Origin of the sequence: Streptomyces sp. NPDC006140 (genome assembly GCF_040628815.1) — a bacterium.
GTDB lineage: Bacteria > Actinomycetota > Actinomycetes > Streptomycetales > Streptomycetaceae > Streptomyces.
In genome coordinates, this window is the sequence record NZ_JBEXTS010000014.1 from 54939 (window position 1) to 112609 (window position 57671).

The 57671-nt window shown below is 72.0% G+C and carries 53 protein-coding genes and 1 tRNA gene (1 of these 54 only partly in view); 32 read left to right on the top strand and 22 right to left on the bottom strand.

Translation table 11 applies throughout. The features are described 5' to 3' along the window. Positions 1-51 precede the first annotated feature (51 nt). Entirely contained in the window at positions 52-1284 is a 1233-nt protein-coding gene (locus tag ABZ386_RS31225) for a low temperature requirement protein A (protein WP_356617425.1), read from the bottom strand. A 56-nt stretch (positions 1285-1340) separates the two neighbouring features. Between ABZ386_RS31225 and ABZ386_RS31230 the strand changes: the two genes are divergently transcribed. After that, positions 1341-1520 carry a hypothetical protein gene (locus ABZ386_RS31230; protein WP_114253583.1) on the top strand — a complete coding sequence of 60 codons (180 nt, stop codon included), beginning with the start codon at positions 1341-1343 and terminating at the stop codon, positions 1518-1520. A gap of 43 nt (positions 1521-1563) precedes the next feature. Here the strand turns inward: ABZ386_RS31230 and mscL are convergent, their stop codons facing one another. The 6 genes from mscL to ABZ386_RS31260 form a co-directional block, all read right to left on the bottom strand. Continuing rightward, positions 1564-2022, bottom strand: a complete 459-nt coding sequence (gene mscL / locus ABZ386_RS31235) for a large conductance mechanosensitive channel protein MscL (RefSeq protein ID WP_351339054.1) — start codon at positions 2020-2022, stop codon at positions 1564-1566. 210 nt (positions 2023-2232) lie between these two features. Continuing rightward, entirely contained in the window at positions 2233-2748 is a 516-nt protein-coding gene (locus ABZ386_RS31240) for a hypothetical protein (RefSeq protein ID WP_114253578.1), read from the bottom strand. Positions 2749-2990: 242 nt separating this feature from the next. Further along, positions 2991-3833, bottom strand: a complete 843-nt coding sequence (locus ABZ386_RS31245) for an S-methyl-5'-thioadenosine phosphorylase (RefSeq protein WP_351339056.1) — start codon at positions 3831-3833, stop codon at positions 2991-2993. A gap of 78 nt (positions 3834-3911) precedes the next feature. Then, a complete protein-coding gene (locus tag ABZ386_RS31250) occupies positions 3912-4226 on the bottom strand; it encodes an FmdB family zinc ribbon protein (RefSeq protein ID WP_351339058.1) in 315 nt (104 codons plus the stop codon). A gap of 67 nt (positions 4227-4293) precedes the next feature. Beyond that, a complete protein-coding gene (locus tag ABZ386_RS31255) occupies positions 4294-5586 on the bottom strand; it encodes an MFS transporter (protein ID WP_351339061.1) in 1293 nt (430 codons plus the stop codon). 266 nt (positions 5587-5852) lie between these two features. Further along, complete coding sequence (locus ABZ386_RS31260) at positions 5853-7382, bottom strand: potassium/proton antiporter (protein WP_351339064.1); 1530 nt, start codon at positions 7380-7382, stop codon at positions 5853-5855. A 238-nt stretch (positions 7383-7620) separates the two neighbouring features. Here ABZ386_RS31260 and ABZ386_RS31265 point away from each other — a divergent pair, with 238 nt between their 5' ends. After that, positions 7621-10464 carry a penicillin acylase family protein gene (locus ABZ386_RS31265; protein WP_351339066.1) on the top strand — a complete coding sequence of 948 codons (2844 nt, stop codon included), beginning with the start codon at positions 7621-7623 and terminating at the stop codon, positions 10462-10464. Positions 10465-10522: 58 nt separating this feature from the next. Here ABZ386_RS31265 and ABZ386_RS31270 read toward each other — a convergent pair whose 3' ends face one another. Continuing rightward, entirely contained in the window at positions 10523-11146 is a 624-nt protein-coding gene (locus ABZ386_RS31270) for a 5-formyltetrahydrofolate cyclo-ligase (protein ID WP_356617427.1), read from the bottom strand. A gap of 93 nt (positions 11147-11239) precedes the next feature. Here ABZ386_RS31270 and galU point away from each other — a divergent pair, with 93 nt between their 5' ends. From galU to ABZ386_RS31310, 8 genes are all read left to right on the top strand, one after another. Beyond that, entirely contained in the window at positions 11240-12142 is a 903-nt protein-coding gene (galU, locus tag ABZ386_RS31275) for a UTP--glucose-1-phosphate uridylyltransferase GalU (protein ID WP_114253565.1), read from the top strand. A 4-nt stretch (positions 12143-12146) separates the two neighbouring features. After that, positions 12147-13487 (top strand): gephyrin-like molybdotransferase Glp, encoded by a 1341-nt coding sequence (gene glp, locus ABZ386_RS31280; RefSeq protein ID WP_356505663.1) that lies wholly within the window; start codon positions 12147-12149, stop codon positions 13485-13487. A gap of 59 nt (positions 13488-13546) precedes the next feature. Then, positions 13547-14056: a cyclic pyranopterin monophosphate synthase MoaC gene (gene moaC, locus ABZ386_RS31285; protein ID WP_351347525.1), complete on the top strand. Its 510-nt coding sequence runs from the start codon at positions 13547-13549 to the stop codon at positions 14054-14056. Beyond that, positions 14053-14589 carry a MogA/MoaB family molybdenum cofactor biosynthesis protein gene (locus ABZ386_RS31290; protein ID WP_358966927.1) on the top strand — a complete coding sequence of 179 codons (537 nt, stop codon included), beginning with the start codon at positions 14053-14055 and terminating at the stop codon, positions 14587-14589. Before moaC ends, ABZ386_RS31290 begins: the two co-directional genes overlap by 4 nt. A 23-nt stretch (positions 14590-14612) precedes the next feature. Then, positions 14613-15233, top strand: coding sequence for a GNAT family protein (locus tag ABZ386_RS31295; RefSeq protein WP_232840759.1), 621 nt, complete (start codon positions 14613-14615; stop codon positions 15231-15233). 172 nt (positions 15234-15405) lie between these two features. After that, the gene (glpR, locus tag ABZ386_RS31300; RefSeq protein ID WP_351347529.1) at positions 15406-16587 is read left to right on the top strand and encodes a gephyrin-like molybdotransferase receptor GlpR; all 1182 of its coding nucleotides are present in this window, start codon (positions 15406-15408) and stop codon (positions 16585-16587) included. A gap of 82 nt (positions 16588-16669) precedes the next feature. Beyond that, positions 16670-16743, top strand: a tRNA-Ala gene (locus tag ABZ386_RS31305). Between the two features lie 151 nt (positions 16744-16894). Further along, entirely contained in the window at positions 16895-17344 is a 450-nt protein-coding gene (locus ABZ386_RS31310) for a hypothetical protein (protein WP_351347531.1), read from the top strand. 7 nt (positions 17345-17351) lie between these two features. On the opposite strand, the gene ABZ386_RS31315 is transcribed toward ABZ386_RS31310, so the two are convergent. Beyond that, positions 17352-17840: a GNAT family N-acetyltransferase gene (locus ABZ386_RS31315; RefSeq protein WP_356505659.1), complete on the bottom strand. Its 489-nt coding sequence runs from the start codon at positions 17838-17840 to the stop codon at positions 17352-17354. 60 nt (positions 17841-17900) lie between these two features. Between ABZ386_RS31315 and ABZ386_RS31320 the strand changes: the two genes are divergently transcribed. Beyond that, entirely contained in the window at positions 17901-18704 is an 804-nt protein-coding gene (locus tag ABZ386_RS31320; RefSeq protein ID WP_351347535.1) for an exodeoxyribonuclease III, read from the top strand. Here the strand turns inward: ABZ386_RS31320 and ABZ386_RS31325 are convergent. After that, entirely contained in the window at positions 18701-19342 is a 642-nt protein-coding gene (locus tag ABZ386_RS31325) for a MerR family transcriptional regulator (protein ID WP_351347537.1), read from the bottom strand. The genes ABZ386_RS31320 and ABZ386_RS31325 overlap by 4 nt on opposite strands. A gap of 130 nt (positions 19343-19472) precedes the next feature. On the opposite strand from ABZ386_RS31325, the gene ABZ386_RS31330 reads away from it, so the two are divergent. The 4 genes from ABZ386_RS31330 (at position 19473) to ABZ386_RS31345 (ending at position 23077) form a co-directional block, all read left to right on the top strand. Continuing rightward, positions 19473-20996, top strand: coding sequence for an NAD(P)/FAD-dependent oxidoreductase (locus ABZ386_RS31330; RefSeq protein WP_358966931.1), 1524 nt, complete (start codon positions 19473-19475; stop codon positions 20994-20996). After that, positions 20993-21916: an alpha/beta hydrolase gene (locus tag ABZ386_RS31335; protein ID WP_358966934.1), complete on the top strand. Its 924-nt coding sequence runs from the start codon at positions 20993-20995 to the stop codon at positions 21914-21916. The genes ABZ386_RS31330 and ABZ386_RS31335 overlap by 4 nt, the downstream gene beginning before the upstream one ends. Continuing rightward, entirely contained in the window at positions 21913-22797 is an 885-nt protein-coding gene (locus ABZ386_RS31340; RefSeq protein ID WP_355714409.1) for an SDR family oxidoreductase, read from the top strand. Before ABZ386_RS31335 ends, ABZ386_RS31340 begins: the two co-directional genes overlap by 4 nt. A gap of 76 nt (positions 22798-22873) precedes the next feature. After that, the gene (locus ABZ386_RS31345) at positions 22874-23077 is read left to right on the top strand and encodes a hypothetical protein (RefSeq protein WP_114253539.1); all 204 of its coding nucleotides are present in this window, start codon (positions 22874-22876) and stop codon (positions 23075-23077) included. Between the two features lie 85 nt (positions 23078-23162). Here the strand turns inward: ABZ386_RS31345 and ABZ386_RS31350 are convergent, their stop codons facing one another. After that, a complete protein-coding gene (locus tag ABZ386_RS31350) occupies positions 23163-26438 on the bottom strand; it encodes a S41 family peptidase (RefSeq protein WP_358966937.1) in 3276 nt (1091 codons plus the stop codon). A 165-nt stretch (positions 26439-26603) separates the two neighbouring features. Here ABZ386_RS31350 and ABZ386_RS31355 point away from each other — a divergent pair, with 165 nt between their 5' ends. The 5 genes from ABZ386_RS31355 (at position 26604) to ABZ386_RS31375 (ending at position 31339) form a co-directional block, all read left to right on the top strand. Then, positions 26604-27206, top strand: a complete 603-nt coding sequence (locus ABZ386_RS31355; protein WP_351347547.1) for a TetR/AcrR family transcriptional regulator — start codon at positions 26604-26606, stop codon at positions 27204-27206. Positions 27207-27301: 95 nt separating this feature from the next. Next, on the top strand, positions 27302-29509 hold the full coding sequence (locus ABZ386_RS31360) for an MMPL family transporter (RefSeq protein WP_358966940.1): 2208 nt from the start codon (positions 27302-27304) through the stop codon (positions 29507-29509). 125 nt (positions 29510-29634) lie between these two features. Next, positions 29635-30150: a YbaK/EbsC family protein gene (locus ABZ386_RS31365; protein ID WP_351347551.1), complete on the top strand. Its 516-nt coding sequence runs from the start codon at positions 29635-29637 to the stop codon at positions 30148-30150. After that, entirely contained in the window at positions 30147-30992 is an 846-nt protein-coding gene (locus ABZ386_RS31370) for a DMT family transporter (protein WP_351347553.1), read from the top strand. The genes ABZ386_RS31365 and ABZ386_RS31370 overlap by 4 nt, the downstream gene beginning before the upstream one ends. Before the next feature lie 71 nt (positions 30993-31063). Then, positions 31064-31339, top strand: a complete 276-nt coding sequence (locus ABZ386_RS31375; protein WP_351347555.1) for a DUF1876 domain-containing protein — start codon at positions 31064-31066, stop codon at positions 31337-31339. A gap of 11 nt (positions 31340-31350) precedes the next feature. On the opposite strand, the gene ABZ386_RS31380 is transcribed toward ABZ386_RS31375, so the two are convergent. The 6 genes from ABZ386_RS31380 to ABZ386_RS31405 all read right to left on the bottom strand — a co-directional run bounded on the left by ABZ386_RS31380 (position 31351) and on the right by ABZ386_RS31405 (position 36196). Next, positions 31351-32514: a serine hydrolase domain-containing protein gene (locus ABZ386_RS31380; RefSeq protein ID WP_356505649.1), complete on the bottom strand. Its 1164-nt coding sequence runs from the start codon at positions 32512-32514 to the stop codon at positions 31351-31353. Positions 32515-32551: 37 nt separating this feature from the next. Beyond that, positions 32552-33007: an organic hydroperoxide resistance protein gene (locus ABZ386_RS31385; protein ID WP_114253525.1), complete on the bottom strand. Its 456-nt coding sequence runs from the start codon at positions 33005-33007 to the stop codon at positions 32552-32554. 107 nt (positions 33008-33114) lie between these two features. Beyond that, a complete protein-coding gene (locus ABZ386_RS31390) occupies positions 33115-33576 on the bottom strand; it encodes a MarR family transcriptional regulator (RefSeq protein WP_358966943.1) in 462 nt (153 codons plus the stop codon). A gap of 10 nt (positions 33577-33586) precedes the next feature. After that, complete coding sequence (locus tag ABZ386_RS31395) at positions 33587-34354, bottom strand: ABC transporter ATP-binding protein (RefSeq protein WP_351347562.1); 768 nt, start codon at positions 34352-34354, stop codon at positions 33587-33589. Then, positions 34342-35103: a cobalt ECF transporter T component CbiQ gene (gene cbiQ, locus ABZ386_RS31400; protein WP_351347564.1), complete on the bottom strand. Its 762-nt coding sequence runs from the start codon at positions 35101-35103 to the stop codon at positions 34342-34344. The genes ABZ386_RS31395 and cbiQ overlap by 13 nt, the downstream gene beginning before the upstream one ends. 1 nt (position 35104) lies before the next feature. Further along, entirely contained in the window at positions 35105-36196 is a 1092-nt protein-coding gene (locus ABZ386_RS31405) for an energy-coupling factor ABC transporter permease (RefSeq protein WP_351347566.1), read from the bottom strand. Positions 36197-36365: 169 nt separating this feature from the next. Here ABZ386_RS31405 and ABZ386_RS31410 point away from each other — a divergent pair, with 169 nt between their 5' ends. After that, on the top strand, positions 36366-36731 hold the full coding sequence (locus ABZ386_RS31410) for an SsgA family sporulation/cell division regulator (RefSeq protein WP_114253515.1): 366 nt from the start codon (positions 36366-36368) through the stop codon (positions 36729-36731). 8 nt (positions 36732-36739) lie between these two features. Here ABZ386_RS31410 and ABZ386_RS31415 read toward each other — a convergent pair whose 3' ends face one another. The 3 genes from ABZ386_RS31415 to ABZ386_RS31425 form a co-directional block, all read right to left on the bottom strand. Beyond that, entirely contained in the window at positions 36740-38410 is a 1671-nt protein-coding gene (locus tag ABZ386_RS31415; RefSeq protein ID WP_358966946.1) for a penicillin-binding transpeptidase domain-containing protein, read from the bottom strand. 95 nt (positions 38411-38505) lie between these two features. Then, a complete protein-coding gene (locus tag ABZ386_RS31420; protein ID WP_358966949.1) occupies positions 38506-40140 on the bottom strand; it encodes a penicillin-binding transpeptidase domain-containing protein in 1635 nt (544 codons plus the stop codon). A 128-nt stretch (positions 40141-40268) separates the two neighbouring features. Beyond that, complete coding sequence (locus ABZ386_RS31425; protein ID WP_351347572.1) at positions 40269-42017, bottom strand: phospholipid carrier-dependent glycosyltransferase; 1749 nt, start codon at positions 42015-42017, stop codon at positions 40269-40271. Between the two features lie 111 nt (positions 42018-42128). Here ABZ386_RS31425 and rsmI point away from each other — a divergent pair, with 111 nt between their 5' ends. The 11 genes from rsmI (at position 42129) to ABZ386_RS31480 (ending at position 55953) form a co-directional block, all read left to right on the top strand. Beyond that, complete coding sequence (gene rsmI, locus ABZ386_RS31430; protein ID WP_358966952.1) at positions 42129-42983, top strand: 16S rRNA (cytidine(1402)-2'-O)-methyltransferase; 855 nt, start codon at positions 42129-42131, stop codon at positions 42981-42983. Between the two features lie 192 nt (positions 42984-43175). Beyond that, on the top strand, positions 43176-43592 hold the full coding sequence (locus ABZ386_RS31435) for a hypothetical protein (RefSeq protein WP_351347576.1): 417 nt from the start codon (positions 43176-43178) through the stop codon (positions 43590-43592). Between the two features lie 119 nt (positions 43593-43711). Further along, the gene (locus tag ABZ386_RS31440; protein ID WP_356505641.1) at positions 43712-44593 is read left to right on the top strand and encodes a TatD family hydrolase; all 882 of its coding nucleotides are present in this window, start codon (positions 43712-43714) and stop codon (positions 44591-44593) included. Between the two features lie 130 nt (positions 44594-44723). Continuing rightward, complete coding sequence (locus ABZ386_RS31445) at positions 44724-46154, top strand: ubiquitin-like domain-containing protein (protein ID WP_356505639.1); 1431 nt, start codon at positions 44724-44726, stop codon at positions 46152-46154. A gap of 85 nt (positions 46155-46239) precedes the next feature. After that, the gene (gene rsmA, locus ABZ386_RS31450) at positions 46240-47127 is read left to right on the top strand and encodes a 16S rRNA (adenine(1518)-N(6)/adenine(1519)-N(6))-dimethyltransferase RsmA (RefSeq protein WP_351347582.1); all 888 of its coding nucleotides are present in this window, start codon (positions 46240-46242) and stop codon (positions 47125-47127) included. Next, entirely contained in the window at positions 47124-48023 is a 900-nt protein-coding gene (locus ABZ386_RS31455) for a 4-(cytidine 5'-diphospho)-2-C-methyl-D-erythritol kinase (protein WP_351347584.1), read from the top strand. The genes rsmA and ABZ386_RS31455 overlap by 4 nt, the downstream gene beginning before the upstream one ends. Positions 48024-48086: 63 nt before the next feature. Continuing rightward, complete coding sequence (locus ABZ386_RS31460; RefSeq protein WP_356505635.1) at positions 48087-49328, top strand: ankyrin repeat domain-containing protein; 1242 nt, start codon at positions 48087-48089, stop codon at positions 49326-49328. Between the two features lie 71 nt (positions 49329-49399). Beyond that, on the top strand, positions 49400-51208 hold the full coding sequence (locus ABZ386_RS31465; RefSeq protein ID WP_358966956.1) for an ABC-F family ATP-binding cassette domain-containing protein: 1809 nt from the start codon (positions 49400-49402) through the stop codon (positions 51206-51208). 193 nt (positions 51209-51401) lie between these two features. Further along, a complete protein-coding gene (locus ABZ386_RS31470) occupies positions 51402-53189 on the top strand; it encodes a PQQ-binding-like beta-propeller repeat protein (RefSeq protein WP_358966959.1) in 1788 nt (595 codons plus the stop codon). 70 nt (positions 53190-53259) lie between these two features. Then, positions 53260-55032 carry a PQQ-binding-like beta-propeller repeat protein gene (locus ABZ386_RS31475; protein WP_358966962.1) on the top strand — a complete coding sequence of 591 codons (1773 nt, stop codon included), beginning with the start codon at positions 53260-53262 and terminating at the stop codon, positions 55030-55032. Positions 55033-55272: 240 nt separating this feature from the next. Continuing rightward, entirely contained in the window at positions 55273-55953 is a 681-nt protein-coding gene (locus tag ABZ386_RS31480) for a response regulator transcription factor (RefSeq protein ID WP_351347592.1), read from the top strand. Positions 55954-56274: 321 nt separating this feature from the next. On the opposite strand, the gene ABZ386_RS31485 is transcribed toward ABZ386_RS31480, so the two are convergent. Continuing rightward, positions 56275-56592, bottom strand: coding sequence for a hypothetical protein (locus ABZ386_RS31485; RefSeq protein WP_114253485.1), 318 nt, complete (start codon positions 56590-56592; stop codon positions 56275-56277). 20 nt (positions 56593-56612) lie between these two features. Further along, positions 56613-57671 carry the 3' portion of a sodium:solute symporter family protein gene (locus ABZ386_RS31490; RefSeq protein ID WP_355714142.1) on the bottom strand. Its footprint extends 621 nt past the window's final position, so the window shows 1059 of its 1680 coding nt (coding positions 622-1680); the start codon falls outside the window, past its right edge — the gene reads right to left on this strand; its stop codon occupies positions 56613-56615.

The window sequence follows — 57671 nt, forward strand, 5'->3', positions numbered from 1 at the left end:
GGCGGGCGCACCGAGCCGCTCGGCGATGTCGGCCCACCACCGCGGCGCCCCTCACCCGGCCGGCGTCGCCGGTCCGCTCTCCCGCGCGTCCCGGCGCACGGCCGACGTCTCACCCGCCGCCACCGACAGCGCGCAGACCACGCCCGCCGCCAACACCGCCCAGTCACCCAGGAACGTGCAGCAGATCACCAGCAGTGCCGTCGTCGGCAGCACCAGCTGCTGGGTGAAGCCCGCCTTGAAGTGGCGCGAGTGCAGAGCCCACAACGTCAGCAGGTAGAGGGCCGTCGGCAGGGTCACGGCGGCCGACGCCGCCAGCGTGGAGATGTGCGCCTCGCCGACCGTCTGCTCCACCGCCACCTCCAGTCCGGCGCCGATCGCGGCCGCCGAGGCGAAGACGAGGTAGTGCCCGTAACCCCACAGGAACGCCTGCCGGTTGGAACGCAGATGGCTGTGGACGGGCACCACGAAGTAGAGCCACCACGCCGCGAAGATGACCAGCAGACCGCCCGCCGCGATGGGGAGGAGCTCGCCCAGCGCGTCGTTCTCGTCGACGCCCGACTTCACCGCGATCGCGGCCGCCGCGATCGTCTCGCCCAGCACGATGATGGTGAACAGCCCGTACCGCTCGGCGATGTGACGCGGATGCCAGGCCGTGGTGTATCCCCGCTCCGCGAACGGCGGTACGCACATCTCCAGCAGCGCCATCACCAGGAACCACCAGGGCCGGGCCCCCTCCGGCAGGAACAGCAGCCCCAGCCAGCCGACCTGGCACAGCAGGACCCCACCCGAGTAGCGCAGGGCCGTCGTGCGCTCCGGGCCCTCGCTCGAACGGGCCGCCCGCAGCCACTGCGCCACCAGCGCGAGCCGCATGATCGCGTAGCCCAGCCAGACCACGAGGAACTCGTGCTCCTCGAACGCCCGTGAGACCCCCGCCGCGAGGACCAGCACACCCGCGATCTGCACCAGCGTGACGACCCGGTAGAGGACGTCGTCGTTGTCGTACGCCGAGGCGAACCACGTGAAGTTCATCCACGCCCACCACAGGGCGAAGAACACCATCGCGTAGTCGAGGATCCCCTCGCCCGCATGTCCCTCGGCCACGGAGTGCACCAGCTGGACGCCCGCCTGGGCGACGGCCACGACGAAGCACAGGTCGAAGAAGAGCTCCAGCGGCGAGGCCGTCCGGTGCGCCTCGTCGCGGCCGCGGGCCCGGAGCCTGCGCAGGGGGCCCCGGCCGCCGGAAGCGCCGGAGGGGGCGGGCGGGGGAGTGGTGCTGGAGGTCATGATTCCCAGCACAACAGAAGGCGCGGGGTTTTTCTCCGCGACCGTACCCTGGACGCATGAGCACCGCTCCCGATTCCGAGCCGCGCGAGCCGAAGCCCGCGCTGGTCTTCGACGACCCGCTCGACCAGCAGTCCTCCGACGACACCGACCGGGGCTGGGGCGAGCGCACCGACTCCGGCGGCGGCGCGGCCGACCTCAGGCGCTTCCTCGACGAGAAGCCGCCCCACCACCTCTGAAGCAGCCGGGCGGCCGCCCGCGGCACTACAGCCGCCCGCAGCGCTACGGCCGGTCGTGCCCCGAACCGCGCTGGGCGACCAGCGCGTCCCGGATCTCCTTCAGCACCTCCAGCTCGGTCACCTCGATGACCTCCTGCGTGCCCTCCTTGGCCTTCCGGCGGGCCTCCATCCGGGCCAGGTACTTCGCCATGGGCAGGACCATCAGGAAGTAGACGACCGCCGCGGTGATCACGAAGCTCAGCGTGGCGCCGAGCACGGAACCCCACAGGATCCGGATGCCCTGCTCGCCCTCGCAGGCCGAGCTGAGGCAGGAGCTGTAGTGGTCGAGGTTCTTGGTGCCGATGGCGCCGACGACCGGGTTGATGATGCCCTTCACCACGGCGTTGACGATGTTGGTGAAGGCGGCGCCGATCACCACCGCCACCGCCAGATCGACGACGTTCCCGCGCATCAGGAAGGCCTTGAAGCCCTCCCAGACACTCGGATCCTTCTTCTCGCTCACCTCGGGGCCTCTCCTCGCACGAGCAGCGTGTGGAACAAAACGCTCCGCAACCTACGTCAACGCTGCGCCGAACCGAGCACCTGGGTCCCGCGAGCGAGGGGCCCGACGAGGGCGCACGCACCACGACCGCGCCCCTCACCGGCGCGGACATCACCCCCGCGCCCCTCACCACCGCAGACATAGCCACCGCGGACATCGCCACCCCGCCCCTCACCACAGCGTCACCGCCAGGCGTGCCGTGGCACTCGCGCCGGCCAGCCGGGCGGCGGTGGCACGCGGGACCGACAGCACGACCAGCGCCCCGCCGTCACTCGCGCCCTCCAGGGGCTCCGGCACCTTCGTCACCCTGGCCCCGCGCGCGACCACCCGGGCATCGCCGCCCGACACCGTCTCCTCGGCGGCGATGACGTCGACCCGGTCGCCGGGCCGCAGCAGCCGTACCGTGGCCGCGTCGGCGATCCGGACCGGGGCCGTCACCGCTCCCGCCGCGCGGCGTGGGGGAGCGGGCCGCTCCCCGGACACCGAGGCCGCGTGCGCGGGCGGGCGGGGCCGGGGATGACCGCGGGCTCCCTCGGCGTCACGCGGTCCGGCCGCCACGAGTGCGGTCGCGGTGACCGCGAGCCCGACGGCCAGGGCCCTGCGCCGGTGCCGGACCAGCCGGCCGGACCGGCAGCGCCCGCCCACCCGTACCGGATCGAATCGCGGTACCTCGCGGGTCGCGGGCACCTCCGGCCCGGGCGGGCAGGCGGGGACGGACCACGAGGGGGACGAGGGCACGTACGAGGACCGAGCGAGGGACACGGAGACCACCACCTGCGACGAGGGACCGGCTTGCGCTCCCCACGATGAGGCTTCGCCGCCCCGCCCGCTCAGGCCTGTGGACGTACCGCCGCCCTGTGGACAACTCCCTCACCCGAACGGCGACTTCCGGTCCTTGCCCGGCTCGGCCGAGTCTGTCCGGCAACGGCCTACGGCAACGCGAACCCCGGATCCATCCCACCCAGCGCGTTCACGCACAGACAGCCCCGCTCGTCCTCCCCCGGCAGCCCGGCCACCGCGTCGAACAGCACCCCCCGCAACCGGTCCACGTTCGCCGCGAACACCCGCAGCACCTCGTCGTGCGAGACGCCCTCCCCGGTCTCGGCCCCCGCGTCGAGGTCGGTGACCAGGGTCAGGGACGTGTAGCAGAGCTCCAGCTCACGGGCGAGCGCCGCCTCGGGATGGCCGGTCATGCCCACCACCGACCAGCCCTGCGCCTGGTGCCACAACGATTCGGCACGGGTCGAGAAGCGCGGCCCCTCGACCACGACCAGCGTGCCGCCGTCCACCGGCTCCCAGTCCCGGCCGCGCGCCGCCTTCAGCGCGACGGCCCGCCCGGCGGGGCAGTAGGGATCGGCCAGCGACACGTGCACGACGTTCGGCACCGTGCCGTCGGGCAGCGGCAGTCCGTCGAAGTAGGAGTTCGCGCGGGACTTCGTGCGGTCCACCAGCTGGTCCGGCACCAGGAGCGTGCCCGGCCCGTACTCGGGGCGCAGACCGCCCACCGCGCAGGGGGCGAGCACCTGGCGCACGCCGACCGACCGCAGGGCCCACAGGTTGGCCCGGTAGTTGATCCGGTGCGGAGGCAGGTGGTGGCCCCGTCCGTGCCGCGGCAGGAAGGCGACCCGCCGGCCGGCGACCTCGCCGAGGAAGAGGGAGTCGCTGGGCGGCCCGTAGGGGGTGTCCACCTGGACCTCGGTCACGTCGTCGAGGAAGGAGTAGAAGCCGGAGCCGCCGATCACGCCGATCCCGGCGTTCGCCTTGTTCGCCATGCCCCTGACCCTAACCGCACGCGCAGACACCGAGGACCCCGTCGCCGGACGACGACAGGGTCCCGTGAGCAGTGGCTCCTATGCGGCGGTGGTGCTGCCGGCCGAGCTGCTGGAGCTCGTCGAGGAGCTCGACGAACTCGACGAGCCGGAGTCGGAGGAGGACGACGAGGAGGAAGAGCTCGACGACTTCGACGCCGGCGAGCTGCTCGACGAGGAGCCGCGGCTGTCGTTCCGGTAGAAGCCGGAGCCCTTGAAGACAATGCCGACCGCCGAGAACACCTTCTTCAGGCGGCCCTGGCAGCTGGGGCACTCGGTCAGGGCGTCGTCGGTGAACTTCTGCACCGCCTCGAGGCCCTCGCCGCACTCGGTGCACTGGTACTGGTAGGTGGGCACTGTCTTCCTCCTGGCACTCTCACTCGATGAGTGCTAACGACGGTCCATCTTGACGTATTCCGGCCGTTCAGTCCACTGCCACCGGGACGCGGTGACCCACGCCACGTGCGACGGTCCGGCCCTGGGCCTTCGGGGACAGCCGGGAACGCAGGGCCAGGAGGGTCGCCAGGGCGAGCACCGTGCCGCCCATCGGCACCAGGAAACCGGCGCCGTCCCAGAAGCGGTCCTCCAGCTGTCCGGCGGCCGTGACGGCGGCGGCCTGGCCCAGTGCCACCGCTCCGGTCAGCCAGGTGAACGCCTCGGTGCGGGCACCGGCCGGGACCAGGCCCTCGACGAGGGTGTAGCCGGTGATCAGGGCGGGCGCGATGCACATGCCGACCAGCAGGCCGAGCCCGGCGAGGACCAGCACCGAGTGGGCGGCCCACAGGCCGGACGCGGTGAGGGCGAGCGCCGTGTAGCCGACGACCAGGCGCCGTTGCGGGGCCGTCTTCCAGGCGATCGCGCCGCAGACGACGCCGGAGAGCATGTTGCCCGCGGCGAAGACGCCGTACAGGACGCCGTTCAGGCCCGGCTCGCCGATCGACTCGGTGAACGCGGCCAGCGAGACCTGCATCCCGCCGAAGACGGAGCCGATGCCGAGGAAGGCCACGATCAGCACGCGCACACCGGGGACGCGCAGCGCGGAAGCGCGCTCCACGCGCGCGTGCCCGCTGCCCGACACCGAGGGCTGGGTGTTCTTCTGCGCGGCGAACAGCAGACCGCCGATCAGGGTCAGCGAGGCCTCCGTCACCAGGCCGGCGGCCGGGTCGACGGCCGTGCACAGGGCGGTGGCCAGCAGCGGTCCGACGACGAAGGTCAGCTCGTCCGTGACGGACTCGAAGGCCGCCGCGGTGGTCATCAGCGGCGAGTCCTTGAGCTTGACGCCCCAGCGGGCCCGCACCATGGGGCCGACCTGCGGCACCGAGGCACCGGTCGGGACGGCCGCCACGAACACGGCCCACAAGGGGGCGTCGAACAGCGCGAGCGCGGTCAGGGTCAGCCCGGACAGCGCGTGCAGCAGCACCCCGGGGATCAGCACGGCGCGCTGGCCGTACCGGTCGGCGAGACGGCCGCTGTAGGGCGCGAACAGAGCCATGGAGACGCCGGTGACGGCGGCGGCCGCGCCCGCGGCTCCGTAGGAGCCGGTGGTGTGCTGCACCAGCAGCACGATGGAGATCGTCAGCATCGCGAACGGCTGGCGCGCCGCGAAACCGGGGAGCAGGAACGTCCAGGCGCCGCGGGTGCGCAGCAGCCGGCCGTATCCCGGGCGGGCGGAAGCCGTCGAGTTCTTCGACTTCTTCGAGGTGACCGTGGACGCCACGGCCCGTGCCTTTCTGCCGCCTGGTAGCGCGGCCCGGCCAGCGGGCGGCGCCGAGAGCTGTCCTCTTGCGCGGAACTGCGGTAGATGCCGGGGCCCGGTGAGGAGGGGCGACCCGACCGCCATACGGTCGCGCCAGCTCTGCGTCAGGCAGAGTTGGTTCGATCTGGGTAGGCCTTCATCGTACAGGGGTCACGTGCTGGTGCGCCTGTGAAAGAGAGCACCAGAAACCCGCTCACCTTACAAACACAAACAGCGCAAAACGCTGCTCAGCGGCTCGCCCCGTCCGTGCCCAGCCACCCGGCCAGCTTGCCGCCGTGCCCGACCGCCCGCAGCCGGCTCTCGGTCGCGTCCCGGACGGGGTCCGTGGCGACCACGAGGAGTTCGTCCCCCCGCTGCAATATCGTCGTCGGCAGCGGGACGAAGGACTCGCCGCCGCGCACGATGAGCGTCACGGCGGCGCCGTGCGGCAGGCGCAGCTCGGCCACCTCCACGCCGTGCATCTTCGACCCCTGGGGGATCGCCACGGACAGCAGGTGCCCGCGCAGCCGCTCCAGCGGGGCCGACTCGATGCCGAGGTCGGCGGCCTCCGAGCCGTCGCGGAGGCGCAGCTTGCGGCCCAGCCACGGCAGGGTCGGACCCTGGACCAGGGTGTAGACGACGACCAGCACGAAGACGATGTTGAAGATGCGGCGGCTGGCCTCGACGCCCTCCACCATGGGGATGGTCGCCAGGATGATGGGCACGGCCCCGCGCAGCCCCGCCCAGGACATCAGGGCCTGCTCCTGCCACGGCACCCGGAAGGGCACCAGGCAGAGCACCACGCTCAGCGGCCGCGCCACCATGGTCAGCACCAGTCCGATGACGAGCGCGGGCACGATGTCGTCGCCCAGCTCGTGCGGGGTGACCAGCAGTCCGAGCAGGACGAACATGCCGATCTGGGCCATCCAGCCGAGCCCGTCGGCGAACCCGCGCGTGGCCGGCCAGTGCGGCAGCCGCGCGTTGCCCATCACCATCGCGGCGAGGTACACCGCGAGGAAGCCGCTGCCGTGGGCCAGCGCGCCCGCCGCGTACGCCACCACGGCGATCGCCATCACGGCGATCGGGTAGAGGCCGGAGGCGGGCAGCGCCACGTGCCGGAGCCCCCAGGCGCCCAGCCAGCCCACCGCGAGACCGATGGCCGCGCCGATCGCCAGCTCCAGCAGGATCACGCCCAGCAGCACGTACCAGTGCTCGGCCGGGCCCGCCGTGGACAGCGAGACCACGAGGATGACCACCGGGGCGTCGTTGAAGCCGGACTCCGCCTCCAGCGTGCCCGTCACGCGCGCGGGCAGGGGGATCTTCCGCAGCACGGAGAACACGGCCGCCGCGTCGGTCGAGGAGACGACCGCCCCGATGATGAGCGCCTGCCGCCACTCCAGCCCGATCAGGTAGTGCGCGGCCGACGCCGTGATCCCGACGCTCACCGCGACACCGGCCAGCGCCAGTGCCGTGGCGGACGGCAGGGCCGGCTTGATCTCCTTCCACTTCGTGCCCAGGCCGCCCTCGGCCAGGATCACGACCAGGGCCGCGTACCCGATGACCTGGGTCAGCTCGGCGTTGTCGAAGTGGATGTCGCCGATGCCGTCCTGGCCCATGGCGACGCCTATGCCCAGATAGACGAGCAGGCTGGGGAGCCCGCTGCGCGAGGAGATCCGTACCGCTGCGACGGCGACGAGCAGGACGAGCGAGCAGACGAGCAGGAGCTGGTTGAGGTGGTGAACAGTCAGCGGCCGAATCCTTCCCTGGCCCGCGCGCACCCGCGCGTGGGCTCACGTACATCGCACATGAAGCTGTGGCGCACCGCGCCAACTACTTCGTTACCTTACCTAACTCTTGACGATTTCTTGACGCTTCTGAGGGCAAGATCGAACGTCCGTCCGTGCCGGTTCCCGACTCCGCGTCAAGGGGCGCAAGGCCCTGCGCCTATCGTTGCTCCAGCGCTCAGTTAAAAGCACAGCCGAACCTGCCGCTCGCGTTAGGACAGCAAGGACAGCGATGCCCCCGAACACCACCGCCTCCACGGGTCAGCAGCCCGGCAAGTCCGGCAGGAGAAAAGGGCGTAAAGCCCGCCTGATCGTCCTCGTCCTGGTGCTGGCCCTCATCGGGGGCGTCGCCTTCGGGGCCTACTGGTCCATCAGCACCGTCCGGGCCTCCTTCCCGCAGACCAAGGGCACCCTCACACTCAAGGGCCTCTCGGGGCCGGTCGAGGTCAAACGCGACAATTACGGCATCCCGCAGATCTACGCCTCCTCGGACGCGGACCTGTTCATGGCGCAGGGCTACGTCCAGGCGCAGGACCGGTTCTACGAGATGGACGTACGGCGTCACATGGCCGCCGGGCGCCTGTCGGAGATGTTCGGCAAGAGCCAGGTCGACAACGACGAGTTCCTGCGCACCCTGGGCTGGGACCGGGTCGCCAAGGAGGAGTACGACACCAAGCTGTCGGACGCCACGAAGAAGTACCTCCAGGCCTACTCCAAGGGAGTCAACGCCTACCTCCAGGGCAAGGACGGCAAGGACATCTCCCTGGAGTACGCGGCGCTCGGCTTCACCAACGACTACAAGCCGCAGGCGTGGACGCCGGTCGACTCGGTCTCCTGGCTGAAGGCGATGGCCTGGGACCTGCGCGGCAACATGCAGGACGAGATCGACCGCGCCCTGCTGACCAGCCGCCTCGGCCCGAAGCAGATCGCCGACCTGTACCCGCAGTACCCGTACGACCGGAACAAGGCGATCGTGCAGGAGGGCCAGTACAACGAGCTGACGAGCGCGTTCGAACAGGGCGGCACGAGCGGCGCGTCGGGCGCGTCGGGCACCTCCGGTACGTCCGGCACGAGCGGGACCGGCGGGACCTCCACCGGCACCGCGGGCACCCAGGGCGCCGCTTCCGGCGCGTCCGGCGCGGGCGGCACCGCCTCCGGGGCCTCGGGCACCGCGGGTCTGGACAGCCAGCTCGGCGGCCTCACCCGGGTCCTGGACGACCTCCCGCCGGCCGTCGGCGTGAACGGCGACGGCATCGGCTCCAATTCCTGGGTCGTCAGCGGGGACCACACCATCACCGGCAAGCCGCTGCTGGCCAACGACCCGCACCTGTCGCCCTCGCTGCCGTCGGTCTGGTACCAGATGGGCCTGCACTGCCGCAGCGTCTCCAGCACCTGCCAGTACGACGTCACGGGCTACACCTTCGCCGGCATGCCCGGCGTGATAATCGGTCACAACCAGGACATCGCCTGGGGCATGACCAACTCCGGCGTCGACGTCACGGACCTCTACCTGGAGAAGATCACCGGCGACGGCTACCTCTACGACGGCAAGGTCAAGCCGTTCGAGACGCGCGAGGAGACCATCAAGGTCGCCGGCGGCGCGTCCAAGAAGATCGTCGTCCGCCAGACCGAGGACGGGATGCCCCTGCTGTCCGACCGCGACGAGGAGCTCGTGAAGGTCGGCAAGAAGGCCACCGTCGACACCGCGGCACCCGACAGAGGCGACGGCTACGGCGTCGCGCTGCGCTGGACCGCCCTGCAGCCGGGCACCACCATGGACGCCGTCTTCGCCATGGACAGGGCGAAGAACTGGACCGACTTCCGCAAGGCAGCCGCCCTGTTCGACGTGCCCTCGCAGAACCTGGTCTACGCCGACACCGAGGACAACATCGGCTACACCCTGCCGGGGAAGATCCCCACGCGCGCGGAGGGCGACGACGGCTCGCTCCCGGCGCCCGGCTGGGACCCGAAGTACCGCTGGACCGGCTACATCCCGCAGGACGCGCTGCCCTACGAGTACAACCCGGAGCGCGGCTACATCGTCACCGCCAACCAGGCCGTGATCGACCCGGACAAGTACCCCTACACGCTCACCGAGGACTGGGGTTACGGCACGCGCAGCCAGCGGATCACCGACCTGATCCAGTCGAAGATCAAGGACGGCGGCAAGATCTCCACGGACGACATGCGCCAGATGCAGCTGGACAACAGCAGTGAGATCGCCCGGCTGCTGGTGCCCACGCTGCTGAAGATCGACACCGGCGACAAGGACGTCCGCGAGGCGCAGAAGCTCCTGGAGGGCTGGGACTACACCCAGGACGCCGACTCGGCGGCCGCCGCCTACTTCAACGCGGTCTGGCGCAACATCCTCAAGCTCGCCTTCGGCAACAAGCTCCCCAAGGAGCTGCGGGTCAAGGGCCAGTGCCTGTGGGTCGAGCCGGTCAACACCACAGGGCCCGCCGACGAGGCGGAGAAGGTCCGCGAGTGCGGCCAGCGCGACCCCGACCAAGCGCAGCCGGACGGCGGCGACCGCTGGTTCGAGGTGGTCCGCAAGCTGATGGAGCAGCCGGACAGCGACTGGTGGAAGACGCCCAAGTCGGGCACCCGCCCCGGCGCCGTCAACCGCGACCAGCTCTTCAAGCGCGCGATGATCGACGCCCGCTGGGAGCTGACCGCCAAGCTCGGCAAGGACATCGACACCTGGACCTGGGGCCGGCTGCACCGCCTGTTCCTGAAGAACCAGACCCTCGGCACCGAGGGCCCCGGTTTCCTCCAGTACGCGCTCAACCGCGGCCCCTGGGAGCTCAGCGGCGGCGAGGCGACGGTCAACGCGACCGGCTGGAACGCCGCCGGCGGCTACGGGGTCGTGTGGGTGCCGTCGATGCGGATGGTGGTGAACCTCGGCGACCTCGACAAGTCCCGCTGGATCAACCTCTCCGGCGCCTCCGGGCACGCCTACAGCGCCCACTACGTCGACCAGACCGACAAGTGGGCCGACGGCGAACTGCTGCCGTGGTCCTTCTCGGACCGGGCGGTCGAGGACAGCACGGCCGACAAGCTGGTCCTCAAACCGTGAGCCACTGACGCCGGTCACGGAAACGGCCCTCCACGCGCGCGTGGAGGGCCGTTTCGCGTCAGGGCTCCCGCCGGAACCTCCGCATCCCCGACGGCGTCACTACCGCGTGCACCGGCCGGTCGTGCGGCTCCTCCGGGACGTGCTCGACGACCTCGGAGTCGTACAGCAGCACCACCAGGGCGGGATGCGCCCCCGCCCGCTCCAGCCGTGCCAGGACCCGGTCGTAGGAGCCGCCGCCCCGCCCCAGCCGCATCCCGCGCGCGTCCACCGCGAGACCCGGCAGCAGCACGGCGTCGGCCGTCGTCACGGCGTCCGGGCCCAGGCGCTCGCCCGCGGGCTCGAAGAGGGCCATCCGGCCGCCGTGCCGGACGCGCGCCAGCGAGCCCTCGCCCGTGTACTCGCCCCAGTCCAGGTCGTTGTCGGGCAGCAGGACCGGCAGCAGCACGCGCACGCCCCGGGCGCGCAAGGCGTCCAGGAGCGCGAGCGTCCCGGGTTCACTCCCCACGGAGACATACGCGGCGACCGTGCCGGCCCGCGCCAACTCGGGCAGCTCCAGGGCCCGCCCGGCCAGCGCGGCCGAGGTTTCCCGCAGGTCATCCGCCGTCAACCTGTTCCTCACCGCGAGGATCTCGCGCCGCAAACTCCGCTTGTCAGGCTCGCCCGGACGTGCGATAGGCCTCAATGGTTGCTCCCGTACCGTCGCAATACGCTCATATGAGCGCCTATGAACCGGAGCCGCAGATTCCATGCAAAGGCACCGGATAGGGTGGCGGGCATGACTCAGTCGCACCCTCGGATCAGCAAGGCTGTCATTCCCGCAGCAGGCCTCGGCACCCGGTTCCTGCCGGCCACCAAAGCCACTCCCAAGGAGATGCTGCCGGTCGTCGACAAGCCGGCGATCCAGTACGTGGTCGAGGAGGCGGTCGCCGCGGGTCTCGACGACGTCCTCATGGTGACGGGCCGCAACAAGCGCCCCCTCGAGGACCACTTCGACCGCAACTACGAGCTGGAGTCGGCGCTCCAGAAGAAGGGCGACGCCGGCCGTCTCGCCAAGGTGCAGGAGTCCAGCGACCTCGCGACGATGCACTACGTCCGCCAGGGCGACCCCAAGGGCCTCGGCCACGCCGTCCTGTGCGCCGCCCCGCACGTGGGCCACGAGCCCTTCGCCGTCCTCCTCGGCGACGACCTGATCGACCCCCGCGACCCCCTCCTCCAGCGCATGGTCGAGGTCCAGGAGCAGCGCGGCGGCAGTGTCATCGCGCTCATGGAGGTCGCCCCGGAGCAGATCCACCTCTACGGCTGCGCGGCCGTGGAGACCACCGAGGACAGCGACGTCGTCAAGGTCAGCGGCCTGGTCGAGAAGCCCGACCCGGCCGACGCCCCGTCCAACTACGCGGTCATCGGCCGCTACGTCCTCGACCCGCACATCTTCGACATACTGCGCCGGACCGAGCCGGGCCGCGGCGGCGAGATCCAGCTCACGGACGCCCTCCAGCAGCTCGCCGAGGACGAGAAGATCGGCGGCCCGGTGCACGGCGTGGTCTTCAAGGGCCGCCGCTATGACACCGGCGACCGTGGCGACTACCTGCGTGCCATTGTCCGACTCGCGTGCGAACGTGAAGACCTGGGCCCGGACTTCCGGACCTGGCTTCGCAGTTACGTAGCCGAGGAGATGTAGCACGTTGAGCAGCGCCGCGCCCCGCGTCACCGGCCAGGACCACTTCGGCCCCGACCACCTCTGGTCGGTGGACGAGCACCTGGAGGACATCCTCGCCACCGTCCGCCCCCTGGAGCCGATCGAACTGCACCTGCTCGACGCCCAGGGCTGCGTCCTGGTCGACGACATCACGGTGCCGGTGTCCCTGCCGCCGTTCGACAACAGCTCCATGGACGGCTACGCGGTGCGGGTCGCGGACGTCGCGGGCGCGAGCGAGGAGTTCCCGGCGGCCCTGGAGGTCGTCGGGGACGTGGCCGCCGGCCAGGCCGAGCCGCTCCAGGTGGGCCCCGGCCAGGCCGCCCGCATCATGACCGGCGCGCCGCTGCCGCCCGGCGCCGAGACGGTCGTGCCCGTCGAGTGGACCGACGGCGGGCTCGGCGAGGGCCCGGTGCGCGGGATGCGCGCCCGCAGCCTCGGCCCCGAGGGTGCCACGGGGCACGTGCACGTGTACCGCCCGGCCGAGGCCCGCGCGCATGTGCGCGCCAAGGGCAGCGACGTGAAGGCCGGCGACCGCGCCCTGGAGGCCGGCACGGTCCTCGGCCCGCCCCAGATCGCCCTGCTCGCCGCGATCGGCCGCGGCACGGTCCGCGTCCGCCCGCGCCCGCGCGTGGTGGTGCTCTCCACCGGCAGCGAACTCGTCCAGCCCGACACGGAACTGCGCACCGGTCAGATCTACGACTCCAACAGCTTCGCCCTCACCGCCGCCGCCCGTGACGCCGGCGCCATCGCCTACCGGGTGGGCGCCGTCGCCGACGACGCAGAGACCCTGCGCTCCACCATCGAGGACCAGCTGGTCCGCGCCGACCTGATGGTCACCACGGGCGGCGTGAGCGTCGGCGCGTACGACGTGGTCAAGGAGGCCCTGTCCCACGTCGGCGACGAGGACGAGCCGGGCAGCGGCGTGGAGTTCCGCAAGCTGGCCATGCAGCCCGGCAAGCCCCAGGGCTTCGGCTCCATCGGCCCCGACCACACCCCGCTGCTGGCCCTGCCCGGCAACCCGGTGTCGTCGTACGTCTCCTTCGAACTGTTCGTCCGCCCCGCCATCCGCACCCTCATGGGCCTCGACGACGTCCACCGGCCGACGACCCGGGCGACCCTGGCCGCCGACAAGGCGCTGACCTCCCCCAAGGGCCGCCGCCAGTTCCTGCGCGGCACCTACGCGGACGGCCGGGTCACCCCGGTCGGCGGTGCCGGATCCCACCTGGTCGCGGCCCTGGCCCACGCGGACGCGCTGATCGTCGTCCCCGAGGACACCGAGTCCGTCGAGCCCGGCGCCGAGGTCGAGGTGGTCCTGCTCGGCCGATAGGCGCTGGTTGGGGGTACCGTGTCGCGCACAGCAGGCCCGGACCGGGAGCGCCACACAGCATGAGCACGCAGGACCCACGCACGCAGAACGGCCCCACGCAGGACCGGCTGACGCACCTCGACGACGCCGGCGCGGCCCGCATGGTCGACGTGTCGGAGAAGGACGTGACCGCGCGCACCGCCCGCGCCAGCGGACGCGTCCTCGTCTCGCCGCGCGTGATCGAGCTGCTGCGCGGCGAGGGCGTCCCCAAGGGCGACGCCCTCGCGACCGCGCGGATCGCCGGGATCATGGGCGCCAAACGCACCCCGGACCTGATCCCGCTCTGTCACCCGTTGTCGGTGTCCGGTGTGAAACTGGACCTGTCGGTCGCGGACGACGCCGTGGAGATCCTGGCCACCGTCAAGACGACGGACCGCACGGGCGTCGAGATGGAGGCCCTCACCGCGGTCTCCGTCGCCGCGCTCACCGTGATCGACATGGTCAAGGCGGTCGACAAGGGAGCGGTCATCACGGACGTACGGGTGGAGGAGAAGACGGGCGGCAAGTCGGGCGACTGGAGCCGGGCATGACACGGGACGCATCCGTCGGCGGCGCACTGACCGCGCCGTACGCCGCTCTCGTCGTCACGGCATCCAACCGGGCCGCCGCCGGGATCTACGAGGACAAGGGCGGCCCGCTGATCGCCGACGGCCTCAGGCGCTTCGGCTTCGAGGTCGACGGCCCGCAAATCGTCCCCGACGGCGACCCCGTGGAGGCGGCTCTGCGCGCCGGGGTCGAGGCCAGCTACGACGTCATCGTCACCACGGGCGGCACGGGCATCTCGCCCACCGACCGCACCCCGGAGGCGACCCGCCGGGTGATCGACCACGAGGTGCCGGGCATCGCCGAGGCTATCCGGGCGTTCGGCCGGGAGAAGGTGCCGACCGCGGCGCTCTCCCGGGGCCTGGCCGGAGTGGCGGCGGGGACGCTGATCGTCAACCTGCCCGGCTCCACCGGCGGCGTGAAGGACGGCCTGGCCGTCCTGGAGCCGCTGCTGGTCCACGCCGTCGAGCAGCTCCGCGGCGGCGACCACCCCAGACCCGGCAGTGGGGGTGCGAGCTGAACAGCCCATCCTGGCCCGTCGAGCTGGTGGACGGCGACATCGTCCTCAGGCCGATAAAGCTGCGCGACCAGCGGGCGTGGCGTGAGGTCAACCGGCGCAACCGCGACTGGCTGCGCCCCTGGGAGGCGACCATTCCGCCGCCCTCGCCCGGCGGGCCGCTCGCGCACCGCCCGACCTTCCGCCAGATGGTCCGCCACCTCAGGTCGGAGGCGAACGCGGGCCGGATGCTGCCCTTCGTCATCGAGTACCAGGGGCGGCTGGTGGGGCAGTTGACGGTGGCCGGGATCACCTGGGGCTCGATGTGCTCGGGGCACGTCGGCTACTGGGTGGACGAGGCGGTGGCCGGGCGCGGGGTGATGCCGACGGCGGTGGCGCTCGTCGTGGACCACTGTTTCCGCACGGTCGGACTGCACCGCATCGAGGTCTGCATTCGCCCGGAGAACGGACCCAGCCGCCGCGTCGTGGAGAAACTCGGATTCCGTCAGGAGGGGCTCAGACCGCGTTATCTCCACATCGACGGGGCCTGGCGCGACCACCTCGTCTTCGCGCTGACGGCGGAAGAGGTGCCGGACGGGTTGCTGAGGCGCTGGCACCGGGCACGATCGGAGAGTAATCCGGGAATCCGGCACCACCCCGGAAATTGAATGCATGTTCGAAATTGATCGCCCGATGACCGTCTCGGGGCAATGAATTCCCGCCCCGGGCGGTCTGCTGATCGCATCGATCACAAAAAAAGTTCGAAATATCAGCCAGATCGTGCGACACACCGGCTCAATTGGCGGATGGCCTCACGCAAACCCCTCTACGGTGTGAGGCGTGAGCAGCAGCGGCCTCATCTACGCAGTCATTGTCGGGGCCTGGGCCGCCTACTTGGTGCCGATGTGGCTCCGTAGGCAGGACGAGCTGAACGAGGCCCGTCCGACGGAACGCTTCAGCACCGCCATCCGGCTCCTGTCCGGAAAGGCGGCCATGGAGCGCCGGTACGCCAGGGACCTGCGGGCGCGCTCCACCGAGGAGGGGGAGCAGGACGCCGACGACCTGGACGCCGTCACCGACTCGGTGGACGTCCGGGCCTTCGCCGTGTCCAAGACGCGTCCGCAGACCCAGGCGCCCCTCCCGTCGCCCGTACCCGAGCAGCCGGCCCGCCCGGCACCGCCCGCACCGAACGCGGCGGGGCCCGAGCGCGCGGGCAGCCGCGTGCCCGCGGCCCGGCGCGGTGTGTCACCGCAGGCCCAGGCGGCCGCAGCACGGGCCCGGCGCTCGAAGGTGCTCGCGCGCCGTCGGCGCACCACCACCATGCTGTTCCTCGCGTTCACCCTCGGTGCGATCGTCGCCGCGGTCGGCGGGCTCGCGTTCCTGTGGGCCCCCGGCGTGCCCGCCGTCATGCTCAGCGTGTACATCGCGTACCTGCGCACCCAGGAGCGCCGCCGCTTCGCCTACCAGATGGACCGCCGCCGGGCCGAGGCCGCGGCCCAGCGGCTGCGGGAGCGGCAGCGCCAGCCCCGCCGGCGCGCCTCGGCCGACGAGGAGAGCGACGACCCGGAGGAGGGACCCGAGCCGGTGACCGACCCCGGCCTGTCGGCCCTCGCGGCGGACCGGCGCGCGCTCGTCGAGCAGACCGACCACGCGGAGTGGGTCGACCAGCAGCGCGAGCGGCAGCGGCGGCCCGGCCAGGGCGACAGCTGGGAGCCGGTGCCGGTGCCCCTGCCGACGTACGTGACCGCACCCGTCGCACCCCGGGCCACCAGTGACGTGGACCTCGGCGCCCCCGACACGTGGAGCTCGGCCCGCTCCAGCGCGGTCACCCCGGACGCGGAGCGCGAGGCCGAGGCCGCGGACCAGGACGAGACGGACCCCCGCCCGCAGGACAGAACGGACGACGACGGGCGCACCGACGCCCGCCGGGCGGCCTCGGCGCGACGGGCCCGGGAGCGCGGGCGCACGCCGCTGTTCGACCAGTACGAGGACGGGGAGCGGCCCCGGGCCGCCAACGAATAGCCCGCGAACCCGCAGGTGACCGCCCCTGGGGAACGGATTTCCAAGCAGGCCGATCGGGGTGCTAGAGTTTCACTCGTTGCAAGGGCCTGTGGCGCAGTCCGGTAGCGCACCTCGTTCGCATCGAGGGGGCCAGGGGTTCAAATCCCCTCAGGTCCACGCAGCTCAGAGCCCGGTCGGGAAACCGACCGGGCTCTGACGTGTGTTCAGCGCCACATGCTTGCCCAAGCTTGGTCCGGCCGTGGATCTTCTTGACGATCTCGCCGCGGATACTGGGGCGTCCGGTCGATGCGCTCGCCGCGGAGGTGCTGTGGCTCACCTCGTTCCCGACACCGTCGCCGCCGTCGTCGCGGGCGGGATGAACGTGTTCCTCGTCCGGGCGGCGTGGCTGCACTGGACCGGCTCCGGCCGGGCGCCCGACATCCCTTTCGGGTACTCGTGGAACCCCTCGGTCGTGCGCGGGCACGAGCGTGGCATCGTCGCCCTCGCCGCCTGGCTGGTCTGCCTGACGGTCGCCGTCGCCGCCATCGCCGTCGCCGCGGACGGCGCGGGACCCGCCGCGTTCGATGTCGGCGCGGTCTTCCTCCTGGGCTCGTACCCCTGGCTGCTGCTGCATGTGACGATCGCGTGGTTCAACTGGCCGAAGGTGCTGGTGCCGCCGCACATGCGGGGCGAGACCGGCTCGGTGACCGAGTGGTGGCGGCACCGAAGGGGGCGGCGTGCCCCGCGGGACAAGGGCCGCGGCCGGGACGGTCGCTGAGCACCCGTCAATCGGCGGGCCGGAGCTGCTTCGCGAAGCAGCGGCTCGACTCGTAGTGGCGGTAGTAGCCGAACTTGGCGCACGGCTCGTAGCCGCTGGACGTGTACAGGGCGATGGCCTCGGGCTGCTTGGTGCCGGTCTCCAGGACCATCCGGACGCGGCCGGCGGCCCGGGCGTCCTCCTCCAGGGCGGCCAGGATGCGGCGGGCGAGGCCCCTGCCGCGCATCTGCTCGATCACGTACATGCGCTTGAGCTCGGCGTCGCCGTCCTGGTTGCCCTCGTCGTTCGCGTCCTGCGCGCGCCAGCCGCCGGAGGCGACCGGGGCGCCGTGCTCGTCGTACGCGATCAGGTAGATGCCGTTCGGCGGCTCGAAGTCCGCCGCGGCCATCTCCGTGGCGTCGCCGTCGTCGCCGTAGCGGGCGGCGTACTCGGCCTGGACCTCGTCGTTGAGTTTCACGGCGTCGGGGTGGTCGAAGGAGACCCGGCGTATGTGCATGCCAACCACGGTATGTGATCCGGAACTGGACTCCGTCCAGAGTGCGGGTATCGTGCCCGGGTGCTCACTGTGACCTCTGTGAATGTGAACGGGCTGCGGGCCGCCGCGAAGAAGGGCTTCGTGGAGTGGCTCGCCGAGACCTCGGCCGACGTGCTGTGCCTGCAGGAGGTGCGGGCCGAGCCGGAGCAGCTGCCCGAGCAGGTCCGCGCGCCCGAGGGCTGGCACGTGACGCACGCGCCGGCCGCCGCCAAGGGGCGGGCCGGGGTGTCGCTGTACAGCCGGCGCGAGCCCGACCGCGTCCAGGTCGGTTTCGGGTCCGCCGAGTTCGACGGCAGCGGGCGGTACGTGGAGGCCGACCTGCCCGGGGTCACCGTCGCCTCGCTGTATCTGCCCTCGGGTGAGGTCGGCACCGAGCGGCAGGACGAGAAGGAGCGCTTCATGGGCGAGTTCCTCGCCTATCTGAAGGGGCTCCGGGAGCGGGCCGCCGCCGAGGGGCGCGAGGTGCTCGTCTGCGGCGACTGGAACATCGCCCACCAGCGGGCCGACCTGAAGAACTGGCGCGGCAACACCAAGAACTCCGGGTTCCTGCCCGAGGAGCGCGAGTGGCTCGGCCGCGTCCTCGACCCGGCCGACGGCGGCTACGTCGACGTCGTGCGCGCCCTGCACCCGGACACCGAGGGGCCGTACTCCTGGTGGTCGTACCGCGGGCGGGCCTTCGACAACGACACCGGCTGGCGGATCGACTACCACGTGGCCACCCCGGGGCTCGCCGGGCGGGCGGTGAAGGGGGTCGTGGAGCGGGCCGCGACGCATGCGGAGCGGTGGTCCGACCACGCGCCGGTGACCGTCGTCTACGAGCGTTAGGGCCTGCGCATCCTGCGGTCCAGCGCCAGTGACAGCTCCGCCTCCACCACGCTCCGGGCCAGCGGGCGCAGGCGGGGCAGGTCGGTTTCGGAGGCGTGGCGCAGGACCAGGTCGGTGAAGAGTCCGGCGAGGGCGTCGGCGTGGGTGCGGACCTGCTTGGCCGCGGCGAGGACCTCCGCGAGGGGGATGCCCTCGCGGACCAGGGCGGAGGAGACGTCCAGGAGGCGGCGGCTGATGTGGACGATCTCGCCGCCGTCGGCGCCGAGGTAACCCAGTTCCATCGCGGCCGCGAGGTTCTCCGGGGTGGCCTCGCCCGCGAAGTGGTCGGCGAGTTCCTCGGGGGTGAGGTGGACCGGCTCCTCCTCGGTCGGGGCGCCGACGCCGAGCAGGTCCCCGACGTCCCGGCCGTGGTCGAAGGCCTCCGCCAGCTCCGCGATGCCGCTGAGGGTGTGGCCGCGTTCCAGCAGGGCGGTGATCGTGCGCAGCCGGGCCAGGTGATCGTCGTCGTACCAGGCGATCCGGCCCTCGCGGCGGGGCGGCGGGATCAGCTTGCGTTCGCGGTAGAAGCGCAGGGTGCGCACCGTGATCCCGGCCAGGCGGGCCAGCTCTTCCATGCGGTATTCACGCTTCTCTGACACCTGGGCACCTTAAGGCGTACCGCGGGTAACTTTCCCCGTCCGCCCCCTACCCATCAGTACGGCGCTGCCCTACTCTCCCATTGCGCCAGTGTTCACTGGCGCGGTTCTCGTGGTGTGTGGAGGTGTCGGCATGGGCGAGCGCGAGCACGTGCGGGTCGCGGTGGTCGGGTCCGGGTTCGGCGGGCTGGGGGCCGCCGTGCGGCTCCGGCGCGAGGGCGTCACCGACTTCGTCGTCCTGGAGCGGGCGAGCAGCGTCGGCGGCACCTGGCGGGACAACAGCTACCCGGGCTGCGCCTGCGACGTGCCGTCCCACCTGTACTCGTTCTCCTTCGCGCCCAACCCTGACTGGCCGCGCACCTTCTCGGGGCAGGCACACATCCGGGCCTACCTGGAGCACGTGGCGGACACGTTCCGGCTGCGGCCGCACCTCCGCTTCGACTCGGAGGTGAAGCGGATGAGCTGGAACGCCGAGCGGCTGTGCTGGGACATCGAGACCAGCAGCGGGAACCTCTCCGCCGACCTCGTCGTGTCGGCGACCGGGCCGCTGTCCGACCCGAAGGTGCCGGACATCCCCGGCCTCGACTCCTTCCCCGGCAAGGTGTTCCACTCCGCCCGCTGGGACCACGACTACGACCTGCGCGGCAAGCGCGTCGCCATGGTCGGCACCGGCGCCTCGGCCATCCAGATCGTGCCGGCCGTCCAGTCGGACGTCTCCCGGCTCACCCTCTTCCAGCGCACCCCGCCGTGGGTCCTGCCGCGCATGGACCGGGCCATCAGCGGCGCCGAGCGGTGGCTCCACCGGCAGCTGCCCTTCACCTCGCAGCTGCGGCGCGGACTGCTGTGGGGCATCCGGGAGCTGCAGGTCCAGGCGTTCACCAAGCGCCCGAACGAGCTGGGCTTCGTCGAGCAGCTGGCCAAGCGCAACATGGCCCGGGCCATCAAGGACCCGGCGCTGCGGGCGAAGCTCACCCCGGACTACCGCATCGGCTGCAAGCGGATCCTGCTGTCCAGCGACTACTACCCGGCGCTCGCGCAGCCCCATGTGGACGTCGTCGCGAGCGGGCTCGCCGAGGTGCGTGGCTCGACCCTGGTCGCCGCCGACGGCAGTGAGGCCGAGGTGGACGCGATCGTGTTCGGCACGGGCTTCCACGTCACCGACATGCCCATCGCCGAACGGGTCGTCGGCGCGGACGGGCGGACCCTCGCCGAGACGTGGAAGGGCGGCATGGAGGCCCTGCGCGGCGCCTCCGCGGCCGGCTTCCCGAACTGGATGACGATCATCGGGCCCAACACGGGCCTCGGGAACTCCTCGATGATCCTGATGATCGAGTCCCAGCTGAACTACCTGGCCGACTACGTCCGCACGCTCGACGTCCTCGGCGGCCGGGTCGCCCTCGACGCCCGCCCGGACGCGGTGAGCGCCTGGAACCACCGGGTGCAGGAGCGCATGAAGCGCACCGTGTGGAACACCGGCGGCTGCACCAGTTGGTACCTCGACGCGAGCGGCCGCAACACCACCATCTGGCCCGGCACGACGGCCGAGTTCCGGCGGGCGACGAGGCGGGTGGACCTCGCGGAGTACGACGTCCTGCGGCCGCCCGTCGCCGGGACCAGCGAGGAGCACGCCGCGGAGAAGGCCGGGGTGGACGCGTGAGCCGTCTCCTCCACGTCGAGTCCGGACCGTACGCGCCGCCCGTCCCCGTGCGCGAGCTGACCGCCGTCTCCGCCGACGGCGCCCGGCTGCACGTCGAGATCCACGGGCCCGAGGACGCCCCCGCCGTCGTCCTCGCCCACGGCTGGACCTGCTCCACCGCCTTCTGGGCCGCGCAGATCCGTGAGCTGGCCGCCGACCACCGGGTCATCGCCTACGACCAGCGCGGCCATGGCCGCAGCCCCGCCAGCCCCGCGTGCAGCACCGACGCCCTCGCCGACGACCTGGAAGCCGTCCTCGACGCCACCCTCGCCCCGGGCGAACAGGCCGTGATCGCCGGGCACTCCATGGGCGGCATGACCGTCATGGCGGCCTCCGGGAGAGCCGCCTTCCGGGCGCACGCGGCCGCCGTCCTGCTGTGCAGCACGGGCAGTTCGCAACTGGTCGCGGCCGCCACCGTCGTCCCGCTGCGGCCCGGGTGGGTGCGGACCTGGCTGACCCGGCGGATCCTCGGCTCGCGCGCCCCGCTCGGGCCGGTCACGCCCCTGGCCCGGCAGATCCTCAAGTACGGCACCATGGGCCCCGGTTCGGCCCCGCACATGGTCGAGGCCTGCGCCCGGATCGTGCACGCCTGCCCCCGCCAGGTCCGGCACAGCTGGTCGCAGGTGCTGGACCTGCTCGACCTCGACCACGGGGTGCGGGAGTTGACGGTGCCCACGGCCGTCGTCGTCGGTACGGCGGACCGGCTGACCCCGCCGGCCCAGGCCCGGGCCCTGTGCGCAGCGCTGCCCCGGTGCACCGGGTTCACCGAGCTGCCCGGCATCGGCCACATGATCCCGATCGAGGCGCCCGAGCTGGTCACCGGGAAGATACGCGAGCTCGTCACCACACACATCCAGGTCGTATCCGAGGAGAGCGCATGAGCAGGGTGAGCCTCGAAGGCAAGGTCGCCGTGGTGACCGGGGCGGCGCGCGGCGTCGGGGAGCTGCTGGCCCGCAAGCTCTCCGCGCGCGGCGTGAAGATCGCCCTGGTCGGCCTGGAGCCGGACGCGCTCAAGCAGGTCTCCGGGCGGCTGCACAGCGACAGCGACCACTGGCACGCCGACGTCACCGACCACGAGGCGATGGCCCGGGTCGCCGAGGAGGTCAAGGAGCGGTTCGGCCGGGTCGACATCGTCGTCGCCAACGCCGGTGTGGCGACCGGGGGTCCGTTCGCCGACTCCGACCCGGAGTCCTGGCGGCGGGTCATCGAGGTCAACCTGGTCGGCTCGGCGGTGACCGCCCGCGCGTTCCTGCCGATGCTGCTGGAGAGCCGCGGCTACCTGCTGCAGATCGCGTCCCTCGCCGCGATCACCCCGGCGCCGATGATGACCGCGTACTGCGCGTCCAAGTCGGGCGTGGAGGCGTACGCGCACAGCCTGCGCGCCGAGGTCGGGTACCGGGGCGTGAAGGTCGGCGTCGGGTACCTGTCGTGGACCGACACCGACATGGTGCGCGGGGCCGACCAGGACGACGTCATGCGGGAGTTGCGGCAACGGCTGCCCTGGCCGTCGAACAAGACCTATCCGCTGGGCCCGGCCGTGGACCGGCTCGTGGCCGGGATCGAGCGGCGGTCCAGCCATGTGTACGGGCAGTGGTGGCTGCGCGGGATGCAGGGCGTGCGCGGCTACCTGCCCGGGGTGATCGGGACGGTGGGGCAGCGGGAGATGCGGCGGTTCGCGGACCGGCTCACGGGCATGCGTACGGGCCTGGTCGGAGCCGGGGGAGCGGCCGACGAACAGCAGTGCACTACGCTCCGTAAGTGATCGACATGCGCAGGGTCACGACCCGTGTGAATCTGAACGAGCCAGATCCCCTCACCCCCAACGGGAGTGAACCCACATGGGTATGAAGGACCAGTTCCAGGAGAAGTCCGAGCAGTGGCAGAACCAGGCCCGTCAGAAGGCGGACCAGGCTCGCGAGCAGATGCAGGGCCGCGGCCGCCGGCGTGACGAGGACATGGACCCCTCGCAGCCGCAGCGCGACCGCGAGCGTGACCGTGAGCGCGAGCAGGAGGACCGCTTCGACCAGGACTACGACGCCTGACGACGCGTGCTGAGCGGACTGGGGCGCCCCCGTGCGGGGCGCCCCTTTCCCCTGTGTCCCCTCTCCCCTGTGTTCCCTGGGGCCGTCACGCCCTGGGCGGCAGCTTCGGACGCGAGCGGTCCGGTACGTCGCTGTAGGTGGGCGGGGTCGCGGGCGGGTTCGTCTCCAGCAGCCCCAGGGCGAGTTCGACCGCGTCGGTCAGCTGGGCGTGCCGCCCCTCGGCCCAGTCCAGCGGGGTGCGCAGGACGTCGATGTCGGGGGCGACGCCCTTGTTCTCCACCGACCAGCCGTAGGCGTCGAACCAGGCCGCGTTCATCGGCACCGTGATCACTGTGCCGTCGCCCAGCTCGTGGCGGCCGGTCATGCCGACCACACCGCCCCAGGTGCGCTGCCCGACGACCGGGCCGAGCTTCAGCAGCTTGAACGCGGCGGTGATCATGTCGCCGTCGGAGGAGGTCGCCTCGTCGGCCAGGGCCACCACCGGGCCGCGCGGCGCGTTCGAGGTGTACGACACAGGCTGGGCGTCCCGGGTCAGGTCCCAGCCCAGGATCGTGCGGCTCAGCGTCTCGATGACCAGCTCGCTGATGTGGCCGCCGGCGTTGCCGCGCACGTCCACGATCAGCGCGGGCCGGGACACCTCCATGCGCAGATCGCGGTTGAACTGTGCCCAGCCCGAACCGCCCATGTCCGGGATGTGCAGATAGCCGCAGCGGCCCCCGCTCAACTCCCGCACCACCGCACGCCGTTTCGCCACCCAGTCCTGGTAGCGCAGCGGCCGCTCGTCGACCAGCGGCACGACGGCGACCCGCCGGGGCGGACCCGCGCCCTCCGCGGGGGAGAAGGTCAGCTCCACCGTCGTCCCGCCCGCGCCCGCCAGCAGCGGGTACGGGCCCGCGTCCGGATCCACCGGGCGGCCGTCGACATGGGTGAGGACCGCGCCCTCCCGGATGCCCGTACCGGCCAGCGGGGAGCGGGCCTTGGAGTCGGAGGAGTCGCCGGGCAGGATCCGCTTGACCATCCAGCCGCCGTCCCGGCGTACGAAGTTGGCGCCCAGCAGGCCCTGCCGGCGCTGGTAGTGCGGCGGGCCCTCGTTGCGCCGGGCGGGGGAGACGTACGCGTGGGAGGTGCCCAGCTCGCCCAGCACCTCGCGCAGCAGGTCCGCGAACTCGTCCGGGGACGCCACCCGTTCGACCAGCGGACGGTACTGGTCCAGCACCCCGTCCCAGTCGATGCCGCACATGCCCGGATCCCAGAAGTAGGCCCGGATCAGCCGCCCGGCCTCCTCGTACGCCTGCCGCCACTCCGCCGCCGGGTCGACCGTGTGCAGGATGCGGCGCGCGTCGATCCACACCGTCGAGTCGGCGTCGCCCGGTTCGTGGGACGGGACCGCGCGCAGCTCGCCCTCGTCGACGATCACCAGCCGGCTGCCGTCGCCGCTGACCGCGAACCAGTCGAGGTGCTGGGCGAGTTCGGACTTCTTGGCCTTGGTGATGCCGAAGTGCTCCAGGGTGGGCCGGCCGCTGGTGTCGTCCGGGTTGGCGAACGTCTCGCCCAGCGCGCCCGAGATCGGCCAGCGCAGCCAGACCAGGCCGCCGCCCGCCACCGGGTGCAGCGCCGAGTACTTGGAGGCGGCCACCGGGAAGGGCGTGACCCGGCTCTCCAGGCCCTCGACCTCGACGGTGACGGCCCCGCTGTCGCCGTTCTCGTCGTCCTCCACCGGGTCCAGGCCCCCGGCGGCCGGGCGGCCCTCCGGGTTCACCGCGAAGGGGGAGGGCGTCGCCGAGGACAGCGGCACGAGGTAGGGGCGGCAGCCCAGCGGGAAGGACAGGTCGCCGGTGTGCACGTCGTAGACGGGGTCGAAGCCGCGCCAGGACAGGAAGGCGAGGTAGCGGCCGTCGCGGGTGAAGACCGGGTTCTCGTCCTCGAAGCGGCCGTTGGTGACGTCGACGACGAAACGGTCCTGGATCCGGGCCAGTTTGATCTGCCGCAGCGTCCGCCCGATGCCCGGGTGCGACCAGGTCAGCCACGCCCCGTCCGGGGAGAACGCGAGGTCGCGCACGGGCCCGTTGATCGACCGGATCAGCTCGGTGACCTCGCCGGCCGAGCCGGTCGAGCTGGTCGAGCTGGTCGGGCCGGCCTCGTCGGCCGAGTCCTCCGTGACGTCGACGAGGAGCAGTCGCCCGTCGTGCGAGGCGACCGCCAGCAGCTCGCCCTCCGGGTCCGAGACCAGCTCGCGCACCCGGCCCAGCGCGCCCCGGGCCAGCCTGCGGGGTGCCCGGTCGCCGCTCGCCCGGGGCAGGGAGGCGATCTCGATCGCGTCCTCGCCCTCCGCGTCCGTCACGTACGCCACCCGGCCGCTCCCGCCGAGCATCTCCGGCAACCGCACCCGGACGCCCGGGGTGTCGGTGAGGGTGCGGGCCGGCCCGTCCCGGTGGGTGAGCCAGTACAGGCTGCCGCGTACGACGACGGCACTGGCCCGCCCCGTCTCGTCGACCGACACCCCGTCGACGTGCTGGGACGCCGCCACCTGGTACGGGCGCCGCCCGGCGCGCGGCCCGCTCAGCCGGACGTCCAGCCGGCGCGGCTCGGAGCCCGGGGACAGGTCGTCCACCAGCCACAGATCGCCCGCGCACTGGTACACCACCCGGGTGCCGTCGCTCGCGGCGTGCCGGGCGTAGAAGGCGTCGTGGTCGGTGTGGCGGCGCAGGTCGGAGCCGTCGTAGGCGCACGAGTAGAGGTTGCCGACGCCCTCGTGGTCGGAGAGGAACACGATCCGGCCGCCGACGAACAGGGGGGAGTGCAGATGGCCGCCCAGGCCTTCGAGCAGCCGTTCGCCGTGCAGCCACAGCCTGCCCGTGGCGCCGCCCCGGTAGCGCTTCCAGGCGGCCGGTTCATGGGGCGGGGTGCCCGTGAGGAGGAGGGTTTTGCGCTCGCCGTCCAGGTCGGCGACCTGGATGTCGGAGACCGGTCCCCAGGGCAGTTTGCGGCCCGGGTCGCCGTCGGGGGAGACCTTGTAGGCCCACGTGAAGTAGGAGAAGGGCTCGCCGTGCGAGGCCACGGCCAGGATCTCGCCGTCCGGGGTCCAGCCGCAGACCCGGGTGTCGGCGCTGCCCCAGTGGCTCACCTGCCGACCTGGGCCGCCGTCCACGGGAACGAGGTGGACCTCGGGCCCCAGGCTGCGCCAGCTCGTGTACGCGAGGTGCCGGCCGTCCGGCGAGAAACGGGGGTGGCCGGCCTTGGTGCGGTCGACGGTGAGCCGCCAGGCACGGCCGGGGCCGTCGAGCGGGGCGAGCCAGAGGTCGTCCTCGGCCACGAAGCACAGCAGGTCGTCATGGAGGTGCGGCAGACGCAGATAGGTCACGTCTTCATGCTTTGCCGGGGGATGGAGTGGGGCAAGTTCAGACAAAGCGGTTTGCCGGGTCGGCTGGTGACCCAGAACACGTACGAAACGGTTTCGTTCTCATAGGGGCTGCGCTACATTCGTCCCGTACGAAACCGTGTCGTTCGGAGCAGGAAGGTGAGAGAGATGGCTGAGGTCGCCACCGCGCGTCGCAGTCGGATCACCCCCGAGCGTGAGGCCGAGCTGTACGAGGCCGTGCTCGACCTGCTCCGCGAAGTCGGCTACGACGCCCTCACCATGGACGCCGTGGCCGCCCGCACCCGGTCCAGCAAGGCCACGCTCTACCGCCAGTGGGGCGGCAAGGCACAGCTGGTCGTCCAGGCCATCCGGCACAACAAGCCGGGCAAGGACCTCGGCGAGATCGACACCGGGTCGCTCCGCGGCGACTTCCACGCCCTCCTGGGGCGAGCGGACGACGCCCGGATGGAGCAGGACAGCGCGCTGATGCGCGGCCTGGCCATGGCGATGCACGCCAACCCTGACCTGCACAGCGAGTTCCGCAGCCAGATCATCGAGCCGGAGGTCGCCGACTTCCGCCGGGTGCTGCAGCGTGCCGTCGACCGGGGCGAGGTCCGTCCGGACTGCCCGGCGCTGGACTTCGTGGTGCACATGATGTTCGGCGCGTTCGTCACCTGCGCGGTCCTGGACGACAAGCCCCCGACGCGGGCCTTCCTGACCTCGTACATCGACGCCGTGGTCCTCCCCGCCCTCGGCGTCCCCACCCGCTAGTCCCCAGCTAGCCCCCACCTGACGTCTCCGCTCACGTCGTCGGGCTGATCACCCCTGCCCTGAAGACCTCACGACCTGACCGGGAGTACGCCCTCGTGGCCACATTCCTCTACAAACTCGGCCGGATCTCCTTCCGGCGACGGCATCTGGTCGCCCTGATATGGGTGGCCCTGCTGACCCTCGCCGGTGTCGGCGCGGCCAGCGCCCCCGCCGCCGGCAACAGCTCGTTCTCCATCCCCGGCACCGAGGCCCAGAAGGCCTTCGACCTGCTGGAACAGCGCTTCCCGGGCATGAGCGCCGACGGCGCCACCGCCCGCGTCGTCTTCAAGGCGCCGAGCGGCGAGAAGATGACCGACCCCGGCAACAAGGCGACGGTCCAGGAGACCGTGAAGGAGCTGGCCGACGGCTCCGAGGTCACCTCCGTCACCGACCCGTACCGGGCGAAGGCCGTCAGCAAGGACGGCACGATCGCCTACGCGCAGGTGTCGTACAAGGTCTCCGGCATGGAGCTGGACGACGCCGCCAAGGACGCCCTCCAGGACACCGCGCAGGACGCGCGGAAGACCGGGCTGACCGTCGAGATCGGCGGTGACGCGCTCCAGGCGGTCCCGCACACCGGCAGCAGCGAGATCATCGGCATCGCGGTCGCCGCGGTCGTCCTCGTCATCACCTTCGGCTCGCTGGTCGCGGCCGGGCTGCCGCTGCTGACGGCCCTGATCGGCGTGGGTATCGGCGTCTCCTCGATCACGGCCCTGGCCAGCACCCTCGACCTGGGCTCGACCACCTCGACGCTGGCGATGATGATCGGCCTGGCGGTCGGCATCGACTACGCCCTGTTCATCGTCTCCCGCTACCGCGCCGAACTGGCCGAGGGACGCGACCGCGAGGAGGCGGTCGGCCGGGCCGTCGGCACGGCTGGCTCCGCGGTCGTCTTCGCCGGACTGACCGTGGTGATCGCCCTGGTGGGCCTGTCCGTCGTCAACATCCCGATGCTGACGAAGATGGGCATCGCCGCCGCGGGCACGGTCGCCATCGCGGTGCTGATCGCCCTGACCATGATCCCGGCGCTGCTCGGCTACGCGGGCCGCAGGGTGAAGCCGGCGGGGGAGAAGGGCAAGCTGCTCGGCCGGGCGAAGGCGCAGGCCAAGTCGGCCAAGCCGGCCAAGCCCAACCTCGGCACCCGCTGGGCGAGCTTCGTCGTCCGCCGGCCGATCGCGGTCCTGCTGCTCGGCGTCGTCGGCCTCGGCGCGGCGGCCGTCCCGGCGGCGTCCCTGGAACTGGGCCTGCCCGACGACGGCTCCCAGCCCACCTCCACCACGCAGCGCCGCGCCTACGACCTGCTGTCCGAGGGCTTCGGCCCCGGCTTCAACGGCCCGCTGATGGTCGTGGTCGACGCCAAGGGCAGCGACGACCCGAAGGCGGCCTTCAGCGCGACCGGCGACGAGATCAAGGGTCTGAAGGACGTCGTGACGGTGACGCCGCCGCAGCCCAACAAGGCCGGCGACACCGCCACCATCACCGTCGTCCCCGGCTCCAAGCCGTCCTCCGTCACGACGGAGAACCTGGTGCACGGCATCCGGGACGCCGGTACCGGCATCAAGGCCGACACGGACGCGAACGTCCTGGTCACCGGCAGCACGGCGATGAACATCGACGTCAGCGAGAAGCTCAACGACGCGCTGGTGCCGTATCTGGTCCTCGTGGTCGGCCTGGCCTTCCTGCTGCTGATCGTGGTCTTCCGCTCGATCCTGGTCCCGCTGAAGGCGGCCCTCGGCTTCCTGCTGTCGGTGCTGGCGGCGCTCGGCGCGGTCGTCGCGGTGTTCCAGTGGGGCTGGCTGTCGGACCTCATGGGCGTCGAGCAGACGGGCCCGGTCATGTCGATGATGCCGATCTTCATGGTCGGCGTGGTCTTCGGGCTGGCCATGGACTACGAGGTGTTCCTCGTGACCCGGATGCGGGAGGCCTACGTCCACGGCGAGAAGCCCGCCCAGGCCGTGGTCACCGGCTTCCGGCACGGCGCGCGGGTCGTGACCGCCGCCGCGGTCATCATGATGGCCGTCTTCGCCGGCTTCATCGGCTCGTCCGAGTCGATGGTCAAGATGATCGGCTTCGGCCTCGCCACCGCGGTCTTCTTCGACGCGTTCGTCGTCCGCATGGCGATCGTCCCGGCCGTCCTGGCCCTCCTCGGCCGCAAGGCCTGGTGGCTGCCCAGGTGGCTCGACCGCGTCCTGCCCAACGTGGACGTGGAGGGCGAGGGCCTGCGCACGGCCGACGACGAGGACAGGAAGCTGGTCCACGCCTGACGGCACGCCGAGGGACCGGCCGGTGAGGGCTCCGTGGGGACGGGGACCCTCACCGGCCTCTCGCCGTCCCGGAGCCCGAAGAACCCACTCGCATGCCCCATACACCCACCGCTACCGTGCCCTCCATGACGACGACAGCCGCCACCGCCGCCGAGAACTCCGGAGCACACCCCCACTTCGTCGAGGCCCTGCGGGGTCTCGGGCTGGAGGGACTGGTCGGTCAGATCCGCCGGTTCCCGGAGGCCACCCGCACCGCCGCCGAGGCCGCCGCCGCGCTCGGGTGCGAGCTGAGCCAGATCTGCAAGTCGCTGATCTTCGCGGCGGACGGGGTGCCCGTACTGGTGCTCATGGACGGGGCCTCCCGCGTGGACGTCGAGCTCGTGCGGAGGGAACTCGGGGCGGAGAAGGTCACCCGGCCCAGGGCCGATGTGGTGAGGGAGACCACCGGGTACGCCATCGGCGGTGTGCCGCCCTTCGGGCACCGGACCAGGACCCGGGTGCTCGCCGACCGCTCCCTCCTCGCGCACGACACCGTCTGGGCCGCCGCCGGGACGCCGTACACCGTCTTCCCGATGGCGCCGCGGGACCTCGTCGGCCACGCCGGCGGCAGGCTCGTGGACGTGCGCGAGCGCACCTCGTGACGCCGCTGGTCACGACCGCCGTCCTGCTCGCCGCCGTCACCCACGCCAGCTGGAACGCCATCGCCCACAAGATCACCGACAAGCTGGCCGGCTTCGCGCTGATCTCGGGCGGGGGGCTCGTCATCGGGCTGGCCCTGGCGCCGTTCGTGGCGTTCCCGGCGGCCGGGGCGTGGCCGTACCTGCTGGGCTCCGCCGCCATCCACATCGTCTACTACGCGCTGCTGATGAAGTCCTTCCGGCTGGGGGACTTCGGGCAGGCCTACCCCATCGCGCGCGGCACCGCGCCCCTCGTCGTGACCCTGCTCGCCGCCCTCTTCGCACACGAGGTGCCCGACGGCTGGGCCGCCGCCGGCATCGCCGTGTCCTGCGCGGGCCTGACCGGCGTCGCCCTGTGGGGCCTGCGCGGGCACCGGCCCGACTGGGCGGCGATCGGGGCGGCCCTGGCGACCGGGCTGACGATAGCGGCGTACACCGTCGTCGACGGGCTGGGCGTGCGCGCCTCCGGGTCGTCCCTCGGGTACATCGCCTGGCTGATGGCCGTGCAGGGGACGGCCGTGCCGGCCTATGCCGTGTGGCGGTGGCGCGGGCGGACCGCGGCGACCCTGCGGCCGTTCGCCGCGATCGGACTGCTCGGCGCCGCGCTCTCCGTCGCCGCCTACGCCCTCGTCCTGTGGGCACAGACCAGGGCCGAGCTGGCGCCCATCGCCGCCCTGCGCGAGTCGTCCATCATCGTGGGCGCGGCGATCGGGGCCGTGTTCTTCAAGGAGCGGTTCGGGGCGCCGAGGATCGCGGCGGCCGGGCTGCTCGTCGTCGGGATCGGGCTGATGCTGCACGCCGGTTAGGCGGCGCCGGACGGGTGCGTCCGACGGGTGCGAGGCGCACCCTGGAACTAGGTGTTCCGGAGGTGATCGTCATGATGCACACCACAATGGGATGGCACGTCGAGCTGGAGTTCATGGAGGACGACCAGCACACCCGGGCGGCCGCGCTGGTCCGTCTGCCCGACGGCACCGAGGTACGGGCGCACGGGCACGCGAGCCGGCACCGGTCCGACGCCAATCAGCCCAGGGTCGGGGAGGAGATCGCCGGGGCCCGGGCGCTCAACGAACTCGCCATGCGGTTGCTGACCAAGGCGCACGAGGAGATCGACCAGGCGTCCGGACGGACCTCCCACCCGATCCACGTCTAGAGGTTCGGCGTTCAGAGGCCGAGTACACCCCGCACCGCCCGGACCAGCCCCTGCGCCCGTGGGTCCGCCGTCACCGTCTTGCGGAAGCCGTTGGTGACGTAGCCGAAGGCGATGCCGGTCTCCGGGTCGGCGAAGCCGAGGGCGCCGCCGCGGCCCGGGTGGCCGAAGGAGCCCGGGGTCAGCAGCGGCGAGGCGCTGCCGTGCAGCATGTAGCCGAGGCCGAAGCGGGTGCCGACCACCAGGACCCGGTCGGGGCCCGCCGACTCCTCGGCCCGGGCCAGCTCCACCGTCTCCGGCGTGAGGAGGCGGGCGGCACCGGCCGTGTCGCCGATCAGCGTCGCGTAGAAGCGGGCCAGTCCGTCGGCCGTGGCGATGGCGTTGGTCGCGGGCAGGGCCGCGGCGCGGTACGCCGGGTCGTTCTGCTCCGGGAACGGGGTGATCGCGGCGAAGGCCCGGCGGGTGAGCGAGGCCGGATCCTGGTACGCCTCGGTGACCGAGCGCTTGGGGCGGGCGCGCAGGGCCCCGGTCGGCTCGGGCCCCTCGACGCGGCCGACCCGCCCGACCCGGCCGGCCTCGGCCTCGGGCAGACCGAGCCAGAGGTCCAGGCCCAGCGGGCCGGTGAGCTGCGCCGCGAGCCACTCGCCGGTGCCCTGCCCGGTGGTGCGCCGGACCAGTTCGTCGACCAGCCAGCCGTACGTCAGCGCGTGGTAGCCGTGGTCGGTGCCGGGCTCCCAGGCCGGGGCCTGCGCGGCCACGGCCTCCGGGCCGCGCCGCGGGTCGAGGGCCTCCTCGGGGGTGAGGGGCCGGTCCAGGACCGGCAGCCCGGCCCGGTGGTTGAGCACGTGCCGGACCAGCACCCGCTCCTTGCCCCGCGCCTTGAACTCCGGCCAGTAGTGGCCCACCGGCGCGTCCAGGTCCAGCTGTCCGCGCTGGTGCAGCAGCAGGAGGACGGCGGCGGCGACACCCTTCGTCGCCGAGCGCACGACCTGCGCGGTGCCGCGTTCCCAGGGGGCTGTGCCGTCGACGTCCTTCGTGCCGGCCCACAGGTCGACGACCCGCTGCCCGTCCCGGTAGACGGCGACGGCCGCGCCCCGCTCCCCGAGCGCGGCGAAGTTCTTCACGAACGCGTCCCTCACCGGCTCGAAGCCCTCGGCCACTGTGCCGTGCACGTCCACGTCCGTACTCCTCCTGGTCTCGCCGACTCGCTCCTCTTCACCCAAGCAGGATCGTCACGTCGATGTTCCCGCGGGTCGCGTTGGAGTACGGGCAGACCTCGTGGGCGGCGTCCACCAGCCGGGTCGCGAGGTCGGGGTCGACGACCGGGAGGGAGACGCTGAGGGCGACCGCGAGGCCGTAACCGCGCTGCTGGTTGGGGCCGATGCCGACCTTCGCGGAGACCGTGGAGCCGGTGAGGTCGTAGCCCTCGCGGTTGCCGACCATGATCAGGGCGTTGTGGAAGCAGGAGCTGTAGCCGGCCGCGAAGAGCTGTTCGGGGTTGGTGCCGTTGCCGTCGCCGCCGAGCTGCGGGGGCATCGCGACCTTGAGGTCGAGCTGTCCGTCCTGGCTGGTGACATAGCCTTCGCGGCCGCCGTGGGCGGTGGCCTCGGCGACGTACATGATCTTCGTGGGACGGGTGTCGTGGGTGGCGACAGCGGTGCCGTCGGTCATGGTGGGCCTTCCCCGGGAACAGAGGCGCGCAAATACATCGTGCACAAGGTACTGACCGGTAATCAGGTCACTGTTACCAGGGGGTAGCAACCGGGGGTAACCCGAGATCAGCGGGCCCGGTGCGCCGCCGATCCGGCCTGGTACGCCAGCCGCCACAGCTCCTCCCGGAGCCGTACCGCCTCCGGTTCGTCGAGTCCGGTCGCCGCCAGCAGGGCCCCGGGCACCCACCCCGCGCGCTCCCGGAGGTCCTCACCGCGCCCGGTCACGGCCACGAGCACCGACCGCTCGTCCCGCGCGGACCGCTCCCGCCGGAGCAGACCCGCCGCCTCCAGCCGCTTCAGCAGCGGCGAGACCGTGCCGTAGTCGAGGCGCAGGGCCGCGGCCAGTTCCTTGACCGTGGTCTCACCGCGCTCCCAGAGGACCAGCAGGACGAGGTACTGGGGGTAGGTGAGGCCGAGGTCGTCGAGGAGCGGACGGTAGGCGGCCGTCACCGCGCGCTGGGCGGCGTACAGCGCGAAGCACAACTGCTGGTCCAGCAGCAGCGGACCGTCGCTCTCCTCGTTCGTCACGCGCCCATTGTCACGGACGGGCCCCGGCGGCCGGCACGGAACGCGGATCGAAACCGAACGGCAGCTCCAGGCGGTGGGCCCGCATCAGCTCCTCGTCGGACAGCAGCTCGGCGGTCGGGCCGTCCGCGGCGATCACGCCCTCGCTGAGGATCAGGGAGCGCGGGCACAGCTCCAGCGCGTAGGGCAGGTCGTGCGTGACCATCAGCACGGTCACGTCCAGGGAGCGCAGGATGTCGGCCAGTTCGCGGCGGGAGGCGGGGTCGAGGTTGGAGGACGGCTCGTCCAGGACGAGGATCTCCGGCTCCATGGCGAGGACGGTCGCGACGGCCACCCGGCGGCGCTGGCCGAAGGAGAGGTGGTGCGGCGGGCGGTCCTTGAACTCCGCCATGCCCACCCGCTCCAGCGCCCGGTCGACGCGCTGCTCCAGCTCCGGCCCCTTCAGCCCGGCCGCCGCCGGCCCGAACGCCACGTCCTCCCGGACCGTCGGCATGAAGAGCTGGTCGTCCGGGTCCTGGAAGACGATGCCGACCCGGCGCCGGATCTCCGCCATGTGCTGCCTGCCGACGGGCAGCCCGGCGACCTTCACCGTGCCCGTGCCGCCGGTCAGGATGCCGTTGAGGTGCAGCACGAGGGTCGTCTTGCCGGCGCCGTTCGGCCCGAGCAGCGCGACCCGCTCGCCGCGCGCGAGGGAGAAGTCGACGCCGAAGAGGGCCTGGTGCCCGTCGGGGTAGGCGAAGGCGAGGCCGGAGACCTCGAGAGAAGCAGTCACAGGGTCCATCCCAGCAGACAGACGAGGAGGGCGGCGCAGGGCAGGGCGAGGGCGTACGACCACTGCGCCCGGGACGCGGTCACCTCGTCGATCACCGGCATGGAACCGGCGTAGCCACGGCTGACCATGGCCAGGTGCACGCGTTCGCCGCGCTCGTAGGAGCGGATGAACAGCGCGCCCGCGGACTTGGCCAGCACGCCCCAGTGCCGCACGCCCTTCGCCTCGAAGCCGCGTGACTCCCGGGCGATCCGCATGCGTCGCATCTCGTCGGTGATGACATCGCCGTAGCGGATCATGAAGGACGCGATCTGCACGAGCAGCGGTGGGAGCTTCAGCCGCTGGAGGCCGAGGAGCAGTTCGCGCAGTTCGGTGGTGGCGGCGAGGAGGACGGAGGCGGCGACGCCGAGCGTGCCCTTGGCGAGCACGTTCCAGGCGCCCCACAGCCCGTTCACGCTCAGGGACAGGCCGAGGACCTCGACCCGCTCGCCCTCCGCCACGAACGGCATCAGCACCGCGAACGCCACGAACGGCACCTCGATCAGCAGCCGCCGCAGCAGGAACCCGGCGGGCACGCGCGCGACGGCCGCGACGACGCCCAGCAGCACGGCGTACAGCCCGAACGCCCACATCGCCTCGCGCGGCGTCGACACCACGACCACCACGAAGGCGAACACGGCGGCGAGCTTGGTGTGCGGCGGCAGCCGGTGCACGGGCGAGTGCCCGTGCCGGTACAGCTTGTGCGCGTGCCCCGCACCCATGTCAGACGCTCGTGGTGCTGGTCGTGCTGGTGGTACCGGTCGTGCTCGCCGTCTCCGACGGGGAGACGTCGTCCGTACGGCGCCGGCGCACCGCCCAGAACACCGCGCTGCCCGCGACGACCGTCACGCCCACGCCGATGACCCCCGCGAGCCCCCCGGACAGGCGGGCGTCCTCGACGTCCTTCACGCCGTAGTCGGCGAGCGGGGAGTCGGCCACCGCGTGGTCCTCGGCCTTCTTGTCGATGCCGTGGTCGGCGGCGACCTTCTCTAGGCCGTCGGGGTCGGCGGAGGCGTAGAAGCTGACGAATCCGGCCAGGACCAGGGAGGCGACGAGCCCGGCGGCCCACACCTTGCGGTGCGAGGTCCGGGCGGCGGCCGGCACCGGCTCGGGCTCGGCGGCGGGGGCGTCGACCAGTTCGCCGTTCACCCGCAGCTTGAGCTTCTGCGTCAGCCCGCGCGCCCCGTACACCAGGTCAGGGCGTACGGCGATGACCGCGCCGACGGTCAGGGCGGTGATCACGGCCTCGCCGATGCCGATCAGGACGTGCACGCCGACCATGGCGGTGGCGACCTTGCCGATCGAGACGTCGGTGGTGCCGCCGATGGCGTACATCAGCGTGAAGGCCAGGGCGGCGGCCGGGACGGAGACCAGCGCGGCGACGAAGGATGCCGCGGTGACCGACCGGCGCGTGCGGGGCAGCACCTTCACCAGGCCGCGGAAGAGGGCGTAGGCGACGACCGTCGTGACGATCGCCATGTTGGTGATGTTCACGCCGAGCGCGGTCAGGCCGCCGTCCGCGAAGAGGATGCCCTGCATGAGCAGGACGACGGAGACGCACAGGACCCCGGTGTAGGGGCCGACGAGTATCGCGGCCAGCGCACCGCCGAGCAGATGCCCGCTGGTCCCCGCCGCGACGGGGAAGTTCAGCATCTGCACCGCGAAGATGAACGCCGCGACCAGCCCGGCCAGCGGCGCCGTGCGCTCGTCGAGTTCGCGGCGCGCGCCGCGCAGGCTCACGGCGATGGCGCCCGCGGCGATCACACCGGTGGCGGCGGACGTGGGGGCGTTGATGAATCCGTCAGGTACATGCACCGTTCGATGATGTGGCTTGATGCGAACGGTTTGCAAGAGCGTGACACTCGTTTTATCTCATCTGTGATATGTGCGGCCTCCGGGGGCGTAATCCGGAAAATATGGGACATTGGAGAAGGAGTGAACGCACAGTCTCCACACAGGTAGCGCACGGTGAAGGGGCCGTCCGATGTCCGTAGTCGAGCAGTACGCGCGAGCCCACATCGTCACGGACGCCGACGTGCCGCTGACCGACGAGCTGGAGGCGGTTCCGGTCACCCTGCGCTACGACCCCGAGCGAGACCCCCGCGCCGTACGCATCGCACTGCCCGGGACGGGGGGACGCGAGTGGACCTTCGACCGGGCACTGCTGGAGGAAGGCCTGCGGGCCCCCACGGGCAGCGGCGAGGTCCGCGTATGGCCGTGCGGCCGGGTCCAGGCCGTGGTGGAGTTCCACTCCGCGCAGGGCGTCTCGGTGGTCCAGTTCGAACGACAGGCGCTGCTGCGGTTCCTGCGGCGGACGTACATGGCCGCCGCGGAACCGGTCACGCACTGACTGCGGGCTCAGTCGCCCATCTTCAGCAGGGCCGCCACGATCGGGCCGGCCGTCGAGCCGCCGTGTCCGCCCTGCTGGACCACGCCCGCGGCGGCCAGGTCGCCCCGGTAGGCGGTGAACCAGCCGTTCGGCTTCTTCTGGCCGTCGACCTCGGCGGATCCGGTCTTGGCGCCGACGTCGCCGGTGACCCCGGACATCGCCTCGGCGGCCGTGCCCGCCGCGGCCGTGTACGCCATCAGCTCGCGCAGCTGGGACAGTGTGCCCGCCGACATCGTGCGCGAGGCCGTCGCGAGCTTGCGGCCGTCGACGTCCGGGGAGACCAGGTAGGGCTGGTGGAAGGTGCCGGTCCTGACCGTCGCCGACACCGACGCCATGTTCAGCGGGTTCATCCGGACCCCGCCCTGCCCGATCAGCGAGGCGCCCATCTGGGCCGCCGACTGCACCGGCACCGCGCCGTCGAAGGACGGCACACCGATCGCCCAGTTGTTCATGCCCAGCCCGAACACCTGCTGGGCCTGCTTGGTCAGGTCGTCGTCTTTCAGCTTCGGCGCCTGGCTGATGAAGGCCGTGTTGCAGGAGCGGGCGAAGCTCGCCTTGAACGTGCCGTTCTTGATCTCGAACTTGTCGTCGTTCTGGAACTTCCAGTGCCCGTACGTGAAGTACTTCGGGCACGGGTGCTTCTTGTCCGCCGAGGCCAGGCCCTTCTCGATCAGCATCGAGGCGGTGACGACCTTCATCGTGGAGCCGGGCGCCAGCGAACCCTGGAAGGCGGTGTTGAAACCGGGCGAGGCGTTGGCGGCGGCCAGGATCTCGCCGGTCGACGCGCGCAGCACCACCACCGACGACCGGGCCTTCTTCGCGACCTGCTTCTCGGCCGCCGCCTGGAGCGCCGGGTCGAGTGTGGTCTTGACCGTGCCCGGCGTGCCCTCGCTCAGCTCCAGCAGGGTCTTGTCGGACAGGTTCTTCGCCTTGGCGGCCTTCCCGCGCACGACCCGGAGCTCGATGCCGGCCTTGCCGCCGGCCTTCTTGCCGTACTTCTCGCGCAGCCCGTCCAGCACGGGGCCGATCGAGGCGTACTTCTGCTTGGTCAGCTCGCCGCCGTCCCGGTCGAGCGCCTTGACCGGGGGTGTGCCCGCCTCGCCGGTGACCAGCTCGTCGCCGTCCCGCAGATCCGGGTGGACGACCGCGGAGTGCCAGTCGACCAGCGGCTTGCCGTCGCTGGTGCGGCGGACGACGGTGAGCGCGCTGTCGTACGCCAGCGGCTTCTCGGTGCCCTTGTAGGAGACCGTGGCCTTGACGGAGAAGGGCACCTTGTCGCCGGTGGGCTTGCCCGGGGTGAGGGTGACGTCCTTGATGCGGGCGTCCTTGCCGTAGCCGGTGAGCAGGGCCCGGGCCGCGGCCGAGTCGTCGGTGGCCGCCGCGGCCTGCGGGACCTTCCCCGACTGCCAGGCGGTGAGGAAGGCGCGCGCGGTGGTGGTGACCTCGGAGGGCGACAGCGGGCCCGTCTTCACCTCGGCCTTCTGGTCCGAGGCCGCGCGGGTCCCGTCGTCGGCCGCGGCGCCGCCGCCGTACAGCGCGTAGGCGCCGGTCCCGGCTCCGACGACGACCACGGCGATCATCCCGCCGATCACGGCGGGCTTCGTCTTCCGTCGCTCGGCGACGCGCCTTCTGTTGCCCACTGCTGTCCGTCCTCCGCGAATCCCCAGGGTCCCCGTTGCCCTCAGCTGTCCCAACGACGGCCACCACCCTAGAGTCCCGTCACGCGGAGGTGAGATCAGCCACCTGTTCGTAGCACGGCTGCGACAATCGGCCCGGCCGCGTCGCCGCCGTGGCCGCCCTGCTCGGTCATGGCCGCCGCCGCGATGTCGCCCCGGAACCCGGTGAACCAGCTGTTGGACTTGGCGTTGCCGTCGACCTCGGCGGAGCCGGTCTTGGCGCCGATGTCGCCGCCCAGCCCCGCCATGGCCGCCTGGGCGGTGCCCTGGGTCGCGGTGAGCCGCATCATCTGCTTCAGCTGGGCGGCGGTGCTCGCCTTGAGGCCCTCGGCCCGGGCCAGCTGCCGGCCGTCGAGCTCCGGCGAGACGAGGTAGGGCTGGCGGAAGACGCCGGTGATCGCGGTCGCGGTGACCGACGCCATGTTCAGCGGGCTCATCTGGACCTGGCCCTGCCCGATGGCGCCGGCCGCCCGGTCCGGTCCGCCGACCGCGGGGACGTTGCCGTCGAAGGAGGCGATGCCCGTCTTCCAGTTGTCCTGCCCGAGCCCGAAGTGCTGCTCGGCCTCCTGGGTCAGCGAGGCGTCGGTGAGCGGCTTCTCGTCGATGAGCTTGATGAAGGCGGTGTTGCAGGACCGCATGAAGCTGTTGGCGAGGGTGGCGTTCTCGTTGGGCCGCATGCCGGTCAGGTTCTTGAACGTCTGGCTCTGCCACACGGCGGTGTCGGGGCAGGGTGCCGGGCCGTTCATGGAGGTCACGCCGTTGTCGATGAGCATCGCGGCGGTGATGATCTTCATGGTGGAGCCGGGTGCCGCCTCGCCCTGGAAGGCCGCGTTGAAGCCGTCCGTGCGGTGGTTGGCCACCGCCAGCACCTCGCCGGTGCTGGGCTTGACGGCCACCACCGACGACTGGGCGAACCGCTTGACCGCCTGCTCGGCCGCGGCCTGCGCGCTCGGGCTGATCGTCGTGGTGAGCTTGCCCGGCTTGCCCTTGGCGAGAGTCAGCAGCGGAGTGTCGGGGGCGCCGTCGCCGGCGTGCCGGATGACCAGCTCGATGCCCGGGGTGCCGCCGGCCTCCTTGCCGTACTTGTCGCGCAGGGCGTCCAGGATCGGGCCGAGGGAGGGGTACTTCTCCTTCGTCAGCTCCGAGCCGTCACGGCCCAGGGCCTCGATCGGCGGGGTGGCCGAGGTCTCGGTGACGAGGGTGTCGTCCCGCTTCAGCTCGGGGTGCACCACCGACGGCTGCCAGTCGACCAGCGCCCGGCCGGTGGTCAGACCGCGCACGACCGTCAGCTCGCTGCTGTAGCTCAGCGGCTTGGACTTCCCGCCGTAGGCCACCTTCGCCTTCACCGTGTACGGCACGGTGGTGCCCTTCGCCGCGCCGGGCGTGATCTTCACGTCGGTGATGTGCGCGTCGTCGCCGAAGGCCGTCAGCAGCTGCTCGGCCGCCGCGTCGTTGTTCGTGTACGACGCCGCCTGGGCCGCCTCGCCCTTCTCCCAGGCCGCGAAGAACTCGGCCGTGGTCTCCTTGACCTCGTCCTTGCCGGGCGGCCCCGACTTCTTCTCCGTGGCCACCCCGCTGGTGCCGCCCCCGTCGCTGCTCAGCGCGCTCACGATGTTGTAGGCCCCGTACCCGGCCCCGCCCACCATCACCGCGAACACGCCGCCTATGACGGCGGCCTTGACCCCCTTGCCCATTGGGCGGTCCCCTCCCCGTTGAGCCCCACACGCTCGCTTTGAACGCGTTCAGAAGCTCGATCCGGGTGCACTCTATGCGCAGAGGGTGACAACCGGGACCCGAGTTTCGATTTTTGACCGAACAGTGGTCAGACCCACGTGTCCAGCCACATCCGCGCCCGCCAGTCGTCGATGGGGATGGCGGTGCCCGTGTACAGCGGCCAGAAGTAGATGAAGTTCCAGGCGATCAGCAGGACCAGGACGCCCGCGGCCGTGGCGCCCGCGACGCGGCGGGTGTCGGAGGAGCGGGGCGGGCCGATGATCGCGCCGAGGAGCATCGCCACCGCCAGACACAGGAACGGCAGGAAGACGACGGCGTAGAAGAAGAAGATCGTGCGCTCCTGGTACATGAACCAGGGCAGGTAGCCGGCCGCGATGCCGCAGGCGATGGCGCCCGCGCGCCAGTCACGGCGGAAGAACCAGCGCCACAGGACGTAGAGGACGGCGAAGCAGGCGACCCACCACAGCAGCGGTGTGCCGAGCGCGAGGACCTCGCGGGCGCACTTCTCGCCGGCGTCGGCGGGGCAGCCGTCCTTGCCGGGCGCCGGCGACTCGTAGAAGTACGACACCGGCCGGCCGAGGACGAGCCAGCTCCACGGGTTGGACTGGTAGGTGTGCGGCGAGGACAGCCCGACGTGGAACTCGTACACCTGGTGCTCGTAGTGCCACAGGCTGCGCAGCCAGTCGGGCAGGAAGGTCCAGCTGCCGCCCTTGCCGTCGGTCGCGGCCCAGTTGCGGTAGTAGCCGCCGGAGCCGTCCGTGGCGGAGAGGATCCAGCCGGTCCAGGACGCGAGGTAGGTGACCAGGGCGACCGGCACCGTGGCGAGGAAGGCGAGGCCTGTGTCGCGCTTGAGGACCGCCGTGTACGGGTGCCGGGCACCGGCGACCCGGCGCGAGCCGACGTCCCACAGGACCGCCATCAGGCAGAACGCGGCCAGGATGTACAGGCCGTTCCACTTCGTGCCGATGGCCAGGCCCAGCATCAGGCCCGCCGCCCAGCGCCAGGGCCGCCATCCGAGGCGGGTCGTCTCGGCCGTGTGCCGGTCGGGGCGGACGCGGCCGTCGGCGTCCGCCGGGAGCGCGGCGGCGAGTTTCGCGCGGGCCTTGTCCCGGTCGACGAGCAGGCAGCCGAACGCGGCCAGCACGAAGAACATCAGCACGCCGTCGAGCAGCGCCGTGCGGCTCATCACGAAGTGCAGGCCGTCCAGCGCCATCAGCGCGCCCGCGAGGCAGCCGAGGAACGTGGAGCGGAACAGCCTGCGGCCGATCCGGCACAGCAGCAGCACCGACAGCGTGCCGAGCAGGGCCGTCATGAACCGCCAGCCGAAGGGGTCGAAGCCGAACATCAGCTCGCCGAGCCCGATGACGTACTTCCCGATCGGCGGGTGCACGACGTACGCCGCCTCCGTCGGGACGGGGACGTGCCCGCCCGACGACAGGACCAGGTTGTTCGCGTTCTTGTCCCAGCTGACCTCGAACCCGCGGTGGACGAGGCCCCACGCGTCCTTGGCGTAGTACGTCTCGTCGAATATCACCGCCTTGGGACTGCCCAGGTTCCAGAAGCGCAGCACCCCGGCCAGCAGCGTGATCAGCAGCGGGCCGATCCAGCCCGACCAGCGCACCAGCCGGCCCGCGAGCGTGTGCGGGACGCCGAGCGCCGCCCACAGGCGCGGGGAGGGCTCGGTGTACGGCGGCACCAGGCGGTCGCGGACGTCACGGGCGTCGCTGCTGGGCTGCCCCTGGTAGCCGAAGCGGCGCAGCCGCTGCTGCCAGGACGGCCGCTGCTCGTGCGGCGCCTGGCCCTGCCGGGTGTCCGTCGAGGACGCGGTACTGGTCACCGCGCCATCGTAGGGAACCGTTCTGTGTGAGTCCCGTGCATGGCCGGTATGCGTCCCCATCCTCCGCCCCTGGGAGGAGTCCACGCCCCGCGGCCCTGGGAGGATGGGGGCGTGACCGGAACCCTCGTACTCGCAGGCACCCCCATCGGCGACATCGCGGACGCCCCGCCCCGGCTCGCCGAGGAACTGGCCGGAGCCGATGTCGTCGCCGCCGAGGACACGCGGCGGCTGCGGCGGCTGACCCAGGCGCTGGGCGTGACGCCCAAGGGGCGGGTGGTGTCGTACTTCGAGGGCAACGAGTCCGCGCGGACGCCCGAGCTGGTCGAGGAACTGGTGGGCGGGGCGCGGGTGCTGCTCGTCACGGACGCGGGGATGCCGTCCGTGTCCGACCCGGGGTACCGGCTCGTCGCGGCCGCGGTCGAGCGGGACGTGCGGGTGACCGCCGTGCCCGGGCCGTCCGCGGTGCTGACCGCGCTGGCGCTGTCCGGGCTGCCCGTCGACCGGTTCTGCTTCGAGGGGTTCCTGCCGCGCAAGGCGGGGGAGCGGCTGGGGCGGCTGCGGGAGGTGGCCGGGGAGCGGCGGACCCTCGTGTACTTCGAGGCTCCTCATCGGCTGGACGACACGCTGGCGGCGATGGCCGAGGTGTTCGGGGCGGAGCGGCGGGCGGCGGTGTGCCGGGAGCTGACCAAGACGTACGAGGAGGTTCGGCGGGGCGGGCTCGGCGAGCTGGCGGCCTGGGCCGCGGAGGGGGTCCGCGGCGAGATCACGGTTGTCGTGGAGGGGGCGCCGGAGAAGGGGCCCGAGGAGGTCGGGCCCGAGGAGCTGGTGCGGCGGGTCCGGGTGCGGGAGGAGGCGGGGGAGCGGCGCAAGGAGGCGATCGCCGCGGTGGCGGTCGAGGCCGGGGTGCCGAAGCGGGTCGTGTTCGACGCGGTGGTTGCCGCGAAGAAGGCCGACGGTGGGGCGTGAACACCCTCTGAGCAGGGCGCATGTCGGATGAGCGTGCGCCCCATAGGTCGGCAAAGGCGACCGGGGCCCGGGGCAAGGAACGCCCAATTCCGCGCCAATAGTCGACAGGTCTGCTGCCTTCGGTCCGGCCGAGGAGTCCACTGGGTTGCGGGGACGGAATCGTCCTCACGCCACAGCGGAACAGGAGCTGGCATGAGTGAGATCGCAGGGCAGACCGGGCTCCGCGCCGGTGCGAGTGCCGTCGTCAACGAGTCGTACTCCTTCGCCTGCATGCGCTGCGGGTACGGCTGGGAACAGTCCTACGAGATAGAGCACCACACGGACGCAGCGGGTCGTGAGTTCGTCCTCTACGTCGCGGACGGCAAGATCGTGCCCTCCCCGCTGAGCAAGCCCACGTGCCAGAACTGTGACGGCCACATCGTGCGGATCATGCGGCCCGGCCGGGTCGAGTCGGCGCGCAACGCCGCGCACCGGCCCCACCGCGTGCCGCCGCCCGCCGGGCCCGTGGAGGCGCCCGCCGCGGCGGCCGAGTCCGGGCAGGACAAGACCGAGGGCCACCACTGGCACCTGTCCGACCTGCTGCACCCCTTCCAGCGCAAGGCGAGCTGACCCGTCCGGCTCCCTTGAAGACGCCCTCCCCGGTCCTCCCCCATCGGGGAGGGCGTCGCCCTTTCGGCGGACCAGAACCTTCGCCGGATCGCGGAAAACGGCTTTCGTAGGATCGGGGCATGCCTGCGAACGACTCCGACAAGCACGCCGCGCCCCCGCTGCCGGACCCCCTCCGGGTGCCGGTCGCCGACTCCCACACCCACCTGGACATGCAGTCCGGCACGGTCGAGGAGGCGCTGGCCAAGGCGGCGTCGGTCGGAGTGACGACCGTCGTGCAGGTCGGCTGCGACCTGAAGGGCTCCCGCTGGGCGGCCGAGACGGCCGCCGCGTACGACGCCGTCCACGCGACGGTCGCCCTGCACCCGAACGAGGCGCCCCGCATCGTCCACGGCGACCCCGACGGCTGGTCCCGGCAGGGCGCGCGCGAGCCCGGCGGCCAGGCGGCGCTGGACGACGCGCTCGCCGAGATCGACCGGCTGGCCGCGTTGCCCCAGGTCAAGGGCGTCGGGGAGACCGGCCTCGACTACTTCCGCACCGGGCCCGAGGGCAAGGAGGCGCAGGAGCGCTCCTTCCGCGCCCACATCGAGATCGCCAAGCGGCACGGCAAGGCCCTGGTGATCCACGACCGCGAGGCCCACGCCGACGTCCTGCGCGTGCTGAAGGAGGAGGGCGCCCCCGAGCGGACCGTCTTCCACTGCTACTCCGGCGACGCCGAGATGGCGGAGATCTGCGCGAGCGCGGGCTACTTCATGTCCTTCGCCGGCAACGTCACCTTCAAGAACGCCCAGAACCTGCGGGACGCGGTGGCGGTGGCCCCGCTGGAGCTGCTCCTCGTGGAGACGGACGCGCCCTTCCTCACGCCGGTGCCCTACCGCGGGCGGCCCAACGCCCCGTACCTGGTGCCGATCACGGTGCGGGCCATGGCCGCCGTACGCGGCGTCGACGAGGACACGCTGGCCACCGCGCTCGGCGCGAACACGGCACGCGCGTTCGGGTACTGACCCCGGCGTCCACCTCACCGCACGACTGTGCGTAGTCGCGTCGCTTTGGAGAGTGACGGCCGCTCCGCTAGGTTCTGGGGGCCCGATCCGGACCCCTCTGGACCCCCTCCGGCCCCTGGAGCGTGTCGGCGTGAGCAACGCGCAGTACGAGACGTACGAGACCTACGGCCCGGCCTACGCGGACCCGGCGTACGGCGGTTTCGACGCACCGCCCGCCGACCTGCACAGCGCCGACACGCTCGGGTACGGGACGGCCGGCACACCGGGTGCCTACGACGACACCTACCGGCCCGCCTACGAGGCGCCGACCCTGCCCGCGCTGCCGCGGCAGGGCGCCCCGGACGACGAGCCGGCGCCCGTGCGCGCCGAGCCGGGTGCGGAGGCGCGAGCCGGATCGCGTGCCGCGTCGCGCACCGGCTCGCACCGCAGGTCCGCGCGCCGGCGCAAGACGCGGTACGCCGAGCGCCCGGACGGTTCCATGCGACGGCTCCTCCCGCAGGCCCTGGTCGTCGCCTTCCTCGCGGGCGGCACCACGGCGTTCGTCGCCAAGGACAAGGCCATCGAGCTGAACGTCGACGGCAAGGCGCGCACCCTGCACACCTTCGCCGACGACGTCACCGAACTGCTCGCGGAGGAGGGCGTCGAGATCGGCGCCCACGACGTGGTGGCGCCCGGCCCCGGCACGGAGATCACCAGCGGTGACGAGGTGGCCGTGCACTACGCCCGCCCGGTCCGGCTCACCCTCGACGGCCACCGGCGCGAGGTGTGGACGACGGCCCGCACGGTGGAGGGGGCGCTGCGGCAGCTGGGCGTGCGGCAGGAGGGCGCGTACGTCTCCGCCGCGCGCTCCCGGCGCATCGGACGCGAGGGGCTCGCGCTGGACGTACGGACCGAGCGCACGGTCACGATCATGGCGGACGGCCGGGCCCGGACCGTGCGCACCAACGCGGCGACCGTGCGGGAGGCCGTGGCGGAGGCCGGGATCACCCTGCGCGGCCAGGACACCACGTCCGTCCCGCAGGGCAGCTTCCCGCGCGACGGGCAGACCGTCACGGTGCTGCGCATCACCGGCGGCAAGGAGGTCCGCGAGGAGGTGATCCCCTTCCAGGTGCGGCGGACGCAGGACCCGACCCTCTTCAAGGGCACGGAGGTCGTGGAGCGCGCGGGCGAGCCGGGCCTGCGCCGGGTCACCTACGCGCTGCGCACGGTCAACGGCGTCAAGCAGAAGCCGCGCCGGGTCAGGTCCGAGGTGGTGCGCGAACCCCGCCCGCAGCTGGTGAAGGTCGGCACCAAGCCGCGCCCGGCGTCCGTGCAGGGCGCCGACCACCTCGACTGGCAGGGCCTCGCGGCCTGCGAGTCCGGCGGCCGCCCCGACGCGGTCGACCCGTCGGGCACGTACGGCGGCCTCTACCAGTTCGACACCCACACCTGGCAGGCCCTCGGCGGCCGGGGCCGCCCCCAGGACGCCCCGGCGGCGGAGCAGACGTACCGGGCGAAGAAGCTGTACGTGCGGCGGGGCGCCAGCCCGTGGCCGCACTGCGGGGGGCGGCTGCACGGGTAGGCCCGTGGCCGCGCGGGCAGGCTGTGGCCGTACGGGCAGGCCCGTGGCCGCAGGCCCGCACGAAACCCCCCGTACCCTTGTCCCCGTGACCAGCCCCACCCCCGACGCCCTCCTCGGCCCCGCCGACATCCGCGAACTCGCGGCAGCCCTCGGCGTGCGCCCCACCAAGCAACGCGGACAGAACTTCGTGATCGACGCGAACACGGTCCGCCGTATCGTCCGCACCGCACAGGTCCGCCCCGACGACGTCGTCGTCGAGGTCGGCCCGGGGCTCGGGTCCCTCACCCTCGCGCTGCTGGAGGTCGCCGACCGCGTCACGGCCGTGGAGATCGACGACGTGCTCGCCGCCGCGCTGCCCGCGACCATCACGGCCCGCATGCCCGAGCGCGCCGACCGGTTCGCCCTCGTCCACTCCGACGCGATGCACGTGACCGAGCTGCCGGGCCCCGCCCCGACCGCGCTGGTCGCCAACCTCCCCTACAACGTGGCCGTCCCGGTCCTGCTGCACATGCTCGACACCTTCCCGACCATCGACCGCACCCTCGTCATGGTCCAGGCGGAGGTCGCCGACCGCCTCGCCGCACCGCCCGGCTCGAAGGTCTACGGCGTCCCCTCGGTCAAGGCCAACTGGTACGCCGAGGTCAAGCGCGCCGGAGCCATCGGACGGAACGTGTTCTGGCCCGCGCCCAACGTGGACAGCGGCCTGGTCTCCCTGGTCCGCCGGACCGAGCCGATCAGGACGACGGCCACGAAGGCCGAGGTCTTCGCCGTCGTCGACGCCGCCTTCGCCCAGCGCCGCAAGACGCTGCGGGCCGCGCTCGCCGGCTGGGCCGGCTCCGCCGCCGCCGCCGAGGAGGCCCTCGTCGCCGCCGGGGTCTCGCCGCAGGCCCGGGGCGAGTCGCTGACCGTGGAAGAGTTCGCGCGTATCGCCGAGCACCAGGCGAACCGGCACAAGGAGAAGGAGCCCGCGTGAGCGTCACGGTCCGCGTCCCCGCCAAGGTCAACGTCCAGCTGGCGGTCGGCGCCGCCCGCCCCGACGGCTTCCACGACCTCGCCAACGTCTTCCTCGCGGTCGGCCTCTACGACGAGATCACCGTCACCCCCGCCGACGCACTCCGCGTCACCTGCGAGGGCCCCGACGCCGACCAGGTCCCCCTGGACCGGACGAACCTCGCCGCGCGCGCCGCGATCGCGCTGGCCGAGCGGTACGGCCGCAGCCCCGACGTCCACGTCCACATCACCAAGGACATCCCCGTCGCCGGCGGCATGGCGGGCGGCAGCGCGGACGGCGCCGGCGCCCTGGTCGCCTGCGACGCGCTGTGGGAGACCGGCGCCTCCCGGGAGGAACTCCTGGAGATCTGCGCCGAGTTGGGCAGCGACGTGCCGTTCAGCCTGGTCGGCGGGGCGGCCCTCGGCATCGGGCGGGGCGAGCGGCTGACACCCCTGGAGGTCGGCGGCACCTTCCACTGGGTGTTCGCCATGGCCGGCCGCGGCCTGTCCACCCCGGCGGTCTTCCGCGAGTTCGACCGGCTCGGCGAGGGCACCGACATCCCCGAGCCCGTCGCCTCACAGGAACTTCTCGCCGCGCTCGCCAAGGGCGACCCGGACGCGCTCGCCGCGGCCGTCTCCAACGACCTCCAGCCCGCCGCCCTCTCCCTCTTCCCGGAACTCGCCGGCACCCTGGCCACCGGCCGCGCCGCCGGTGCCCTCGCCGCCCTGGTCTCCGGCTCCGGCCCGACCACGGCGTTCCTCGTCCGCGACCCCGAGTCGGCGGCCGCGGTGGCACAGGCGCTGGTGGCCTCCGGCACGTGCCGGACCGTACGGACGGCCTCGGGCCCGGCGCCGGGGGCGACGGTCGCGGGGCGTTAATCCCGTGCGGCGGGCGGTTCCCCGCGCTTAGGCTCCCCCGGTTGTCCGGAACGGGGGAGACGCGTGGAAGAACTGGTCGCGGCCGTACGGCGCGGAGACGCGGAGGAGGTCCGGTCCCTCCTGGAGTCCGGGGCCGACCCCGACACCCTCGACGACGGCCTCCCGGTCCTGTGCCGGGCGGTGGCGGCGTACGACGAACCCGTGGCCGAAGCGCTGCTGGAGGCCGGAGCCGACCCCCTGCGCCGGCTGCCCGACGGGAGCACCCCGCTGCTGCGGGCCGTGGACGGCGGGTCCTCTCACATGGTCTACGCGCTCGCCACCCACCGGGTGCCGCTCCCCGCGCCGGAGCGCGAGGGGCTGCTGGCCCGGGCCCGGCACTGGACCGAGGCGGGCGTGGAGGCGGAGCTGCGCCGGCTCACCGGCCTCACCGGGCCCGCCGAGCGGATCCGGGTCGAGGACGACGAGGTCGGCTGGTGGTGCGAGCAGCTCACCCTCGGCGGGCTGACCGTGCGCGACGAACACCGGGCGATCCTCACCTCCATGGAGGCCCGCTACGGCATCCGCACCCCCTTCGACGAACTCGTCGCGCGGGCCCTGGCCCACCCCGACCGGGACCACGTCGTGTGGTCGGACGTGGTGTTCACGCTCGGCCGCCGGGTCGACGAGGAGACCTGGCAGTGGAGCAGGGACCTGCTCAACCACCCCGACCGGGCGCACCGCCTGCTCGCCGCCGACCTGCTGCTGTCGCTGATCATCGGGGACATCGAAAAGGGACGCGCCCCGTTCTGGGAACGCGGGCGGGAACTCGTGCCCTGGGCCGAGCAGGAGGAGGACCCGGAGGTGCTGGCGGTGATCCTCCATGCGATGACCCACGACAGCGCCCCGGAGATCGAGGCCGTCGGACTGTCCCACCTCGGCCACCCGGACCCCAGGGTGCGGGCCCTGGTGCCGGGAACCCTCGGCCAGTCCGAGGACGGCCGGTCCCTGGCCGGCCCCGAGAGCCTCACCGCGGTGCGCACCCTGGCCCGCGACGAGGACCCCGGCGTACGTGAGGCGGTGTGCCACTGGCTCGCGCACTACCGGGGGCACGAGCCCGAGGTGGGGGACACGCTGGTCGCCCTCACCCACGACGAGCGGCAGGAGATCCGCATCTGTGCCGTGTCCGGCCTGGCCGTGCGCGACGACCCGCGCTGCGTGGAGGCCGAGCACCGGATCGGCCCCCGCGACGACAAGCTGCCGTTCGACGAGCGGCTGCTGGACGTGTGGCGGTACCAGCGCCGAAGGGAAGCCGCCGGGCCCTCCTGAACACCCCGGCCGGAGCACCCCGCCGCCCGACTACCCTGGAGGGTCGATCCATCCCCCTCGTCAGGAGCGAAATGGCCGTCAACCTGGTCAATGTCGAGAACGTCAGCAAGGTGTACGGCACCCGTGCCCTGCTCGACGGCATCTCCCTCGGCGTCTCCGAGGGGGACCGCATCGGCGTCGTCGGCCGCAACGGCGACGGCAAGACCACGCTGATCCGGATGCTCGCCAAGCAGGAGCACGCCGACACCGGGCGCGTCACCCACTCCGGCGGCCTGCGCCTCGGCGTGCTCACCCAGCACGACTCCCTCGACCCCGAGGCGACCGTGCGGCACGAGGTCATCGGCGACATGGCCGACCACGAGTGGGCCGGTGACGCCAAGGTCAGGGACGTGCTGACCGGCCTGTTCGGCGGCCTCGACTTGCCGGGCTTCCCCAAGGGGCTCGACACGGTCATCGGCCCGCTGTCCGGCGGTGAGCGCCGCCGCATCGCGCTCGCCAAGCTGCTCATCGAGGAGCAGGACCTGCTCGTCCTGGACGAGCCCACCAACCACCTCGACGTCGAGGGCATCGCCTGGCTCGCCCGGCACCTGCAGAACCGCCGCTCGGCGCTGGTCTGCGTCACCCACGACCGCTGGTTCCTGGACCAGGTGTGCACGCGCATGTGGGACGTCCAGCGCGGCGCGGTCTACGAGTACGAGGGCGGCTACTCGGACTACGTCTTCGCCCGGGCCGAGCGCGAGCGCATCGCCGCCACCGAGGAGGTCAAGCGGCAGAACCTCGTCCGCAAGGAACTGGCCTGGCTGCGCCGCGGGGCACCGGCCCGGACGTCCAAGCCGCGCTTCCGCGTCGAGGCCGCCAACGAGCTCATCAAGGACGTGCCCCCGCCCCGGGACAGCAGCGAGCTGATGCGCTTCGCGTCCTCCCGGCTCGGCAAGACCGTGTTCGACCTGGAGGACGTCACCGTCCAAGCGGGCCCCAAGGTCCTCCTCAAGCACGTCACCTGGCAGCTCGGACCCGGCGACCGGATCGGCCTCGTCGGCGTCAACGGCGCCGGGAAGACGTCCCTGCTGCGGGCCATGGCCGAGGCGGCCCGGACCGACGGCGAGGCCCAGCCGGCCGGCGGACGCGTCCGCGTCGGCAAGACCGTGAAGCTGGCCTACCTCTCCCAGGAGGTCGCCGAACTCGACCCGAACACGCGCGTGCTGGAGGCCGTGCAGCAGGTGCGCGAGCGCGTCGACCTCGGCAAGGGGCGCGAGATGACCGCCGGGCAGCTGTGCGAGACGTTCGGCTTCACCAAGGAGAAGCAGTGGACGCCGGTGGGGGACCTGTCCGGCGGTGAGCGGCGGCGGCTGCAGCTGCTGCGCCTGCTCATGGACGAGCCCAACGTCCTCTTCCTCGACGAGCCCACCAACGACCTCGACATCGAGACGCTGACGCAGTTGGAGGACGTCCTCGACGGCTGGCCCGGCTCGATGATCGTCATCTCCCACGACCGGTTCTTCATCGAGCGCACCACCGACCGGGTGTTCGCGCTGCTCGGCGACGGCGCCCTGCGGATGCTGCCGCGCGGCATCGAGGAGTACCTGGAGCGACGGCAGCGCATGGAGGAGGCCGCGGCCGCCTCCGCCCCCGCCGCCGCGCCGCAGACCGCCGCCCCGGAGAAGAGCGCCGCCGACCAGCGCGCCGCCAAGAAGGAGCTGCAGAAGATCGAGCGGCAGCTCGACAAGGTCTCCGAGCGCGAGACCAAGCTGCACGCCCAGATCGCCGAGAACGCCACGGACTTCGCGAAGGTGGCCGAACTGGACGCCGAGCTGCGCGAGTTGGCCGGTCAGCGCGAGGAGCTGGAGCTGCGCTGGCTGGAACTCGCCGAGGACGCGTGAAGGGTGCGTGAAGGCGCATAACAACGGCATCACGGGCCGGTCCTCCCTTGGGAACAGGGGATGACACGGCCCGGTGTGCTGTCGGTACCGGGTGATAGAAAGAGCCGTCTGAGAACTTTATGAAGCGACTCTGAGCCCATCGCGTACCTCAGGGCGTGGCTAAAAATCAGTGATCGAACGGGGGGAGCGACTGATGACTCAGCCGCCCAGTCAGCCACCGCACGGTGGCTTCGGAGCACCGCAGGACCAGCCGCCGCAGGGCGGAGGTCACGGAGCACCGCAGACCCCGCCACCGCCCCAGGGCCCGCCGCAGCCGGGGTACGGCTACCCGCAGCAGCCCCCGCAGCAGCCCGGGCCGTACGGCCAGCCCGGACCGTACAACTCCGGCCCCTACGGCCAGTCGCAGCAACCGGGTCCGTACGGCCAGCCCCAGCAGTCAGGCCCGTACGGCCAGCCCCAGCAGCCGGGCCCCTACGGCCAGCCCGGTTACGGCTACCCGCAGCAGCCGCAGTACCCGGGCGCGCCCGGCACCCCGCCCCCGGGCGGCTCCCGCAACCCCTTCAAGGGCAAGCCGGCCCTCGTCATCGGCGCGGCCGTCGCCGCGCTGCTCGTGGTCGGCGGCACGGTGTGGGCGGTCACCGGCGGCGACTCCGGCGAGGGGCAGAAGAAGCCGGTCGCCCAGGCGAGCGACGACGCCAAGCCGGACGCCACCGGACCGGTCAACCCCGGTGACGGCAGCGGCGACGGCGGCGAGGACCCGGAGAACCTCAACGAGGGCCGCCAGGCGGGCGAGGCCAGGGTCCTCTGGTACAAGGAGGCGCCCGACGCGCCCGGCTCCGGCGCCGAGGCCCCCGGCATGTGGATCACCGGCAAGACGGCGGTGAAGGCGGCGTACAAGCAGCTCGTCGCCTACAACGTCGGTGACGGCAAGCCGGCCTGGGACGCCATCACCTTCCCCCACAAGATCTGCGCGACCACCCCGCAGCAGACCTCCGACGGCAAGATCGTCGTCGCGTACATGAGCGGCAGCAGCGACCGCGCCAAGTGCAACCAGCTGCAGGAGGTCGACCTCGACACGGGCAAGAAGGGCTGGACCGAGAAGGTCGCCGACGGCGCCCTGTTCGACTCCACGCTCTCCGTCGAACTGTCCATCACCGGCAAGACCCTGATGGTCGGCCGCTCCCAGTCCGGCACGGCGTACGACGTGACCAACGGCGACAAGCTCTTCGACAAGAAGCGCTACGGCAACGCCTGCTTCCCCGCCGCGTTCGCCGGCGGCGAGAAGCTCATCGCCGTCTCCTCCTGCGGTGCGGGCACCGACAAGGAGCACGACGAGGTGCAGGAGCTCGACCCGCGCACCGGCAAGGCGAAGTGGACCCAGCCGTTCGACAAGGGCTGGCGCGTCGCGCGCACCTACTCGGTCAGCCCGCTGGTCATCTACAGCACCAACGAGGACAAGAAGGCCTGGAACATCTCCACCTTCACCTCCGGCGGCAAGTTCCGCTCGCAGGTCGCCTTCGACGAGGACTTCGCCCCCGAGTGCGGCTGGGCCATCCTGGAGCGCGACCTCACGGGCTGCCAGGGCGTCGCCGTCGACGACACCACGCTCTACCTGCCGACCGAGGCGACCACCGGCGCCAACGAGATCGTCGCGGTCAACCTCGCGAACGGCAAGGAGAAGTGGCGCGTGAAGTCCCCGGCCGACGAGTCGATGCTGCCGATGAAGACCGAGGGCGGAAAGCTCATCGCCTACGTGCAGCCCTCGTACGACGCGGGCGGCCAGATCGTGGCCATCCCGACCGGCGGCGGCAGCCACAAGCCGGTCAAGCTGCTGCAGAACCCGCGGGGCGCGGCGGACATCGAGGACAGCTTCTTCTCCAAGGACATCGACTGGGTCGACGGGCGCTTCTACATCTCGACCACCCGGCTGAGCGGAAACGACGACACCAAGGAGAAGTTGATGCTCGCCTACGGCAAGTGACTCCTCTCCCTTCCCCTTCTCTCTGTCGTTCGTACCCGCCGCCCGTCCCCCTCCCCGAGGTGCTCACGTCATGACCCAGCCGCCGCCTCCGCCACCCCAGCAGCCCCCGCAGTCAGGCGGTTTCGGGCCGCCCCCGGGCCAGCCCCCGCAGACGCCTCCGCCGGCGCAGCCCCAGCAGGGGTACGGCTACCCGCAGGGCGCGCCGCAGGCACCCCAGCCGCCGCAGGCCCCGCAGCCGCCGCAGGCACCGCCCGGTTACGGCTACCCCGGTCAGCCGCCGCAGGCACCCTACGGGCAGCCGGGGTACGGGCAGCCCGGGTACGGGCAGCAGCCGCCCGGCTACGGCTATCCGCATCAGACCATGCCGCTCCAGCCGCAGCCCGGACCGCCGGGCGGCGGCGGGGGCAGGTTCAACGCGCAGCTGGCCATCATCGTCGCCGCGGTCGTGGCGATCGCCCTGATCATCGGCGGCGGTGTCTGGTACGCCAACTCCGGCGCGGACGACGGCAAGAAGGACGACACGGCCGGCACCGGCGGCGGTACCGGCGGCTCGGGCGACAACAAGGGCGGCACCACCTCCGGCGAGGAGAAGGCCCCGGCCGACCCCAGCGCCCGCGTCCTCTTCCAGGTCCCGGCGCCCGAGGTGAAGAACGACAGCACGGTCGTCGTCTCCGGCTCCTGGCTCACCGACAAGGCGTACGTCAAGAGCGGCATCGCCCAGATCGTCGGCTACGACCGCGACAAGGGCGGCGAGCTGTGGAAGATCCCGCTGGCCGGCCCGGTCTGCCAGGCCAGCCGCCACGTCACCGACGACAACAAGACGGCGATCCTCTACCAGCCCGCGATGCCGACCAAGGCGGACCCGTCGCACGGGTGCAGCCAGCTCGCGGTGATCGACCTCGATGCGGGCAAGAAGCTGTGGACCAAGACCGTCAAGACCGGTGACGATCTGATCAACTTCGACAACGTCACGATCAGCGGGAAGACGGTCGCCGTCGGCAGCACCAGCGGCGGCGCCGCCTTCGACGTCTCCGGCAAGCTCCTGTGGAGCCCGAAGCCGACCGACACCTGCTACGACGCCGGGTACGGCGGCGGCGAGAAGCTCGTCGCGGTGCGCAAGTGCGGCACGTACGGCCAGCGGCAGCTGCACATCCAGACCATCGACCCGAAGTCCGGGAAGGTGATCTCGGAGTACAAGATGGCCGAGGGCATCGAGTACGCGAGCATCGTGTCGACCAACCCGCTGGTCGTGGCCGCCGACGTCGGCGACTCCGCGGGCGACGGCAGCGGCATCTCCGACTTCTTCTCCATCGACAACAAGACCGGCAAGCTGCGCACGCGCATCTCCGCGCCGGGCGAGCAGTTCGCGGCGCGCTGCGAGGGCATCACCCGCATCGAGTACTGCAACCTGCTGGCCGTCGGCAACGACCGGCTGTACCTGCCGACCGAGGAGCACGACGGCACCGGCGAGTACAGCCAGACCAACGAGATCGTCGCCTTCGACCTCGCCACCGGCAAGCAGACCGGGCAGCGCGCGGACGCCGGGGACGGCTACACGATCTCGCCGCTGCGGATGGACGGCGGCAACCTGATCGCGTACAAGCGGCCGCCCTACGACAAGGGCGGGCAGGTCGTGAGCATCGACGGGGGCAGCTTCAAGGAGACGAAGCTGCTGGAGAACCCGGCGTCGGACCAGGTGCGGGACGTGGAGACCAGCATGTCGCCCGAGTACTCCGAGTTCCTGTACGGCGGCGGGCAGCTGTACATGTCCAAGGTGTACGCGAGCAAGCGGTCCGCCGGCCGTGACAAGGAGTACCTCGCGGTCGGCTTCGGTACGAGCTGATCATCCGGTGACCGGTTCTTGATCGACCGGTGGCTGATGCGGCCCCGTCCCTGTTCAGGGGCGGGGTCGTTCGCGTTTGGCTCAGTCAACCTCGAATGAGAGGAATTTCGGCGATCCGGGGCGATTCTCGCCGGTAGGGGGAGCGCAACGTCGAACAAGCGTGTAGCTTCCGGGGGCATGAAGGCGGGGGAGCCGGGGGGCTTCCATTTGGGGGGACCGGGGTGACTGGGGGGTTGCTCGATGGGAGTGCGGCTCATGGTGGTCGACGACCACCGACTGCTGGCGGAGGCGCTGGCCTCGGCGCTGAAACTGCGGGGGCACCGGGTGCTGGCCGCGGCGGCGCCGGCGGCGGGGGCGGCGGAGCTGGTGATCACGCGGGCGCCGGAGGTGTGCCTGCTGGGGACGGCCGCGCCGGCGGAGCCGGGGATCTTCGACCCGGTGGTGAAGATCAAGCGGGAGCGGCCGCAGGTGGCGGTGCTGGTGCTGGGCCCGGTGCCGAGCCCGCGGGGCATCGCGGCGGCGTTCGCGGCGGGGGCGTCCGGGTATGTCCGGCATGACGAACGCATAGAGGGTGTCGAGCGGGCGATCATGAAGGCGCGGGCGGGGGAGGCGGCGGTGGCGCCGCAACTGCTGCAGGGCGCGTTCAGCGAGTTGCTGAACCCGGCGGCGCAGCCGGACGACGAGGGGCAGCGGTTGCTGTCCATGCTCACGCCGAGGGAGGTCGAGGTCCTGGTCCGCGTCGCGGACGGCGAGGACACCCGCCTGATCGCGGCGGGCATGGGCATCGCACCGTCCACGGCCCGCACGCACGTCCAACGGGTCCTGATGAAACTCGGCGTCGGCTCCCGCCTGGAGGCAGCGGCCCTGGCGGCCCGCACGGGGTTGCTGGACCGGGCGGGGCCGGTGCGGCGGGAGCCGTAAGCCGTGAGCCGCGCGTCTTCGCCTTCTCGCCGGTTGTGGGTCGGGGCCGCGCCGGGGGGTGTTCGTCCTCGGAACGGCGCGATCGACTTGCGCGCCGACTGACTGGCGTTGACGCGCCAACCGCTGCGGGCGGACACCCCCCGACACGTCCCCTTGCGTAGTACGGCGGGTGCGGGCGTGTCGTGGCTGTCGCCTTGCCGCCCTGGCTGCGGGCATGCGTGCCGCTGGGGGCGGCACGGGTGGGCGCAGCGGCAGCTCGTCGCGCCGAGTTGCGCACCCACCCGGCCTCAGCACCGACGCCGAGCGCCAGTCAACGCCCAGCTACTCCACCCGCTCATCACCCTCCGGTTCAACCCCCGGCGGCGCCGGCGCCACCGGCCTCAGCTTCAGCCACACCAGGAAGAACAACCCCAGTGCGAGCATCCCCAACCCGGTCCACAGGTTGATATTGACGCCCTCCGCCTTGTCGATGTCGGCATCCGACGCCGTGAACCCCGCGATCGTGACGATCACGCCGTACACCACGAACAGCCCACCGATGATCCGCCGGATGTCGAACAGCCGCGCGGCGGTCGCCGACTTGCCCTGCAGCTCGGTGACTTCCCGCTGCACGTCCTTCTCGGAGTAGAACTCGGACATGTTCCGTCAACCTCCACACGTCAGAACGAGAACGGGATGTAGCAGGCCGCGGCCAGCACGACCGCACCCCAGCCCAGCAGCGCCGGCTTGCGGTACCAGGCCTCGTCCCCCGGCGCCGGCGGTTCCGCCATGCCGGGCGAGGTCGTGCCGTAGACCAGCCCCTGGAGTTCCTCGACCGGCTTCGGCGCGGTGAAGAGCGACACGGCCACCATGACGACCGCGCCCGCGACGAACCCCGCGATCGCGGAGACGAAGTTGGCGCCCTGGTCGGAGGGGATGTCGATGATGCCCTCCTTGTAGATGACGAAGTAGTTGACCATGGCCGCGGTCGTGCCGGCGATCAGGCCCCAGAAGCCCGACTTCATCGACGCCCGCTTCCAGAACATGCCGATGATGAAGACCACGAACATCGGCACGTTGAAGAAGGAGAACAGCGTCTGGAGGTAGCTCATGATGTTGGAGAAGGACGACGCCAGGAACGCCGTGCCGATGGAGGCGAGCACGCCGATCGCGGTGATCAGGCGGCCGAAGCGCACGTAGTACTCGTCCTCCCGGTCCTTCACGACGTACTTCGCCCAGATGTCCGTCGTGAACACGGTGTTGAACGACGACACGTTGGCCGCCATGCCCGCCATGAACGCCGCCAGGAGACCCGTCACGGCGATACCGAGCACGCCGTTGGGCAGGAGCTGCTCCATCAGGTAGGGGATCGCGTCGTTGTACTGCAGGTCGGAGCCGGCCGTACCGATCTTCGGCACCAGAGCCGCGGCGACCAGGCCCGGGATCATCACCAGGAACACGATGAAGATCTTCGGGAACGCGGCGATCAGCGGCGTGCGCTGGGCCGCCGAGAGGTTCTTCGCGGACAGGGCGCGCTGCACCTCGGCGAAGTTCGTCGTCCAGTAGCCGAAGGAGAGCACGAAACCGAGGCCCAGGACGATCGTCAGCCAGTTCGCGCCCAGCGGGTTGTCGCTGCCGATGCCGGTGCCGCCCCAGGAGGTCATGAAGTCGCCGCCGTGCTGCGCGGTGAGCTTGTCGGAGAGCCCGTCCCAGCCGCCGACCGACTTCAGGCCGAGCAC

Coding starts and splice junctions, on each gene's coding strand:
- ABZ386_RS31365 (WP_351347551.1), top strand. CDS start 29,635: ATGACGACGACAGCCGCCACCGCCGCCGAGAACTCCGGAGCACACCCC.
- ABZ386_RS31265 (WP_351339066.1), top strand. CDS start 7,621: ATGCCCCCGAACACCACCGCCTCCACGGGTCAGCAGCCCGGCAAGTCC.
- ABZ386_RS31395 (WP_351347562.1), bottom strand. CDS start 34,354: ATGGACCCTGTGACTGCTTCTCTCGAGGTCTCCGGCCTCGCCTTCGCC.
- ABZ386_RS31345 (WP_114253539.1), top strand. CDS start 22,874: ATGGGTATGAAGGACCAGTTCCAGGAGAAGTCCGAGCAGTGGCAGAAC.
- ABZ386_RS31315 (WP_356505659.1), bottom strand. CDS start 17,840: ATGCACATACGCCGGGTCTCCTTCGACCACCCCGACGCCGTGAAACTC.
- ABZ386_RS31290 (WP_358966927.1), top strand. CDS start 14,053: ATGACACGGGACGCATCCGTCGGCGGCGCACTGACCGCGCCGTACGCC.
- ABZ386_RS31440 (WP_356505641.1), top strand. CDS start 43,712: ATGCCTGCGAACGACTCCGACAAGCACGCCGCGCCCCCGCTGCCGGAC.
- galU (WP_114253565.1), top strand. CDS start 11,240: ATGACTCAGTCGCACCCTCGGATCAGCAAGGCTGTCATTCCCGCAGCA.
- ABZ386_RS31375 (WP_351347555.1), top strand. CDS start 31,064: ATGATGCACACCACAATGGGATGGCACGTCGAGCTGGAGTTCATGGAG.
- ABZ386_RS31480 (WP_351347592.1), top strand. CDS start 55,273: ATGGGAGTGCGGCTCATGGTGGTCGACGACCACCGACTGCTGGCGGAG.
- ABZ386_RS31420 (WP_358966949.1), bottom strand. CDS start 40,140: ATGGGCAAGGGGGTCAAGGCCGCCGTCATAGGCGGCGTGTTCGCGGTG.
- ABZ386_RS31475 (WP_358966962.1), top strand. CDS start 53,260: ATGACCCAGCCGCCGCCTCCGCCACCCCAGCAGCCCCCGCAGTCAGGC.
- ABZ386_RS31485 (WP_114253485.1), bottom strand. CDS start 56,592: ATGTCCGAGTTCTACTCCGAGAAGGACGTGCAGCGGGAAGTCACCGAG.
- ABZ386_RS31355 (WP_351347547.1), top strand. CDS start 26,604: ATGGCTGAGGTCGCCACCGCGCGTCGCAGTCGGATCACCCCCGAGCGT.
- ABZ386_RS31340 (WP_355714409.1), top strand. CDS start 21,913: ATGAGCAGGGTGAGCCTCGAAGGCAAGGTCGCCGTGGTGACCGGGGCG.
- cbiQ (WP_351347564.1), bottom strand. CDS start 35,103: ATGGGTGCGGGGCACGCGCACAAGCTGTACCGGCACGGGCACTCGCCC.
- ABZ386_RS31470 (WP_358966959.1), top strand. CDS start 51,402: ATGACTCAGCCGCCCAGTCAGCCACCGCACGGTGGCTTCGGAGCACCG.
- ABZ386_RS31245 (WP_351339056.1), bottom strand. CDS start 3,833: ATGGCGAACAAGGCGAACGCCGGGATCGGCGTGATCGGCGGCTCCGGC.
- ABZ386_RS31410 (WP_114253515.1), top strand. CDS start 36,366: ATGTCCGTAGTCGAGCAGTACGCGCGAGCCCACATCGTCACGGACGCC.
- ABZ386_RS31435 (WP_351347576.1), top strand. CDS start 43,176: ATGAGTGAGATCGCAGGGCAGACCGGGCTCCGCGCCGGTGCGAGTGCC.
- ABZ386_RS31230 (WP_114253583.1), top strand. CDS start 1,341: ATGAGCACCGCTCCCGATTCCGAGCCGCGCGAGCCGAAGCCCGCGCTG.
- ABZ386_RS31385 (WP_114253525.1), bottom strand. CDS start 33,007: ATGACCGACGGCACCGCTGTCGCCACCCACGACACCCGTCCCACGAAG.
- ABZ386_RS31225 (WP_356617425.1), bottom strand. CDS start 1,284: ATGACCTCCAGCACCACTCCCCCGCCCGCCCCCTCCGGCGCTTCCGGC.
- moaC (WP_351347525.1), top strand. CDS start 13,547: ATGAGCACGCAGGACCCACGCACGCAGAACGGCCCCACGCAGGACCGG.
- ABZ386_RS31330 (WP_358966931.1), top strand. CDS start 19,473: ATGGGCGAGCGCGAGCACGTGCGGGTCGCGGTGGTCGGGTCCGGGTTC.
- ABZ386_RS31465 (WP_358966956.1), top strand. CDS start 49,400: ATGGCCGTCAACCTGGTCAATGTCGAGAACGTCAGCAAGGTGTACGGC.